Consider the following 57671-nt stretch of genomic DNA (forward strand, 5'->3'; position numbering starts at 1 on the left):
TCGGGTGGTGACCGAGGAGACCACCTTCACCCAGGAGCAGGCCAAGGAAGCCCTGCCCACCCGCCAGTACTGAGCCGGGCCGGGCCCGCCCCCGACCGCGGGGCGGGCCCGTCGCCCGTGGAGGAAAGGAGCTCCGCGCGGCCCACTCCGGGCCGGTCGTCGACGTCGGCGCCAAGGCGGAGATCCAGCGCCTGTGCCGGGGTTGGCGCAGGGGGAGCAGGCCTCGCCGCCGCCGGATCTCGCCGCGGTGGTCGTCGAGGTCGTCTTCACGGCGGATCAGGCGGTTCCGGATCAGTACGACACATATGAACGTTTCATGCGGGAGGTTTCGGTGCGGACGGCAACATGGCGGACATCGTCGCAGGTGAAAGCGAAAAGCGGCTCACCGCGGCCAGAATCTCGGTGTGCATATTGTGAAATAAGTAGGCTTAAGGCCTTGACGGGCATAAGCGGTCGGAACGTAATTGGTAGTGAGGTCCCGGGTGCTCCTTCCGGTACCTCCCTGGCCGGATCACCCGAGCGGGACGTGGAGGCGCTTCGCGGCCCTCCATGTCGTGGTCGGCCATGTCGACATCCACCGCCTTGCCGCACCACGCCCTCTTTCGTGGTGTCACCGGCGAGGCACGCCATCCTGGGAGAAGCACGTGCCCGATCGAACGAGCTCCGCGGACGAGTTCCGCGGACGAGGTCGGCCCCGATCCGGCGTGGCCGTCCCCGTCGGCGTCGTGATGACCAGGAGATCGCCTCCACCGGCCCACCCGTCACGGTCGTCATGCCGCGGAGCGGCATGATCCGGCCGCCCTCGTAGCCGGATCCGCACAGCCGTCGTCGTACACCTCCCCGTTCGACGACGGTCTCCTCCTCGGGAGGGTGTCACCCACCTGAGGAGGGCGTGACCTGACCCACCCCCCACCCCCGAAGGAACCACTGTGCAACCACCTTCGCCCGCCAAGGGGCGCAGACCGGTCCTGACCGGTATCATCTCCGCGGCGCTGGCCGCGGCGTTCACCCTCGTCGCCCCGGTCACCTCCACCCTCGCGGCCACCCCCGCCCTGCACGCGTCGTCATCCGGCGCCGGTGGGGCGGGTGCGCAATCCCAGGCGCTCGCGCTGAACATCCCGGCGTCCGACTACCAGCAGGTGCCGCTCGCGACGGGCGGCGGCGAACTGGGCGAGGCGATGTCACTGGCCGTGCTGCCGAACCGATCGGTCCTCCACACGGCCCGCGACGGCACGTTGCGCGTGACCGACGTCAACGGCAACACGAAGGTGGCCGCCAGGCTCAACGTCTACGCCCACGACGAGGAGGGCCTCCAGGGGGTGGCGGTCGACCCGAACTTCGCCACGAACCGGCACGTCTGGCTGTACTACTCCCCACGGCTGAGCACGCCGACCGGCGACGCCCCGGCCACCGGCACCCAGGCGCAGTTCGACCAGTGGAAGGGCGAGTTCTACCTGTCGCGGTTCACCCTCAAATCGGATGAGACGCTCGACACGGCCAGCGAGAAGGTGGTCCTGCGGGTCGCCAACGACCGCGGCCAGTGCTGTCACGCGGGCGGTGACCTCGACTTCGACGCGCAGGGCAACCTGTACCTGACCACCGGCGACGACACCAACCCCTTCGAGTCGGCCGGCTACTCCCCGCTGGACGAGCGGACCAACCGCAATCCCCAGTACGACGCCCAGCGCTCGGCCGGCAACACCAACGACCTGCGCGGCAAGCTCCTGCGGATCAAGCCGCAGGCGGACGGCACCTACACGATCCCCAGCGGCAACCTGTTCGCGCAGGGGACGGCGAGGACGCGGCCGGAGATCTACGCGATGGGTCTCCGCAACCCGTTCCGGATGAGCGTCGACAAGGCGACCGGCGTCGTCTACCTGGGCGACTACGGGCCGGACTCGGGGTCGACCAACTCCAGCCGGGGACCGAGCGGGCAGGTGGAGTTCAACCGCATCACCGCCGCCGGCAACTACGGCTGGCCGTACTGCACGGGTTCCAACACCACCAACGAGACCTACAACGAGTGGAACTTCGCCTCCAACAGCACCGGCCCGAAGTACAACTGCGCGGGGGGCCCGACCAACAACTCCTTCCGCAACACCGGCCTGACCACGCTGCCCCCGGCCAAGCCGGCGTGGATCAAGTACGCCGGTGACTCCGGCTCGCCGCCGGAGTTCGGCAGCGGCTCGGAGTCGCCGATGGGCGGCCCGGTCTACCGGTTCGACGCGAACCTGAACTCCAGCGTCAAGTTCCCCCAGGTTCTCGACGGACGGTTCTTCGCCGGCGAGTACGGCCGCCGCTGGATCAAGGCCATCGAGGTGAGGAGCGACGGCGGCTACGGGGAGATCTCCGCGTTCCCCTGGTCGGGCACGCAGGTGATGGACATGGCCTTCGGCCCCGACGGGGCGTTGTACGTGCTGGACTACGGCACCGGAAGCAACAACCAGGCGCTCTACCGGATCGAGTACATCGGCCAGGCCGCCAACCGCAACCCGATCGCCAAGGCCTCGGCCGACAAGACCTCGGGACCGGCCCCGCTGACGGTGAACTTCTCCTCGGCGGGCAGTTCCGACCCTGAGGGCGGCGCGCTGTCGTACTCGTGGAACTTCGGCGACGGCACCACCTCCACCGCCGCCAACCCGACCAAGACCTACTCCACCAACGGCTCGTACACCGCCACGCTCACCGTCCGCGACCCGCAGGGGCTGCCCGGAGGCGCGAGCGTCGCCGTGTCCGTCGGCAACACGGCCCCGGCCGTGACGCTCACGACCCCCGGCAACGGCCAGCTGTTCTCCTTCGGTGACACGGTGCCGTTCCAGGTCACCGTGAGCGATCCGGAGGACGGCACGATCGACTGTTCGAGAGTGACGGTGACCTACTCGCTCGGCCATGACAGCCATGCCCACGAGATCACCTCCAAGACCGGCTGCAGCGGCTCCATCGCGGTGCCGGTCGACGGCGAGCACGACACCGCGGCGAACATCTACGGCGTCTTCGTGGCCTCCTACACCGACGCGGGCGGCCTCACCTCCACCAGCAGCCGGACGCTGCAGCCACGGCACCGGCAGGGCGAGCACTTCGGCGCCCAGCAGGGCGTGCAGACGGCCGACCACGCCAGCGCCGAGGGCGGCAAGACCGTGGGCTTCGTCGACGACGGCGACTGGATCTCCTTCACGCCGTACAACCTGAGCAACGCCAACAGGTTCACCGCGCGGGTGTCCTCGGCGGGCGTGGGCGGCCGGATCGAGGTCCGGGCGGGCTCGGCCACGGGCACGCTGCTGGGAACGGTGAACGTCACGAGCACCGGTAGCTGGGAGACCTTTGCCGACGTCTCGGCGAACCTCGGCGGCGCGCCGTCCGGCGCCACGACGCTGTACCTCGTCTTCCGCGGCGCGACCGGCCAGGGCTACCTGTTCGACCTGGACGCCTTCACCTTCGGCACCGGCACGTCGCCGACACCGTCGCCGACGCCGACGCCTTCCGGTGACACGAGCGCGTTGCGGGGAGTGGGGTCGAACCGGTGCCTGGACGTCTCCGGCGCCTCGCAGGCCAACGGCGCCACGGTGAACATCTGGGACTGCAACGGGCAGGCCAACCAGCGGTGGACCTCCAACAGCTCGGGTGAGCTGCGGGTCTACGGCAACAAGTGCCTGGATGTGAGCGGGGCCGGGACCGCCGACGGCACCGCGGTGCTCATCTGGGACTGCAACGGCCAGAACAACCAGAAGTGGCGCTTCAACTCCGACGGCACCATCACCGCGGTCGGCAGCGGCAAGTGCCTGGACGTGTCCGGCAGCGGCACCGCCAACGGCACCAGGGTGTACATCTGGACCTGCCTGGGCGCCAACAACCAGAAGTGGACCCGCGTCTGAGGCGATCCGCCACAGCACGCGACCTCGACCACACCACGAGCACGTCATCGATGTGGCGCCCGGAGCGGCCCGGCTCATCGCCGGAAGGGCCGCGCCGGGCGCCACGACGGAAGGACACCCATGCTTCGACATCTGATCCCCGCCGCGCTCGGGCGCAACGGGGGTGGCGGCCGGAGGACCTCCGTGCTGCGACGCCTGTCGGTGGCCGCGCTGGCGCTCAGCGCCGCCGCCGCCACGACCGTGATCTCCGCGCTTCCCGCCCAGGCCGCCGCCTTCGAGGTGCTGGTCTTCTCCAAGACGGCCGGGTTCCGGCACGACGCGATCCCCGTCGGGATCCAGACCATCCGCGACCTGGGGGCCGCCAACGACTTCACCGTCACCGCCACCGAGGACGCCGGCGCCTTCAGCACGTCCAACCTCTCCCGGTACAAGGCGGTGGTGTTCCTCAACACCACCGGTGACGTGCTGAACGACAGCCAGCAGTCCGCCTTCCAGTCGTACGTGGACGGCGGCGGCGGTTACGTGGGCGTGCACTCGGCCGCCGACACCGAGTACAACTGGCCGTACTACGGGCAGCTGGTGGGCGCCTGGTTCAACAGCCACCCGGCGATCCAGCAGGCCACCGTGCGCAACGAGGACCGGGCGCACGCCGCGACCGCTCACCTGGGGACGACCTGGACGCGGACCGACGAGTGGTACAGCTTCCGGAGCAACCCCCGCCCGAACGTGCGGGTCCTGCAGAACCTGGACGAGAGCACCTACAGCGGCGGCGGCATGGGCGACCACCCGATCACCTGGTGCCGTCCGATGGCGTCCGGCCGCTCGTTCTACACCGGCCTGGGGCACACCCAGGCGTCGTACGCGGACTCGAACTTCCGCACGCTGCTGCTGGGCGGGATCCGGTACGCGGCCAAGGCGACCAACGCCGACTGCCGTCCGGAGACCGGCTACACGACGTTGTACAACGGGTCGACGACGGGCTGGTCGCAGGCCGGGCCGGGGTCGTTCACCAACAGCTCCGCCACGCTGACCTCCCAGGGCGGCATGGGCATGCTCTGGTACAACGCCAAGGAGTTCGGGTCGTACTCGCTCAAGCTCGACTGGAGGCTGAACGGCGACTCCAACTCCGGGGTGATCGTCGGGTTCCCGGCCACCACCGACCCGAACACGGCGCTCAACACCGGGCACGAGGTGCAGATCGACGCGACCGACAGCGCGGACAAGACGACCGGGGCGGTCTACGGGTTCAAGGCGGCGGACATCGCCGCACGCGACGCGGCGCTGAACCCGCCGGGCCAGTGGAACACCTACGAGCTGCTGGTGGAGGGTGAGCGGCTGCAGGTGTTCCTGAACGGCACGAAGATCAACGACTTCACCAACACCGACCCGGCCCGCTCGCTGCAGCAGGGCTACATCGGCATCCAGAATCACGGGTCCCCCGACGTGGTGGCGTACCGCAACATCCGCATCAAGGAACTGGGCGGCGTGACCCCGACCCCGACCCCGACTCCGACCCCCACCCCGACCGCCAACACGAGCGCGTTGCGGGGCGTGGCGTCGGGCCGGTGCCTGGACGTCTCCGGCGCCTCGCAGGCCAACGGCGCCGCGGTGAACATCTGGGACTGCAACGGGCGGCCCAACCAGCAGTGGACCTCGACCGCATCGGGTGAGCTGCGGGTGTACGGCAACAAGTGCCTGGACGTGAACGGAGGCGGGACCGCCGACGGCGCCGCGGTGATCATCTGGGACTGCAACGGCCAGAACAACCAGAAGTGGCGCCTGAACGCCGACAACAGCATCACCGCGGTCGGCAGCGGCAAGTGCCTGGACGTGTCCGGCTACGGCACCGCCAACGGCACCAAGGTGCACATCTGGAGCTGCCACGGCGGCACCAACCAGAAGTGGACCCGGGGATGACCACGATGTGACGCGACCCTGGAGCCGGTCCGCCCCCTCGGCGACCGGCTCCAGGGGGCGTCCCCGCCGGACGGGAGCGGCCGCCGCGGCCGGGCGGGTGCATGTGGTTCACGGCGCCCGGCGGATGTGGGCGGCGGCCAGGATGAGATACGCGCTGGCCGTCCAGGTGTAGGCGCGATCGCGCAGCCCCGTCCCGGTGCGGGCGTCGAAGTTCTCCGCGAATCCCGACTTCTCGCACAGGGCGCGGAACCGGGAGCTGACCTCGTCGGCGAGGACGGTCTGGCCGGCCCGGCGGAGGCCGTCCTCGATCAGGACCGTCGAAGGGGCCCAGATCGGGCCGCGCCAGTAGCCGTCGTCCTGGTAATGCGGTGAGGTCGGCAGTTCGGTGGCGAGTCCGTATTCGGTCAGGTGGGTCTTGATCCGGGAGGCCAGGGCCGTCTGGACGTGCTGGGGCAGTTCCTCGCCCAGCACGATCGGCATGAGGTCGAGCAGGCTGCTGCTGGTCCAGGTCTCCTCCGAGCCCGCGCTCCGGGTGACGAACCGGTCGCCGCGCCACAGCCGGGCGAGCATCGCCTCGGCCATCCGGTCGGCCGCCTGCGACCAGCGGGCCGCCTCGCCGGGCAGGGAGAGTTCGCCGGCCAGGCGGGCGAGCGTGCGCATCTGGAGGATCAGGAACGACGCCAGGTCGGCCGTCTCGACGACGCGTTCGGGCGCGAACGTGGTCGCGTTGTCCCATCCGCTGTCGTTGCCGTGCTGGTAGTGGGCCAGTTCGTGTCCGGGCACGCGCCGGGCGGTGAGCCAGAAGGTGGTCCACCGTTCCAGCAGGCGGTAGACGTCGGCTCGTTCCTCTCCCGACACCGGCGGGAGATGCCGCAGGACCCAGCCGTGGATGGGCGGCTTGACGAAGTTGTACAGGATCTCGGAGTGGGTGATCGAGTCGGGCAGCGCGCCGGTGGCCTCCTGGTGGTCGAAGGGCAGCCGGAACTGGTCCCACGCCAGCGAGGGCAGACCCTCGGCGAGGGCGATCGCGTTGAAGCAGTGGTCCCAGCTCCACACCTTGTCCATCCAGTGCTTGGACATCAGCACCGCCGGACGGGTGACGAACCCCGTCGCGCGTACGGTGGCCGACCACAGCACGTAGACGGCGAGTTCGGCGGCGGGTGTCCGGTCGTCCCGCCAGGGTGCCACGGTGCCGAGGTACTCCTCGTAGTCGCGCCGGGCCGCGCCGGCCACCTGCTCGAAGTCGTGCTCGCTCGTGTACGGGGCGCGGGCGGTCTCGAACTCCTCGACGGCGATCTCCCACGTGTCCCCGTCCCCGGTGACCACGACGCCCCGCTCGGTGGTGCCGAGCTCCTGCGCGCCCAGGTGTTCGCTGATCCGCCCGGCCAGGAGCGTGACGCGGTAGCGGCGCCCGGTCTGGTAGACGGTGAAGACCGCGGACCCGTCCCGGGGGTCCTGGAAGAAGTAGGGGCCGCTGAACGGCGTCAGGACCGGGTCGGCGGCCAGCAGTCGCAGGTCGACTCCGCGTCCGCGCACCCGCACGGTGTCGGTGTTCTCGTAGGCGAGGTCGATCCGCCCGGGGTCGCAGTCCCAGGTGAGCCGGTGCGGGGTGGCGGTGACGACGCTGCCGGCGGTGGGGACCAGCCGCAGGATCGGGTGCATGCCGGTCTGGTGGGAGACCAGGTGGACGTCCTGGGCGTAGGTGTTCTCGCCGATGACCGGTGAGAAGCCGAACCAGGACCCGCGGAAGCTGAACGGGATTTCCCGCAGGGAGAACACCGGGCCTGTGGCGGCGGTCATGAAGTGACGATCCTTTCGGTGGGAGGGTGACCCGGTCAGTCCTTGACGGCGCCCGAGGTCACGCCGGCGGTGACGTAGCGCTGTGCGATGACGAGGAGAACGACCGCGGGTATCGACGCGACGACGGCGGTGGCCATGATCGCGTTCCACTGCTGGTTGTTGTTGCCGATGTAGTGGTAGATGCCCAGGGTGATCGGCTGGTGGTCTCCTCCGCTGTCGAGCGTGCTGGCGAAGATGAAGTCCGACCACGCCCACAGGAACGCGAACAGCGACACCGTGATGATCGCGTTGCGGCTGACGGGCAGGACGATCGACCAGAAGGCCCGTACGGCTCCGGCGCCGTCCACGCGGGCGGCCTGGAGGAGTTCGTGCGGGATGCCCGACATGAACGCGGTGAGGATGAGCACCGCGAAGGGGACGGCGAGGGTGGAGTCGGCCACGATCAGCCCGGGGAGCGTGTTGAGCACGCCGAGGTTGAGGAACATGGCGTAGAAGCCCATCGCCATGATGATGCCGGGGATCATCTGCGCGATCAGCAGCACGAAGCTCAGGGCCCTGCCGCCGCGCGGGCGCAGCTTGGCCAGCGAGTACGCCGCCGGGGCCGCGACCGCCAGGGTCAGCAGCACCGTCCCCAGCCCGACCACCAGGCTGATGCCCAGGTAGGGAAGCTGCTGGTCGAGGACCGCGCGGTAGCCGTCCAGGGTTCCGTGTACGGGGAACCACGACGGCGGGCTCCTGCGCATGTCGCGGTCCCGGGTGAACGACACGTTGATCATCCAGTAGACCGGGAACAGCATCACGCCGGTCAGCGCGAGCCCGATCACGGTCTTCCACCAGCGGCGCGGGGTGCTCATGAGAGGTCCTGCCTTCGCTGGAGGCGGATGTAGAGAAGCCCGAAGACCAGCGCCATCGCGATCAGGATGTTCCCGACCGCGGCTCCCGGGCCGAAGGACGGCACCAGGTTCCCGAAACCCAGCCGGTAGGACCAGGTGGACAGGGTCGTGGAGGAGCCGCTCGGCCCGCCCTTGGTCATGATCCAGATGATGTCGAACACCTTCAGCGTGTAGACCAGCCCGAGCAGCAGCGTGATCGCCGAGACGGGTCGCAGCAGGGGGAAGGTCACGCTCCAGAACCGCTGCCAGCCCGACGCGCCGTCCAGGGCGGCGGCCTCGTAGACGGACGGGCTGATCGACTGGAGGCCGGAGTAGAGGATCACCAGGTTGAACGGGACACCGATCCAGATGTTGGCGGCGATCACCGACCACAGCGACCAGTCCGGCGAGGTCAGCCAGTTGACCGGGCCGACTCCGAACGCGCCGAGCACCGCGTTGACCACACCGGAGTCGCTGTTGAGCATCCAGGCCCAGGTCGAGGACGACACGATCAGCGGGAGCAGCCACGGCACCAGGAACAGGGCGCGCAACGTCGCCGACAGCGGGAAGTTCCTGACGAAGAACAGGGCCAGGGCGAGTCCGACGGCGAACTGGAAGGCCAGCGACACCACCGTGAACACCACGGTCTGCCACAGCGCGGGCCCGAACGTGGCGTCCTTGAGCACCTCGACGTAGTTGGCGAACCCGGTGAAGGGCGCGTCGCCCTGGACGAACGAGCGCACCGTGTAGTCGCGCAGGCTCAGCTCCACGTTGCGGAACAGCGGGTAGGCGTAGAACACCAGTAGATAGACGGTGATCGGTACCAGGAAGCCCCATGCCACCCACCGATCCGACCTCCATCGGGCCGCTTTCCGGCGGCCCGATCCGTTCGGGACGGGGCCACCGCCGGCAGGGGCCGGACGCCGGGTGGGTGCCTGGGCGATTCGACTCATGGTCCGGGCCTACTGGATCGCGCTCGCCGCCGCGGTCTGCGCGTCGGTCATCGCCTGCTCGGGGTTCTTGGCCCCGCTCAGCGCCGCCTGCACCGCGCCCCACATCGGTTCGGAGATCTTCGGGTACTTGGTGCCGAGGTCGTCGCTGGTACGGCCCTTGGCCGCCTTGACCGCCTCCACCCACACCGCGAGCTCGGGATTCTCGGTGCTCTGCCGGGCCTGGACCTGGTCGGTGGGCGCGATGTACGACAGCGCCGTCGCCGTGGCGAAGGAGTTGTCGGTGCTGGTCAGGCACGTCACCAGCTTCTGGGAGGTGGCGTAGCGCGCCGTGTCCTGCTGGACGGGGACGCTGACGAACTCGCCGCCGGTGGGCGCCGCGGCGGTTCCGCCGTCCTTGGCCGGCACCGGGATGATGCCGTACTCGAAGCCGGCCTCCTTGGCGTTGGCCAGTTGCCAGGTGCCGTTCTCGGCGAAGGCGTAGTCGCCGGTGGCGAACTCCTGCCAGCTGGTGGTCTGGGTGTTGTTGATGACCGAGTTCGGGGCGAGCCCCTTCTTCAGCCAGTCGGTCCACAGCGCCACCGCCGACACGCCCTGGGGGGAGTCGAGCTTGGTGAGCTGCGCGCCCGAACCCCAGAACCAGGGCAGGAACTGGAAGCTGCCCTCTTCGGTGCCGATGGCGGAGAACGTGATGCCCTTCTTGCCCGCCGCCTTGACCTTCTCCAGGGCCGCGGTCAGCGACGCCCAGTCCTTGACCGAGGCGATGTCCACCCCCGCCTTGTCGAGCACCGCCTTGTTGTAGTAGAGCGCCAGGGTGTTGGCCCCGATCGGGACGCCGTAGGTGTTGCCGCCGCTCTGCCCGGCCGCGATGAGGTTGGGCGAGATCGCCGAGATGTCGAGCTTGTTCTCCGCGGTCGTGGTCAGCACGCCGGCCTCGGCGAGCGTCGACACCACCGGGTTGTCGACGATGAGCACGTCGGGGGCGTTGCCCTGCTGCGCGGCGAGCAGCGCCTTGTTGGTCAGGTCGGTGGTGTCGTAGCCCGTGCGTTCGATCGTCACACCCGCCTGGGAGCCGCAGGTGTCCAGCAGCTTCACCCAGTCGGAGGTCTTGTCGTACTGCGGGTAAGGGTCCCAGATGGTGTACGCCCCGCCGCCCGCAGCCTGGCTGGAGGCCGCCGCGGTGCCCGCCGTGCCCTCGGAGGAGGTGGTCGAACAACCGGCCAGGCAGCCGGCGGCCAGGAGGGCCAGGCCCGCGCCGAGCGTGCGCCTGCTCGATCCTGCTGATCTCGGTGCCGCCATGGATCCGGCCGTCCTTTCGGGGGCAGGTGATGTGGGTACGGTGAAGTTCGTTGCTCGCACGGTTCCGGCCTCCGTTGACCGGCGTCACACGCCTGTTTCCGCTCGATGTCGAACCGATTGTTCGAATCGGTTCGACTGAACCTAGGACGATGTCGCATGCACGTCAATGGGTCGCCTGGGATCTCCTCGACCGGAAAGGCATTCTTCCTGGTCGGATCGTGACTCCTCAAGGAGAATCGATTCGATACCCTCTGAACCCGGCCGGAAGTCGCATGATCAGATCCCTGCCCGGGCGGTGCCGGTCACCGGAGCGGAGGCCGGCGGGTCCATGCGGCGGTACGGCGCGGTGGAGTCATGGCGGGGACAGCGCGGGCGTTGGCGCCGAGCCCTGTGATTCCGCGTACGACGACGCGGTCACGTCCCGGTCGGCCGGTCGTCGACCGGTCTTGTCGTGCTCTCCCGGATCGTGAGGGTGGTGGCGAGTTCGAGCCCGGCCTGCGTCGGCTCCTCGCCGCGTCCCAGGGCCAGGGCCGGCTCGGTGGCGGCGGCGGAAAGCAGATCACCTACTACCTCACCAAGTCCGGCACGACGGTGACCGGCGCCACCACCTGACCACCACCGTGACGGGTGCCGCGCTTCTCGGCGCGGCACCCGAACGGCAGGCGGAGGCCGACCGGCCTCCGCCTGCCGTTCGAACCACGCGAGGATGCCGACTGTCCCACGCGGATCGGCGTGGATCCACGGCGCCCCATGGAACGTGATCGCAATCCTGATCGTGGTAGCGGCCAAGCCTCAAGACGCCGACCTGATGGTCGACGAGAACGACACCCCGGGCCACCGGGTCGCGTACCACCGCGAGCAGATCGAGGAGTCCCGCGCTGTAGCGGCTTCGATCGGGGCGGACGGTGTCAGGCTCGGGTCCATTTCTGGTTGGTGCCGCCGTGACAGCTCCAGATGTGCACCTTGGTGCCGTTGGCGGTGCCGTAGCCGGACACGTCCAGGCACTTGCCGCTGCCGACCGCGGTGATGCTGTTGTCGGCGTTCAGGCGCCACTTCTGGTTGTTCTGGCCGTTGCAGTCCCAGATGATCACCGCGGCGCCGTCGGCGGTCCCGCCTCCGTTCACGTCCAGGCACTTGCCGCCGTACACCCGCAGTTCACCCGATGCGGTCGAGGTCCACCGCTGGTTGGGCTGCCCGTTGCAGTCCCAGATCTGTGCCTGTGCGCCGTTGGCCTGCGAGGCGCCGCTCACGTCCAGGCAGCGTCCCGATCCGACGCCCTTCAGCGCGCTGCTCGTGCCGCTCGAGGGCGACGGAGAAGGCGAGGGCGAAGGCGAGGGAGAAGGAGTGCCGCCGCTGTCGAGGCCGAGGAAGGTGATGGCATAGGCGAGCTGGCCGCTCATCGGCAGCTGGTGGCCGACCCCGCTGATGCTGATCCCCTCCACCGTGGCCTGGGCCGAGGTGACGCCGTATCTGGTCCGGGTCCAGTTCGACTGCGGACGGTCGGTGAACGCCGGGGTCTGGCTCAGCCCGTGCAGGTTCGTCCACTGCTTGATCTCTTCGCCGAAGTTGTTGTAGTGGAGCGTCGTGTCCGTGCTGCCGTGCCACAGTTGCATCCGAGGCTGACGGCCGGTGTATCCGGGATACATCGAGCGGGCGAGGTCACCCCACTGCTGCGCGGTCTTGATCACTTGCCCGCCCGAGCACTGGCCGTTCCACAGCGACCCGTTCGTGGTCGCGAAACACCCCGCGGGAACTCCGGAGAACGCCGAACCGGCGGCGAACACGTCCGGATACTGAGCGGCCAGCACGTTGGTCATCATCGCCCCCGAGGAGAACCCGCTGACCACGATCCGCCCCGGATCCACGTTGTAGCGCTGTCGCGCCCAGGTGACCATCGCCATGACACCGGTGGAGTCGCCGCCGCCGTCACGCCGCAGCGCGGCGGGGGTGGACACGTCAAAGCATTTCTCGCTGCGGGTGGCCTCCGGCACCACGATGACGTACCCGTGCCTGTCGGCCGCGGTCACGTAGTCGCGCCCGTTGCCGTTGAAGATCGCGCCGGCCGACCCGCCGCAGTAGTGGATCAGCACCAGCAGCGCGGGCTGTGCCGCGACGCTGTCCGGTACGTAGACGTACATGTTGAGGTTCGTCGGGTTGGTTCCGAAATTCGTCACCTGGGTCAGGGCCGCAGCGGACGCCGACGGTAGCCCGACGAGGGCTCCGGCGGAGGCCAGGCACAGGACGACGGCCGCCAGCACCGCTCTGATCGTGCGTTTCACTCATCTGCCTTTCGTCTCCGGTCAGCCCCGCCGCTCGCGTCCGATCGCGTCGGCGAACAGCCGAACCAGGTCGAGCTCGGGCCCTCTGTCGGCACCGCGACAGTGTGCTGGGGGCACGCCGGCTCCTGTCGGTGTGCGGGCGCATCGATTCGATCACGTGAGGACCTCAGGGTAGGAGTCGCTCTTGCGCTGTCAAGGCGGCGTATTCCGCGTCCGTCACGGCTCGTGCCGCTGGCGATGATCATGCGCGGTCGACGGTGGCGACGGGCTCGGCGTTTCGACAGGCAGAAGGGAGGGCTTTTCCCGGCGCGGGTCTCGCGGGCAGGCGCCGCGGGCAGGCGCAGCTCTCATGCGGGGAATGAAAGTTTCATACTCATCGTGCGGTCAGGGCGACAGGTCTTGTCTGACCGAAACCTTCAGAACCGGAAGGGACGAGCCGGCCATGATGCGATTGTGATCCTTGATGACGATAGGCGTCCAGGCGAGGACGGCAAAAGATCAACGCTGTGGCGAAGGCTGCATGGCCCCCGAACAAGCTTGCTTCACCGGGATCTTAGGTAGGCCTATTTCGTCAACGGAACCATTCGTCTCTCTTGCCGGAGCCTCCCGTCGCTCACACCAGACGCCGTCCGGGTCGCTCGCACGCCTGCCACGGCGCTCGAAACCATGCGTTTACCTCCGTAACACATGTCATTGACATCCCTGACAGTGAGATCTAGGCTGCGGTCGAATCGAATCGATTCGACTCAACGCAGGACATCCTGGTTTTCGCGCCACCCCCCACAAAGCCCCACGAAGCCATTCCACTCACCTGTGCGCACAGCACCCACGAGTGAGGAGAGTCCGAGATGAACGTTGGCGACATCGTCCGCCGAGCCCGGCTGTGGCGTCTCACACCATCGCTGCCTGCCCATCGGCCCCGCCCCCGCGCGTCCGAGGAGCCAGGGGTGGACATCGCACCCGGCAGGCGGCGCAGAAGCCGCCGCGCGATCGCAGCCTTTCTCGCCGTCGGCGTACTCGTCGCGGGCCCCGTCGTGACGTCCGCCACGCCGGCCCAGGCCGCGGACCAGTCCATCGCCGTCGACTTCTCCGCCGGCGGCGGTACCCCGACCTACCGGGCCTCCGGTTGGATCTACGGCATGACCGAGAACGCGTCGGGCCCGCCCGACCAGTTCTTCAACGACGTGAAGTTCCGGTACATGCGGGCCGGTGGAGCACAGCTCGACAGCCCGGGTGGCTGGGTGTCGGGCAAGTACGACCGCCGGTGGAACGCCACCCGCGCCCAGTTGCTGCGCACCCGGTCACTGGGCGGGGAGTTCATCCTGCTCGTCCACGACCTGTGGGGCGCCGACGGCTACCCGATCTCGCGCTTTCCCGGTGACAACGGCAACTGGACGGACTACGACAACTTCCTCACCCGCCTGATCAACGACGTGCGGGCGACGGGTGCCCCGGTGCAGTGGGACCTGTGGAACGAGCCCAACATCACGCTGTTCTGGAACCGCCCCCAGTCCCAGTACTTCGAGCTGTGGCGACGCACCTACCAGCGCATCCGGGCCGCGTTCCCGGCGCATCTCATCGTCGGGCCGAGCTGCGCGTGCGTGCCCTCCACCGGCCACGCCTTCTGGAACCAGTACCTGGACTACGTCAAGGCCAACAACGTGGTGCCCGACATCATCAGCTGGCATTCGCTGCCGGGCGACCCGGTGGCCAACGTGGCGGCGGCCGACACCACGTTGAACTCCCGCGGCATCCCGCACCCGCGGCCCTACCAGATCAACGAGTACGGGGCGTCCAACGAGCAGAACCCCGCCGACGGGTCCTGGTACATCGCACGCCTGGAGCGGGCCGGCGCCGACGGCCTGCGCGCCAACTGGGCGGGCGGCGGAAACCTGCACAACGACCTCGGCAACCTGCTCGTCCGCAACTCGGCGGGCCAGTACCAGCCGAAGGGCGAATGGTGGGCCTACCGCTTCTACGGCTCGCAGACCGGCCAGATCGCGTCCGTCACCCCCAGCGCCTCGTACGACGCGTTCGCCACCAAGGCGGCGGGGACGGCCAAGATCCTGGTCGGCGGCGGCACCACGACCGGCAACATCGCCGTCAACCTGCGGCGCCTGGACACCACGAGCGGCATCGTGGAGAACAACCAGGTGAGGGTCGTCGCCGAGCGCATCCCCTACAACGGCGGCGGAGCCGTCACGGCTCCGGTCACCGTCCAGAACTCCGTGGTGACCCTGTCCGACAACGGCACGACGGTCAACCTGCCGCACACCGCCATCGACGACTCCTACACCATCACGCTGCTGCCGCCCTCCTCCGACCCCGGCAACGGGTCGACGTCGGTGTTGCGCAACCTCAACGCCGGCCGGTGCCTGGACGTGCCGAACTCGACCACCACCAACGGTACCCAGCTGCAGCTGTGGGACTGCGGCACCGGCACCAACCAGCGCTTCACCCACACCTCGGGCAAGCAGCTGCAGGTGTACGGCAACAAGTGCCTGGACGCCAACGGGCAGGGCACCGCCAACGGCACCCAGGTGATCATCTGGGACTGCAACGGCCAGGCCAACCAGCAGTGGAACGTCAACGCCGACGGCACCGTCACCGGCGTGCAGTCCGGTAAGTGCATGGAGGCGAGCAACTTCGGGACCGGCAACGGAACCAGGGTGCAGTTGTGGTCCTGTACCGGCACGAGCAGCCAGAAATGGGCCAGAAGCTGACCCGGTGACCGGCGGGGACCACCGGGATCTGTAAGGAATTCGTTTCTTCGACGGGCCGCGCCCTCGGAAAGTCGCACGACGACCCCGTGCATCCGAAGGGCGCGGTCCGGCAAGAGGCAAGGAGGCAGCATGCCCCTCGCAAACCTGGGAAGGACGCTCGCGGCCGGCGCGAGCGCGTTGGTCGCCGCCGCCTGCCTGACCGGCGGCGGTAGTGCCCAGGCCGCCACCACCGGCCCGTGTGACATCTACGCCGCGGGCGGGACACCGTGTGTGGCCGCGCACAGCACCACCCGGGCGCTGTACGGCGCCTACAACGGCCCGCTGTACCAGGTGCGGCGCGCCTCGGACAACACCACCCGCGACATCGGCGTGCTGAGCGCGGGCGGAGTCGTCAACGCCGCCGCACAGGACTCGTTCTGCGCCGGCACGACCTGCCTCATCACCATCCTCTACGACCAGTCCGGCCGCAACAACCGCCTCACCCAGGCTCCGCCCGGCTACTGGCCCGGTCCCGGTCCCGGCGGATGGGACAACCTCGCCGACGCGAAGGCGGCCCCGATCACCATCGGCGGCCAGAAGGCCTACGGCGTCCGCATCGAACCCGGTACCGGCTACCGCAACAACAACACCAACGGTGTGGCGACCGGCGACCAGCCCGAGGGTATCTACGCCGTCGTCGACGGCACGCACTACAACCAGTGGTGCTGCTTCGACTACGGCAACGCGCAGACGGATGGCCAGGCCGACGCCCCCGCCATCATGGAGACCGTCTACTTCGGCGCCAACAAACAGTGGGGCTACGGGGCCGGGGCCGGTCCCTGGATCATGGCCGACCTGGAGTGGGGGCTGTTCTCCGGGGTGAACGCGGGCTACAACAACCTCGCGCCGATCAACCACCGTTTCGTCACGGCCATCGTCAAGGGTGAGCCGAACCACTGGGCGATCCGGGGCGGCAACGCGCAGTCGGGCGGCCTGACGACCTACTTCGACGGGCGGCGCCCCAACGGCTACCACCCGATGAAGAAGGAGGGCGCCATCCTGCTCGGCATCGGCGGCGACAACAGCGTCTCCGGCCGCGGCACCTTCTTCGAGGGCGTGTTGACCTCCGGTTATCCTTCGGAGGCCACCGAGAACGCCGTGCAGGCCAACATCACCGCCGCGGGCTACGCGCCGGCCGGCGGCAACCCGCAGCAGGGCGTCCAGATCGTGGGTGGTCAGTCCGGCCGGTGCCTGGACGTGCCGAACTCGACCACCGCCAACGGCACCCAGGTGCAGCTGTGGGACTGCGGCACCGGCACCAACCAGCGCTTCACCCAGACCTCGGGCAAGCAGCTGCAGGTGTACGGCAACAAGTGCCTGGACGCCAACGGGCAGGGCACCGCCAACGGCACCCAGGTGATCATCTGGGACTGCAACGGCCAGGCCAACCAGCAGTGGAACGTCAACGCCGACGGCACCGTCACCGGCGTGCAGTCCGGTAAGTGCATGGAGGCGAGCAACTTCGGGACCGGCAACGGGACCAAGGTCCAGCTGTGGTCCTGCACCGGCACGACCAGCCAGAAATGGACCCTGCGCAGCTGACCCCGCCGGCACGCGGAAGGTCCGGACTCCGTGCGGACCTGGCCGCGCCTGCCTTCGCGGCGACGGCGGCGGTGAGAGGCCCGGCGGCGAGACCCTTCTCGCCGCCGGGCCCGTTGTTCGCCAATCGATTCGATGAGCCGGAGAGCGCACATCTCCACCGACAGGCTTCGACGGTGAGCGCCGCCCGCACCGGTGCGGGCGGCGCGGGCGAACGGCTGTCACGTGCGCGTCACGTTCGAGGCGAGGCCCGCCTCATCGGCCGAGAGGCCTCCAGCAATCCCGGCACGGTTCAGTTCGTCCTCGCATGAACGCAATGCCTGTACTGGAGGCCAGCCGACCTGCACGGCTTCGGCGAGTCACCGAAAGGCGGGCTCCGATATCCCGCATGTGATGGGAATGGATTGCGCAGCAGGACGTCGGTTGAATGGTCACCAGGGGCGAGTTTCTCCAGGCCCAATTCGGCGGCTTCAGTCCTGGGCCTGTGACCGCCTCGCGTCTCTCCAGTGGTGCGAAGGGCCTGGGCGGGAGACGGAGGTCGAAACGGTCACCGGCTCGTCGGCATCCTCTCCGCGCCGTTGCCGGGGGCAGCGGGCGAGGTACACCAGGGCGGGGGGCAGGTTGCGCCACACCGTCCGGCTGAGCACGACCTCCTCGAAGGTCGTGCGAAGATCATGGAGGTGTTCTCGCGCGGGTGGCGCCCATCGTGTCCAGCGGTAGGCGAACTGGGTGAACACCCCGTCCCGGGAAAGGGAGCCGGCCACCAGCGGCAGCAGTCGGGCGCCCGCCACCGGCCGGAACGCGACCCAGGGCAGGCCGCTGACCACGACGTCGGCGGACAGGCCGCGCTCGGCCATCAACCGGGGCAGCTCGACCGCGTTGGCGTGCACGACCTCGACCCCGGGGAAGCGACGGCCGAGGAGCCCGGCCAGGCGCGGGTTGAGCTCGATGGCCAGATGGTGGCCCCTGCCGCCCAGGCGATCCTGGATGACCCGGGTGAAGGCGCCGGTTCCCGGTCCCAGCTCGACGATCGTCGGCTCTCCGCGTTCGGGGATCGGCACGACCATCTGCGCGGCGAGCCATCGCGAGCTCGGAGCGACCGTGGCGGTCAGCAGCGGGGACCGGAGGAACTCGCGCAGCAGGGAGGTGCCGCCGGAGGCGTCGGCGGCGGGGCTGGTCGGTGTCACCGTGCGTGCTCCAGTGTCGTGGTTTCCTGTCTCGCGGGCTCATGCTTCCAACAGGGCGGCCACCGTCGTCACCTGGCCGGGGTGAACACCGGGAGACATCTCCCCGGCCCTTCCGCCGGTCGGCGTCCCGTGGCCGGGGCTCCGGGGAGTCCCGGCCGGAGGGCTCGTCGTCACGAGGAGCCGGGTGGGTGGTCCGCCCCCTCAGGGCGTCAGGTCGGGTTTGTTGGTGATGATGCCGTCCACCCGGTAGGAGGTCACGCGCCGCATCATCGCCGGATCGTCCACGGTCCAGGTGAAGACCTCCATGCGGTGGCGGTGGACGCGCCTGACGTACTCGGGGGTGAGCTCGTTGTAGGGCGGGTTGATCTGGTCGGCGAACCTCGCGAGTCCCGGGAGGTCGGCGATCGCGGGCGTGCCGATCAGGCCGATCGGGACCCGGGGCATGACCCGGTGGAACGTGCGCATCGAGTTCCAGTCGAACGACTGCACGACGAGCCGCCCGGGCCTCAGCCACGAGGGGTGGCGTCGCAGCTCGTCGGCGACGCGGGTCTCGATGCCCCGGTAGAGCCCCGGCGCCTTGATCTCCAGCAGCAGGCCGAGCCGGCTCGCGCTCATCGCGCGCAGGGTCTCTCCGAGCGTGGGCACCGGCTCGCCCTTGTACTTCGCGTCGAACCACGAGCCCGCGTCCAGCCTGCGGATCTGCGCGAGGGTGAGGTCGCCGACCCTCCAGGGCGCCAGGCCGGGGAACAGTCTCTCGGCGTTGGTGGTACGGGCCAGTGTCGTGTCGTGCATCAGGACCAGCTCGTGGTCCTTGGTCTCCTGGACGTCGAGCTCGAACATGTCGGCGCCCTGCTTGTCCGCCAGCTCGAAGGCCGCGACGGTGTTCTCCGGCGCGTACGCCGACGCCCCGCGGTGGGCGACCGTGGTGGGAGCCGGTGGCTGCGCGGCGGCCGGGGGAACGACCGCCGCCAGCACCGCCAGCGTGGTCATGACGGTGAGGACGAGTCGTCGGAACATGGGTCTCCTCGACATCCGGGGAACGTCCTACGACCCTGAATCTGACCCGCGTTCATGACATCGAGTTGACATGCGAGTGGTTGGCCGATGCCGGGCAGATGAGCAATCGCCTCGGCACCGCTGTGCCGCGCGTGTCGCTATGGCCCGGCGTGGGAGAGGGGTACGGAAAACCGATGCCAGCTCCGGGTAAGACTCGCCGAATGACCGCCCGGCATGCCGAGCGGCCGCTACTCACCCATGGTGGCTGTGATCTGCTCGACGCCACCCCTGGGTTGTGGGTGAACGACTCCGAGGACGAGGACCCGGTGCTGGTGCGCGCCGACGGGCGCCCGGTCGACACCTGGCGCGAACGTTACCCCTACCCCGAGCGGGTGGCACGCGCCGACTACGAACGCGACAAGCGGCTACTGCAGATCGAGTTGCTGAAACTGCAGTACTGGATCAAGCGGTCGGGGAGGCGGCTGGCCGTTCTGTTCGAGGGCCGTGACGCAGCCGGCAAGGGCGGCACGATCAAGCGCTTCACCGAGCACCTCAACCCGCGCGGCGCGACGGTCGTAGCGCTGGAGAAACCGAATGAGCGCGAACGCTCGCAGTGGTACTTCCAGCGTTATGTGGCTCACCTGCCCGCCGCCGGGGAGATCATCTTGTTCGACCGCTCCTGGTATACCCGCGCCGGCGTCGAGCGGGTGATGAACTTCTGTACGACCGAGCAGTACCTGGAGTTTCTGCGGCAGGTCCCGCGCTTCGAGCAGATGCTGATCGACTCGGGCCTGCACCTGGTCAAGCTCTGGTTCTCGGTCTCACGCGCCGAGCAGCGCACCCGCTTCGTCATCCGCCAGGTCGACCCGGTACGGCGCTGGAAGCTGTCGCCGATCGACCTGGCCTCGCTGAACAGGTGGAACGACTACACCATGGCCAAGGAAGACATGTTCCTGCACACCGACACCGCGGCCTCCCCCTGGACGGTCATCAAGAGCAACGACAAACGACGTGCCCGCTTGGAGGCGATGCGCCATGTACTGAACCTGTTCGACTACACCGGCAAAGACGAGCAGGTCGTGGCCACCCCAGACCCGCGCATCGTCATCTCCGCCGCCGACATCCTTGGGGAGGACCACAGCGCCACGCCCAGTTGAATGGCCTTGTGAGTGTTTGATCCTGTGAGTTCTGTCTGGTTTGGATACTCAGGTCCCGCGCCAGTTTTGGGGGTTTTCTCTGGTGAGGCGGCGGGTTGTTACGACGGTAGCCGCCATCGATCCAGGCCCTGCTGACCGTGAGATGGCCGGTGGCGAGCCGCGAGGTCCATAACCACACGCCGGCTCACCTCGCCGAGGCCGCCCTCTGGTCCGCCCGAGCCGTGTCCCGGTGGCCGATCGCCGAGTTCCTCGGCCCCATCCATCCCCTGGCCGACCTCGACCTCGCTTTGGCGGCCTCCGCCCTCGCCGCCGTCATCCGCGTCGGCATGGCCCCCGGATGAGCGATTTCACTGCGAGCCAGGCGCATGCGACACATGGGAAGCCACCCACCCTACAGAAACATCGGAATCAACTTACTCAGGCGTCGCCTCCTGTTAAGCGAATCATCACCTGACCGGTTCATCGTAGGGAGGCCGGAGGCCACATCCTGCCCGGGCGCTTTCGCGTGGTCGGCCGCCCTGGCGGCTGCCGTTTCCGCTGTTCGTCCCTTACAAGTTGGTGCGCGATAGCGGAGATCGGTCGTAGGGACCGAGTTGGACTGTGGGCGATCCCGGACGGGTTATCCGATTCCTGCTATCAGGGCCGCGGCGGACAGGGCCAGTGCGCCGAGTCCGCCGATCATGCCCGTGATCGTGGCACCCCGGCGGTCGGCCATCGTGCTCAAGTGAGTACGTGCGGCCAAGATGAAGGTGACCCCGCCGCCCACGAACCACGGTCCCCACAGGTAGGTGTACCAGCGGCTGACCGGCAGCAGCTCCGGGGCGAGCTCGATGATGTGCGCCTGGACGAGCAGTCCCTGCCCGACGAACAGTGCTCCATGCCAGACGAGCAGTACCCCCGCGCCCCACGCCATCAGCTGCAGGAGGCAATCCATGCCGCGCCCCCAGGCGCGGCGGCGCACCAGAGCCAGGCCCAGCAGCGCGCCGACGACCTTGAGCATGCCGGTCACCCACAACACCGCGAGGAAGCCGGGGTTTTGCTCCTGCGCCAGCTTGATCAGTGACGGTGAGATTGTGGACGCGGCCCCAGCCAAACCGCCCATCGCCCAGTAGAAGCTCGGAACGGCGAACACGAAGCCCCATACGGCAGCGGCATACCCAGGCCATCTGGCGGGGTGGCTCGCGGTATCAAGACGCAGACTCATGACCGTGATTCTGCCCAAGCCATCAAGGGGAGAGGCGAACGCCTCCGCTGTGCGAGGTATCGCCCAGGACTGGAAGTGTCGTAGGCGGGCGGAACAATACGTGACTTGTGACGATCACCTATCGTGCCGCCCTTTTCCATCCTGTCTTGACCGGGATCACCCGGGCACATCTGGGCGCCTTGGTTGAGGAACTGGCTGACCCCTGGATGGCTCGACAGGAGTCGGTGTTGCGAGAACGGCGGGGTGGCCGGAACCGGCTGCGGGTTGAGGGCGCCGGGCCGAACCACCGGTTGCCGTTCGTGGACCGGGTCATCGCGACGCTGGTCATCCTGCGGTTCCAGCTCCCGCATGCGGCCCTGGCCGTCCTGTACGGCGTGGACCGCTCGACCGCACTCGGGCCGTGGGCGAGATCCGGCCGCTGCCGGAGCGGAGGGGGTTCGCAGTTCCCGGCAGGCCCGGCGTACGGCTGCGCACGTTGGCGGACGTGTTCGCCTATGCCGCCGCCGAAGGCGTCGAGCTGCGCATCGACGGCACCGAGGTCCAGGTCCGCCGCCCCGCGGCGCACCGGCCCGGAAGGCGGGCATTCGTGTCCGGCAAGCGCAAGCAGAACACCTGCAAGAGCACCGTCATCAGCGATGGCGATGGGCGCCTGCTGTGGCAGGGCGCCTTCCGGCCAGGCCGGATGCACGACGTGACCACGCTGTGCACCGAAGGCATCGAGGACCTGCTCCGGTTCCATCCCGACGTCAAGGCCAAGGTCGACTCCGGCCACCAAGGCCTCGCCCGCGACTTCCCCACCCAGGTCACCGCCCCGCCGAAGAAGCCCGGCAAGGACACCACACCAGCCGAGGTAACCCGCCGGGAGGCGCAACGCCACCGACAGTCCTCACAGCGCATCTGCGTCGAACACGCCATCGCCGAACCCAAGCAACGGCGATCCATGCAGCGCTGGATCGGACGCCGCGAGCATTTCGCACCCACCGCCCGCGCCATCGCCGGGCCGGTCCCCGACCGCTGCGCCATGCGGTAGGGGCACCGACAGGACCGTCCAGGCCAGCATGCCCCGACCTCAATCGCGCACAGAGTCGTTACCTCATCGTCGAGGACCGGCGAACACGATGAGGTCATCTCGCGGCCGGTCGCCGAGGCGGAACCAGTTCGACTCCACGAAAGCCGGAGTACATCAGGGCCTCCAGCAATTCCGGCGCGGTTCAATCAGCGCGTCCATCAGTCCTTGAAAGACCCCGGTTTTGGTCCAGGCGTTGAATCGAGAGTAGAGCGTGGACCACGGCCCGTAACGTTCCGGGACATCACGCCAGCCGGATCCGGTGCGAAAACGCCACAAGATCCCGTTGAACTGATCACGCACCCGCCGTGGCAGCGGTCCGGTGGGCGGCACCGGCAGATACGGCTCGATCAACGCCCACTCGGCATCCGTCACATCAAAGCGCGCCACGTCCGAGTTCTACCAGCCACGGCCGGCCCGCCACCGGACCTCACCTGGATCCGAACTCCGAACAGCTCCTGGAGGTTTTTATGCAGCGATCCCCCGCTCATCTGAGCGGTCGCGTCCAGGGGCGTTCCTTCAGGCTCCCTCCCTCGTGCTGATAACAGCTGATCCCGTCGCGAGAGACCAGGACGGCCACCTGCCACGGATGCGGGAATAGGTTCCGGTGCAGCGCCAGGTCAGCTGCTGAGGGGTACGGCGGGGCGTGCTCCGGGTGCGTGTGGAACCAGCCGACCACCTGGCGTGCCCCGGCCGTCGCGAAGGCGGCCGTCGTCAGGCTCCAACTGGTCGACGTGGCGTCGGGGTCGTGGATCTCGACGGCTTCGACCACCTGGACGACACGCTTGCCGGCCTCGCCCTGAACGCGGCCGAGCAGGAGGCCCCCGCGCTCCGCCGTACCCTGCCGGTAGCGGTCCAGGCGGACGGCGTCGTCGATCTCGATGCCCAGACGGCGCAGGTGCAGCAGCGGCGGCGCAGGCGGCCGGTCGTCGCTGAGCCACGGGTGGCCGCCACGCTCTCTGATGCGTTCCCGGCCTTTCGGCGTGAGCGCCCAGGCGGTGGCTGTCAGGTCGAGGAAACCCTCACCGCCCAGGTCGGCGGGGCGTGGCTCGTAGATCCGGTATGCCGCCAGCTCGATGAGGGCGCCGCACAGCTCGGCGATTCCCAAGGGCAGGGCGCCCAGGCAGACGACGCCGTCGGCGATGTTCGGGTGGAAGATCGGCGATAACCAGCGCACTTCGGGCACTGCGACGGGATAGGCCGGGGGGAGGGTGATGGCCACGGAGTGCCGGTCGACGGGGACGGGTCGTACCGGTCTGGCGGTGCTGTCGGCGGGCGGCCCGAACCCAGCGGCCGAGAACGCGATCGTGAAACAGGTGGGGAAGTGCGGATCGTCCACGCCGGTGAGAGTCGCCCCGGGGGTGCGGGCGACGAAGTCGAGGACCGCCTCGTGGGCGCGGTCCAGCGCCGCCAGCCGGTCCTCGTACAGTCCCGCACCGGCGGTGGACTGGAACCCGATCCTGAGCCGGTCGTCTTCTTCGACGCCGGCCTCGTGCAGGGTTTGTCCCGGATCGAGCCGGCGCCTGGTCCCTTCCTCGGTCACGACCATGCGACGCGGGTCGGAGGCCGCGTAGCCGGACTCGTGGATGACGGCGGAGGCGATCTCGGATGGGGTGAGCGTGGAGGGCACGCCTTGCAGCTGGTAGGGCGTCTGGTCGGGTCCGTACACCGTCAGCGAGCGGTAGAGGTAGGGACGGTGGCCCCAGCGGTGGTATGTCACCTCCAGGGCAGGCAGTTCGCGGCTGAGACGCTCGACGAGTTGTTGTAGTTCGTCGTCATCGCGGTCGGCGACGCTGACTGCCATCTGTGCGTTCGTTACATAGACGAGGCCTGCGCTGGGATCAGCTTGCGTGGCCCTTCTGAGCACTTCGTCGTCACGCAGCTCTTCCCCTATGAAGATCAGGGTCACTGTGGGCGTTGACGGCGTGTCCTGCTGCAATGCCTGCCTGAGCACGGTGTTAGCCGGATACACGCGCAAGGCGGCTTCGACCAGTTGGGTGAGTTCGTTCGGGTTCAGTGCGCGCGCCAATCGCTCCCAGTATTCGCCGGGTGCCGCACCGGCGGGCGGCGGTTCGATCTGGAGCCCGGCGATCTCCAAGAGACCCGCGATGGCGTCACGCTCGGGAAACAACTCGGACAGCGCGCGCTCAACATCGCTTGTCATGCGGTCGGTCCCTTCAACTCCAGATACCGCACCGTTCCCGGGTGTCCGCGGCGTGCGACGGGCAGGATCTCCTGGGCGGCGATCCCCAGCTCGACCAGCGGGGCGGTGTAGGGGGCCCGGCTCAGCAGGAGGGTCGTGGTGCCCGGCAGCGCCGCCCACGCGAACGCCTCCTCGTCGGGCGCGAGCCGGGCCATCACGTCGGCGACCGTGCGGGCCGGGCTCACCGGTTCGACCTTGGCCCAGTTGATGGGGGCGTGCAGTGGGCAGGCCGGGTCCCTGCTGCGTTCCAGGTGGATCGTTCTTGCGCCCGTGTCGACGTACACCGCGGCGGCGGGGACGGTCAGGCCGAGCAGCACCCGGATGGCCAAGGTCGCCTCCCATGCGCCGATCAGCGCCGAGACGGGTGCGGAGGCGCCCTGCGGCACGGCGTGGTCGGCCGTTGCGCAGCTCCACGGGTCATCGCGTACGGCACGCTGGCGCTCGCTCAGCCCGCAGGCCACGCAGCCAGCCGACGGCGGGTAGTAGCACACCTCGCCTCCCCACGGATGAGTGCCCGCGTCGAGCAGCCCCACCTCGGTGGCGTTGCAGCGGGCGGCCAGTTGGATCCGCGCCTGCAGGCTGTCCAGGCAGCTGATCACCAGGTCCATGTCGCGGATCGCGGCCAGGCCAACCCCGCTGAGGTGCGTGGCGGTGACGATGTCGACCTGCGTGGCGGGAGCGAGGTCGTGCAGGGCGGCCTGGGCTGCCTCCACCTTCGCGCGGCCGATGTCCCTCTGGCGGAACAACACGCAGCGGCTGAGGTTGGATTCGGCCACCACGTCCGGATCGCACAGGAGCAGCCGGCCCACTCCGGCCATGGCGAGCAGGCGGGCGACCTCGTTGCCGAGCGCTCCCACGCCGACGACGATCACGGATGCGGTGGCGAGCAGGTGCTGCCGCCAGCCCGGAATGTGCTCGTGCCTGCCGTACCGGCCGTCGGTCATGGCGGCTCCGGCGTGGTCAGGTTGACCGGTGGTCATGGCGATTCCGGCGTGGTCAGGCCGCTGCGGGTTGCTTCCAGCCGGCTCCTCTCGGCCTGCGCCTGCGTGCTCTGGCCGAGATCCTCGAGCACGGTCACGAGGTTTCGCCAGCTCGCCAGCGTCTCGGGGTGGTCGTCCCCGAGCAGGCGCCGCCGCGCGGCCAGGACCTCGTGGAACTCGTCCGATGCGGGCACCAGATGTCCCAGCGTGGCCATGACGGCGGCCAGGTTGTGCCTGCTGGCCAGGGTGTCGGGATGATCCCGTCCCAGCGTTCCCTCTCGTGCGCGCAGGGCCTCGGCGAACAGATCGCGAGCCGCCGTGAACCGTCCCATGGAGCAGTGGACGGCGGCGAGACTCGACAGGATCGCCGGACGGGTCGGCGCCTCGGCCGGGATGTCACGGGCGGCGGCGAGCAGCAGGCCGACGCTCTCCTCCAGATCGTTTCTCTGGCCGGTGCGCTGGTAGCGGCCGAGCAGGGCGATGCCGAGATTCGACTGGCACAAGGTCCTTCCAGGGCCGTCGCCGCTGCCGGACAGGCTGTTGCGAAGATGGAGGATGGCACGGTCGAGGTCCTCCGGATCGGAGGTGAGCTCGAATCGCAGGCGCAGGGCCGCTCCCAGGTTCATGGCCATGATCGGCCGGTCACGGTGGCTGGCGGGCACCGTCACCACAGCCCATTCGAGGTGACCGATGGCCGAGTGCAGATCTTCGGCGTCGCGGGTGAGCTCGAATCGCGCCTGCAGGGCCGTACCCAGGTTGGACTGCCACGTCGACTCGTTCGGCTGACCCGCGGGCGTGGCTCGTACGGCCCGCCGGAAGCACTCGATCGCCCGATCGAGGTCGGACCTGTCCTGATCCAGGTCGAAACGAGTCCGTAGAGCGCCGCCGAGTTGTCCCAGCAGGTCGGCGTCTTCGCGGGAGGCCGCTCGTACGGCAGCGTCGCACACGCCGACCGCCGAGTCGAGGTCGGCTCGCTCACCGGTTCGCTCATATCGGTCAAGGTGTGCTTGTCCCATGCGGGACAGGCCCGCAGCGGTGACCACGTGTCCTCGCGGCAGGGTCCGCACCGCTCCCTGGAAGATCTTCAGGGCCAGGTCGTGGGTGGTGGAGGCCTTCTTGAGCGAAGCCTTCACCGCCGGTCCTCCGGCGAGTTCGGTGAAGTGCCTGGCCTCTTCCAGCAGGACCAGAGAGCTCTCCCAGCGTTGCTGTTGCAGCTCGCGCATGCCCGCGTCCGCGAGCAGCAGGGCCAGCTCACCGCCGTGCCGGCGCGGGTCGTGCGCGGCCAGCTCACGCAGGCGCGTGAGCTGGCCGGGCAGGTCGGTCTCAGTCATGGCCTGACGTCCCCCACTGCAGGATCTCGGGCAGCAGCTCCAGGGCTTCGCGCGGTTCGCAGATCACGCTGACCGTTCTGGAGCCGTCGCGGCTGGTGGTCAGGTCGTAGCGCATCTGCGGCCGGGTCTCGACCGGATGCCCGCCCTGCTCGACCGAGAGCGACCAGGCGACGGTCACCGACGAACGCTGCCGGTCCGCTGCCGAACCGTCACCCAGGAGCATCAGGGGAAGCTGCCCGCGCCGGTGCCCGTATCGCTCCAGGTACTGACGGCAGTCAAGTCCGTGCGCGCGCATGTACGCGACAGCTTGGGCCAGGGCCAGCGGCTGGCAGCCGAGCTCGCGCGCGAGCTGGCCGGCGTGGACGGCGTCCGTGCCCAACTGCGCGGTCACGAAGGCGGCAGCCTCCTCCTCGGTGAACAGACCGACCTCGATCAGTGATGCGTACGGCACGCGGGAAGCCGTCTCTTGGCGACGGGTCGTGATCAGCACCCGGCCGGCGGGGTTGCGCGGCGGCCACAGCCCTCGCAGGGTGTCCGGGTGGCCCACGTCGTCGAAGACGATCAGCCAGCGGCGATCGGTGGCGGCGAGCCAGGCCGGCAAGGACGATGTCTCCAGGGCGGCCGCGGTTTCGGCGTAGGTCTTGACCACCGCGTCACGGTCGTTCGCCTTCATCCACACGAGCACGTCGACGTCGGAGCGTTCCCAGGCGGTGCGGGCATAGTGGGCGGCGAGCTGGGTCACGCCCACGCCGCCCAATCCCGACCGCTCAGGCGCCAGGACCACCGCCTCGCCGTTCAGGAGCGCGGTTGCCAGCTCGTGAACGTGCCGCCGCAGTTGGAAGCAGTCGGCGAGGGCCGGCGGCTCACTCACCAGAACGGGCGGCCGGGCGGGTAGCACCGGTAGCCGGGCGGGGGCGACACCCAGCGCCCTCCACCAGCGACCGGCGTCTGGCAGGCGGTTGATGTGCGAGATGGGGGTCAGCGTGAGCGCCGACTGACCGGCACGCGGGTGGTGCTCCGACACCACCGCCACGATTCTGCCCCCCACCACGACGGCCGCGCCCGACATCCCCGACCAAGCCGACTGGCCCAGCGCCTCCTCCTTAGGAGGCAGCGGCCGGGGGGCGCTGGACACCCGGAGGGTCAACAGCCCGGAGTACAGATCCTCGGCGGTCGGAATGACACCGTCGATCTGCGCGGTCTCCCGCACCGGGCCCGCGCCGTCGATGTAAAGGGTCTTGAACGCCGGAAAGCCGACGGACCAGCAGCCCTCGACGACCATGGCCGCATCGGTGTGCCGGTCGATCGTCGAGAAGCCGGCCAAGGGGATGTCTCCGGCGATCTTCCTGTCGCCCTCTCCGCCGACCTCGATCAGCGCCAGATCGGCCACATCGCGATCACCCAGGAGCAGGAGCCGGGCCGACCATTCGTGCTTGCCGGACGATTCACCGGCGCCGAGACGGCGGATGGTGAGCTCGCCGCCACCGTCTACGACGTGCGCGGAGGTTAAGACCAGGCGGCCGCCGACGAGGAACCCCGAGCCGACGCTCCAGCGCTGTACGGCGTCGGCGCCGTGATCGCAGAGGACCTCGACGACCCGATCCCGTAGGCCGCTCATGCCGTACCGGGCCTAACCGGGCCGCTGATCCGACCGCGCGGCCACCTTGATCGGCCGACCTTGGGCGTCGACAGGCGGTTCCAGTTCGACGGTGAGGGTGTGCACGGTCTCCTTGGCGTACTCGCCTGCTGCGCCGAGCTCAAGCACCCAGACTTTGACACCGCCGGAGGCCTCGACGGACCTCGTCACACCGACCTGGAATTCCAGCGTCACCGCGCCTACGGGGAACTGGATCCCGGCGTCCACACCGGCTGCCACGGCCTGCGCGAGCTCCCGACGGACTTGGGCAATCGCCTCAACTAACCCAATTTGCGCCATTCATCACCCGCATACGTATGTGGTTGCCTGGGGTGATCCTACGGCCAGCCGGCGTTAACCGTAAGGCGGAAATATGCCGCCTCAACGGCCTCGCCGTCCTCCGTCCTTCCCGAGCTCCACCATGACCCGCTGGATGCCGTGCGGATGATCGGAAGCGGCCAGGACGGCCGCCGCGTTCCGGACACGGCTGCTCCAACCAGGGCCAGCACGCGGCCGGTCGTCTCCGCATCCAGCCGGGCCGCGATCTTGGCGAACCAGGTCTCCTCCGCGTTGTGCAGAGCCGAGCGCACGATCCGGGTGATGCGTCCCGGACCCGGCGGCTCGATCCGTTCGGCCCGGCACTGCTTGGGGTCCCGGTAGCAATCGCGGAAAATCCAACGGATATGGGCCTGACCTGCACGGATCGAGCATGGCCTGCCGTTCACCTGAGCGTTTTCCCAAGGAGTCTCCACAGGTCAACAGCAACACCGTTGGATTCGCGGCCATTACTACCGGGACCCCTCCATCTCCGCCGGGCTGCTGCACCGGCAGATCAAAGACGCCTGGCAGACGCATTCCTCTGGACTGGTGGTGGATCCGGGCGGCGTGACGTTCTGCGACTCCATGGGTGTCGGTGTGCTGGTCCTGTTGCTCGAGCAGAGCCGTGAACAGCAGAGCGCCTTGTTCTTGGCGAACATCCCGCCGGCGCTGGAACGCGTCTTGACGATCACCGGCCTGCGCACCGCGTTCCAGGTGGAGACGTCGGCGGAGGAGGCCATCCAGAAGGCGCAGGCCGCACAGTCGCGGCCCGGGCCACCGCAAGAGGAGGCCGACTCGTCATAGCCCCCTCGGGCCGAGAGGGGCGAACAGGACGGCCCGGCCCATGCCGTGGGTCCTCACGAACCCTTCAGCAGATGCGAGGCCGGTGACAACAAGCGCGGTCAATGTCGCCAACGTGCACACCAGGACCCGGTCGGCTCCATGCCGCCGGGTCTTGTCATCCTGCTGGGGTTAGTGTCCGGCCGGGCGGTCGCGGGCGTCGTTGATGCGCAGCGCCTCGGCGAGCTGGTCTTCCAGGATGATGATCCGGCAGGCGGCTTCCACCGGGGTGCCCTGGTCGACCAGTTCCCGGGCCCAGGCGGCCAGGCGCAGCTGGTAGCGGGAGTAGCGGCGGTGCCCGCCGCCGGAGCGTAGCGGCTCGATCAGTCCGGCGGCGCCCAGAGCCCGCAGGAACGTCGGGGTGACACCGAGCATGTCGGCGGCCGCGCCCATGCTGAAGGCGGGGTAATCCTCATCGTCGAACCGATCCTCGAACCGGTCTTCGGCCCCGAATCCGGGCGTGGATCCGGCCGTGTGCGCGATCCTGCCGTGAGCGATCGTGTCTCCACCGGCAGCCGAGCGACGTTGACCCATACATTCCTTTCCCTGACGCGCACAGGGGCCCCGGCGCGTGTCGCGCCAGGGCCCCGAAGAGTTCAACACCATCTACCGGCCATCCGGCCGGCTTACCGTCGTCCACATCCGCCGTACTGCCTGGCGGTGATGCGGGGATCGCGGATACGTGACCTCAGACCACCTTCACTACTCCAAGGGCGGCGCCGACATGGAGGACCGCGTCGCCAAGACGAGCATCTTCGGCTTCGCGATCGGGGCCCTCGACGCCTACCGCCCCGCCGGCTCGTGCATCGTCGAGTGCGTCAAGACCCGGCTGGTGCACGCCGCGGTGCGGCACCTGCTGCAGCAGTCCCCCCACCGGGGCGGCGACATCCCGATCAGCCAGGAGGACATGCTCGTCACCTGGCACACCCTGCCCACCTTCGCCATGCGCAAGATGATCGAGTGGAAGGTGCCGGTCCGGCCCGCCGAGCCGGAGGCGTACCTGCACGTCTGGCAGGTGACCGCGCACATGCTCGGCATCAAGGACGAGTACGTCCCCGCCACCTGGGACGCCGCCTACGCCCAGTCCGGCCAGATCCCGCCCCGCAACATGGGCCCGACGCAAGAAAGGCGGCCCGGGGTCACGGGCGCCCGGGCCACTTGAGGGAGCAGACATTGACGGTGCGGGTCGAGAACTTCGGGATCTGGATGAGCCTGGATCTCGGTGCGATCCGTCCGTTCGCGAGGCGCTTCACCCGGTAGGCGCCGGGCCGGCCCCGGAAGTAGTACGTGCCGTTTTCGTCGCGCGCGCTGCCCGCGACGCCCGGACCCACGACCGTGACCGACACGCCCCCCACGTGGGCACACCTGAAAACCAGCTTGAGGAGTCCGTACGGCGGTGTCGCCGCGGCCGAGGGAGGTGCGAAGCCGACGGTGGCCACGGCGAGGCTCATCGCGAGCGCGCCTGCAAGGGCAGAACGCCGGACAATGCTGAGCATGATGATCCTTTCCTGGAGAACTCGGCCACTCTAGCCTCGTCTCCCATATGCGCAACGTGGTTCGGAAAAATGGTGAGGCGTTTGCGGGGGTTTCTCGCAGTGTGCGGTGGACGAAGCGCTATAGATCTGGCTGAAGTGCCCCGGCACTCGGGCCTGGCTTCCTTCCGTGGCCACGCTGGTTCCCGTGGTGGACGTGGCTCGGCCTCAGGGTTCGCGGGCGCAGAGGTACGCGTCCAGGCCGGCGGCGCCCTTGAGCATGCCGCGGGCCCCCGGACGGACTGGCGGGCCCGCCAGTCGCGCAGGGTCGCCTCCAGCGGAGCTGATCTGAACGATCAGCGGGGCGATCTGCTGCCGCGCGGCAGCTGGGCCGGGGCTTCGTCGGGGATCGCGGGTGCTTTCCTGTTTTCTCGCGGTTCTTAGACCGTGTCCTATGTGGTGAGTCGGACGAGCCGCTTGTAGCAGCACAGGGCAGCAGCGAGGCCGAGAAGGGCCGGATAGTTGCCGGAGTAGCGTTCGTAGCGGATGGTGAGTCGTCGATAGCCGGTCAGCCAGGACATGGTCCGTTCGATCACCCAGCGATGCCGGCCTAATCGCTGGCCGGACTCGATGCCCTTGCGTGCGATACGGACGGCGATGCGCTTGCCGCGCAGCCATCGGCGCAGGTCATCGCGGTCATAGGCCTTGTCCGCGTGGAGCTTGCCGGGCTTGATGGGACGGCCCTGACGAGGGTCGTGTCTCATGTGGAGCTCGGTCACCATGGGCTTGAGGCCCTCGCTGTCGTGAGTGTTACCAGATGAGACACCGACCACGAGGGGCAGTCCGGACCGGTCGGACAGGATGTGCATCTTCGAACCCGGTTTTCCTCGGTCCACGGGGCTCGGACCTGTATGGTCGCCCCCTTTTTCGTCCGCACGTGGGCGGAGTCCAGCACGACGCGGGACAGATCCAGCAGATCGGCCGCGGCCAGCTTGTCGAGCACGACCTGGTGCAGCTTGCTCCATACCCCGGCTCGCGACCAGATCAGGAACCGACGGTGCGCGGTGGACTTCGAGATCCCGAAACACGGTGGCAGAGCCCGCCACGCACACCCGCTCACCAAGACGTAGACAATGGCCGCGACCACCGCTTCATCAGGTGTGTTCTGCGTCCGCCGCCCTGCGGACGCATCCGCGTCGGCGGCAGCAGCGGCCGGGCGATCTCCCATAATCCGTCCGGGACGATCCACCCCCATGTGTTCCTTCCCATGCCTCGCTAACGTCCGACTCACCACATAGGACACGGTCTTAGTCGACCGCACCGCCGACACGCTGGAAGCCTGGCTTCGGGTCCATCCCGGAGTACAGCTCGTGTGTCGAGACGGCTCCGGCGCCTACGCCGAAGCGATTCGCCGCGCCCTCCCACAAGCCATCCAGGTCACCGACCGCTGGCACCTGTGGCACAACCTCGGCGACGCCGTGCTGAAGGAAGTCGCCGCGCACAGCGCCTGCTGGGCCACGACCGGAGTGCCCCTGCAAAACGGTAAGCGTGCACAAACCACTCGCGAGCGCTGGCACCACGTCCACGACCTGCTCGGCGAGATCAAGAACCTTGGCTATCGGGGCAGCTTCAACCTTCTTTACCGCTACATCACCCAGGGTCGAGTCGAAGCCGACCGCTTGCCCATCTCATCGCGACACCTGGCCCGGCTCCTGCTCACCCGACCCGGTAACCTCACCGGCAAGCAGCAGCGCCTGCGTGACGAGCTCACCGCCGCCTGCCCCGAGATGATCGACGTGGCCGGGCCGGTGCGCGCTTTCGCCGACCTGCTCCGGCCGCGCGAAGGCAACGCCGACCGTCTCGACACGTGGATCACCGCCGCCCGCGCCGCCGACCTACCCCACCCGCATGCCTTCACCCGCGGCCTTGACCAGGACCGCGATGCCGTCCGCGCGGCTGTCACCCTGCCCCACCACAACGGCGGCACCGAAGGCGTGAACACCAGGACCAAACGCATCCTGCGCCAGATGCACGGCCGCGCCGGATTCGCGCTACTCCGCCACCGGACCCTCCTGGAATAGCAACACGCTCCGCCACCACCGAAAGAGAGACAGAACCGAAAGAGAGACAGAGCCGTTTGATTGACAGACCCTAGCCATTCCCTGGGATCACGAGGTTTCCCCGCATGAGGTCCTCGACCTGGCCCGAACTACAGCGTAGATAGCGCGGTTGCGCCCACCGCGGACCGACGGCGCCCACAGGGGGCACTGGAACTGATGGTTATAGGCGATGGGCGTCAACGACGTTTTGAATTCTGACTTCTATCGCCACCTGGGTTCTAGCGCTTGTCGCAACACATCTGACAGATGAGGGGCGTGCTGATGGCTAGGAGAGGATCGAGCCGGAAGTCGGGTGTGAAGTCGTTGCACTGACAGCTGCTGCTGTGGGGCATCGGGACAGTCGAGGCCTGCCGGGCCATGGGGATCACCCGCAAGACCGGATACCGGTGGCGAGTGGAGAACCGCGGCATTCCACCAGCGCGTGTCCGCAGGATGTGGGGTAGCCGAGAAACACCCCGATCCGGCAGTTGGTGATCTTCTCGACGGTGCCGATGTAAGGGCGTTGCACCTCAGTCGAACACAGACCCTTCTTCTCGAAGCCGGTGCCATCGCCAACCAGACCCTGATGATGAGTCGGTGCGACGAACCACCCGGTGCGGCCCCTCGTCGGAGGCCGCGCTCGGGAGGGACGGTCCGGCTCGGGGTCGCGTCCCGGGGGCCGAAAATTGTCGGTGCCGGACGCGATGATGGGATCATGACCGACGCACCCCCCAGCACTCTCCTTGCTGATCAGAGCGCCTATACCGAAGCCGTTCAGCTCGCCCTGGACGCCGCTGCCGCCTATTACGGAGACGGCACCTCCACTTTGGACGACGACGCCTACGACCGGCTGGTCCGGGGCATCCAGGCGTATGAGGACGAGCATCCCGACGAGGTGCTGCCGTCCTCGCCGACGGGCAAGGTGGCCGGTGGCGCGGTGGTCGGCGACGTGCCGCACACGGTGCCGATGCTGAGCCTGGACAACGTCTTCGGCGCCCAGCAGCTGGCCGACTGGGCCGCGTCGCTGGAGCGCAGGCTGGGCCGGCCGGTCACGCGGTGGAGCGTGGAGCCGAAGCTCGACGGGCTGGCGATCACCGCGCGTTATCGCGGCGGGCGGCTGGCGCAGCTGGTCACCCGGGGTGACGGCGTCGCGGGTGAGGACGTGAGCCACGCGATCGGCACCATCGTGGGGCTGCCCGCCAGGCTGGCCGAGCCGGTCACGGTGGAGCTGCGCGGTGAGGTGATGATGACCGCCGAGCAGTTCGAGCAGGCGTGCCTCAAGCGCCAGGCGCACGACGGCACCACGTTCGCCAACCCGCGCAGCGCCGCGGCCGGCACGCTGCGCGCTCAGGACCGGCCGTACGTGTGCGAGCTGACGTTCTTCGGGTACGGCGCGCTGTCACGCCCCGATGACACCTCCGAGCAGGCCGTGCGGCTGCGCGAGCTGCCGCACAGCGAGGTCATGGCGTGGGTCGCCGCTCAGGGGGCGCAGACCCCCGCCGTCACCGACGTCGGCGGGATCGTCGCCACCACCCTGGAGCAGATCCAGGAGCGGGTCGAGCAGATCGCCGCCAAGCGGGCCGAGCTGCCCTTCGGCATCGACGGCATCGTGATCAAGTGCGATCTCGCCGCCGACCAGGCGCAGGCCGGCTTCGGCACGCGCGCGCCCCGATGGGCGATCGCCTACAAGCTGCCCGCCACCGAGAAGATCACCAAGTTGATCGGCGTCGAGTGGAACACCGGCCGTACCGGCGTCATCGCCCCGCGCGCGGTGCTGGAGCCGGTCGAGCTCGACGGCAGCGTCGTCACCTACGCCACCCTGCACAACGTCGCCGACATCACCCGCCGGGGCCTGATGCTCGGTGATTTGGTGGTCGTCTACAAGGCCGGTGACGTGATCCCCCGGGTCGAGGCCCCGGTCGTGCACCTGCGCACCGGCGACGAGCGGCCGATCGCGATCCCGCAGGTCTGCCCGAGCTGCGGCGACGCCATCGACTCCTCGCAGGAGCGGTGGCGGTGCGTGCGCGGCCGCACCTGCCGGGCGATCGCCTCCATCACCTACGCCGCCGGCCGCGACCAGCTCGACATCGAGGGGCTCGCCACGAGCCGCATCGAGCAGATGCTGGACGCCGGGCTGATCGCCGACTTCGCCGACCTGTTCTCCCTGACCCGCGAGCAGGTGCTGAGCCTGGAGCGGATGGGCGAGACCAGCACCGACAACCTGCTCGCCGCCCTCGGGCGGGCCAAGGCCCAACCGCTCAGCAGGGTGTTCTGCGCGCTGGGCGTGCGCGGCACCGGCCGCTCCATGAGCCGGCGCATCGCCCGGCACTTCGGCAGCATGGACGCCATCCGCGCGGCCGACGCCGAGGCGATCCAGGCGGTGGAGGGCATCGGCCCGGAGAAGGCGCCGGTGGTGGTGGCCGAGCTGGTCGAGCTGGCGCCGCTGATCGACAAGCTGGTGGCGGCCGGGGTCACCATGACCGAGCCCGGCTGGACCCCACCCGCCGCCCCCGGCCCTGACACCGGCGGCCCTGACACCGACGCCGAGGCGAGCGACGTGTCCGAGCTGCCGCTGGCCGGGATGTCCGTCGTGGTCACCGGTGCGATGAGCGGAGCGCTGGAGGCGCTGACCCGCAACCAGATGAACGAGCTGATCGAACGCGCCGGAGGCAGGTCCTCCTCCAGCGTCTCGGCCAAGACGTCGCTGCTGGTGGCCGGGGAGAAGGCGGGCTCCAAGCGGGCCAAGGCCGAGAGCCTGGGCGTACGGATCGTCGGCCCTGAGGAGTTCGCCGCCCTCGTCGGCGAACTCCTCTGATCGGGACCGGAGCCATAGGAGCGGGGACCTGAGAGCAGATCAACGGCCACAACCGTCAACCACAGGTCGGTCAGCTCACTCACGGGGAGCTTCTGCTTACCGTGATGACGTTGTGGACTGCTTGCCACGCCGGGGGCCGCCGGTCTTAGTACGACAACGACAGGTTGAGATCTCAGGTCCTGTAATGGATGATCCCGTCATGCCGGCGGAGACGGTAGCTGGATGGTCAGCGGGATTCACGGCGTTTCTCGGCCGGTTCGCGGGCCGATTCCCGCGGGTGGAAGCGCGTCGGTAGATGCGCTCCCATGTACGAGGCCTGCTCGGTGAGAGTGAGCGTAAGAACGGCTGGACGCTGGCCGAGGCGGCTGGGCAGGCGGGCCCGGAGCGCATGCAGCGATTGCCGAACTTCTATGCCTGGGACAGCGATGGGCTGCGCGATGACGTGCACCAAAGCGTGGTCGAGGTCCTGGGTGATGCCCGTGGCGGGGTGCTTGTGGTCGATGAGACCGGTTTCCTTTTTCCTTAAGAAAGGTGTGCGCTCGGCCGGAGTGGCCCGTCAGTACTCCGGCACTGCCGGCCGGTTCGACAACCGCCAGATCGGCGTGTTCCTCGCCTACGCCTGCGACCGGGGACGGGCATTGATCGACCGGGAGTTGTACCCGCCCAAGGAGTGGACCGAGGACCGGCTCCGGTGCCGGGCCGCCGGTATCGGCGACGAGGTGGCTTTCGCCACCAAACCGGCACCGGCCCGCATGATGATCGAAAGGGCCGTGACGGCGGGTGTGCCGTTCGGCTGGGTGACCGCTGATGAGGTCTATGGCCAAGACAGGCTGCTGGGCCGGCTGACCAAGCTGGCGCCGGAGTCGGCGCTGGAAGGTGAGATCACCGACCATCTGGGCTACGACAAGCACGATCCGGCGGTCATGGAGCGGGTAACTCCCGCAATGGCACCCGGGCCAAGACGGTCTGACCGATGTCGGCCCGGTGGGGATCACCGTTCCGCGAGATCGAGACGCCGGCTTCGAGCCACCACTTCCCGGACGAGCAGGCCGCGCTCAAGTGCGTCTACATGGCTGTCATGAGCCTGGACCCGACCGGTAAGGGCCGCAAACGCTGGGTCACCCGGTGGAAGGCCGCCCTGAAGCCTTCGCGATCACCTTCGAAGGTCGTCTGATCCTGACCTCCCGATAGAACCATCAAAACCGAGATACACGTTAACTGGACAGACCCAGCCCGCGGTTGACCTTTATGACCTCATCCGCCTTGCCTCCTCATGGCCCGTCGGGTGCCCCGGGCGCCAGGCTCACCGACACGAGATCGCAGGGCTGACGTAGTGAGCCAGCCCGCGTCCACTGTCTGCTCCCCGGTGAAACAGGGAGCCGACATGTCTGGTCAGGGATGTCCGCCGGATGGGCGGTCAGTGCCAGATGGAGTTCAGCTTCCACGCTTTGAGGGTGAGGAGCTGGGCAGAGCCGTTTTCGGCGTAGGTCTTCAGACCGTCGCTGGCGGCATCAGGGAAGATCTGGTCGGTGATGACGGTTTCGCCCTGGCCGCCGAACACCTCGACGGAGGATGTGTCGAGGTAGAGCGTGAAACTGACCTTACCGTCATGGGTTCGCAGAGGGCCGGACTGGATACCGGCGAAGGTGGGTCCTGCGGCGACGCCGGAGGCGGTGCGGTCGACGTAGAGGCGGCCGGTGGTCCGATCGTACCCGATCTTGGTGCCTTGGCCGTTGGCGCCACTGCGGACGATGAGGCCGAAGCGCTCGGCGGTTCCGAGCTTGAATTCGGCTTCGATCTCCATGGTGGTGCCGCGGAGGGGCAGGTCAGCGGTTCCGCTGGTGGTGGTCCTTTTGCGGATGACCTGGGCGTTGCCGGTGCGCAGGGTGCGCACCGAGTGGGCGGGTTGCTGGACCATTCGCCACTGACCGTCGATCCGGCTCAGGGTGAGCCGGCGGGGGAGGCTCTGGGCACCGCGCCAGGGTGCGGTGGGCACGCCTGAGGCGTATTCCCAGTTGTTCATCCAGCCGAGCCAGACGGGTTCGTGGCCGGGAGCGTTGTCGAAGGTGATGGCGGCGTAGAAGTCCTTGCCGTAGTCGGCCCAGGAGTAGCGCTGCTTGCCGGTGAGGGCGGGCTGGGGGGCGAACATGATGTGGTCGACGTTGATGTGCCCCCAGCCGCCGGAGTTGGCGTCGTTGATCTGGACCCGCGCGGTCTTGCCGGCAAGGTCGCGGACGTCCCAGGCGGTCCAGTCCAGGCCTTCGGCGTTCTCGCCGGTGGCGGTCCGCACCACCTTACCGTCCACCAGAAGATTGACGGCGGTCTCGGTGGAACGCGGCAGGACGGGCTGGTCGGCGGCAACCACCTGGTCGACCATGAAGTGGCCCCAGCCGCCGGGGTTGTCGTCGACGATCTGGATCCGGGCCGCCTGCCCGGCAAGGGAGGTGACGTCCCAGGACGCCCAGTTGAGCGACTCGGAGTCGCCTCCGGTGGCGGTCTTGACGACCTTTCCGTCGACGAGGAGATTGACGGCGGTCGCGCCTGGAGTGCCCCAAGGATGATTGCCGCCACCGACCAGCAGGTTGAGGTAGGGCTTGGTGAGGGGGAACTCGGGTGAGGTGAGGGTGCCCGTGGTGCGGTCCACGTCGTAGAAGGTGCTGGCCAGTTTCTCGCCCTGGTACCCGGTGACGGGGCTCTGGCCGGGCAGACTGCCCTGGGCGGGCCGCTGGCCGGCGAGGCCGCCGGTGGCGGTCCAGCCGTTGTCCTCATAGGTGGTGCCGTCGGGGAACTCGAAATCGGCGATGACGTCGCCGGCCGGTGCGGTTCCGTCGCCGGTCCCCTCCACGTGGGGGTGATTGCCGCCGCCGACGAGCAGGTTGATGTAGTCCTCGCCGATGGTGAAGGGCTTCGAGGTCAGGGTGCCCTGCGGTGCGTCGCCGCCGACGAATCCGTTGACCAGCCCATGGCCGCGGAACCCGGACACGGCGTTCTGCCCGGGAAGGGTGCCCGGCGCCGGCGCGTCACCGAAGGGGCCGGGCGAATGGTCTGAGTCGTTCGTCACCTCCCAGCCGTCATAGGTGTTCTCGAAGTCGGTGAAGACCGTTCCGGCGGGGGGTTCGCTGTCGGCGACGACGTTCTCGGCGGTGAAGGTAGTGCCGTCGAAGTCGCCGACGAAATACTGCATGCCCGAGCCGCCGGCGATCGCGCCCCCGCCGACGCTGACCGCGAGCACCCACTTCTTCCTTGCGGGATTTCCAGCGACGGGTACCTGGAACAGGTCAGGGCATTCCCAGGCGCCCGCGGTGGAGTTGGCCGGGCCGAAGTCGCTGAGCTGAGTCCAGGCCTTGAGGTCGGCCGACCGGTAGAAGCGGATCTTCTTGTCGGCGGCGAGTGCCACCGCCATGACCCAGTAGCGGCCTTCGCCGTACCAGAAGACCTTCGGGTCGCGGAAGTCCTTGGAGGCGAGGTCGATGACGGGGTTGCCGGTGTACTTGGTGAAGGTGCGGCCGTTGTCGAGGCTGTAGGCCAGGGCCTGGGACTGGATGTTCGTCACGGGGTTCCAACTGGTGTAGATCGCGACCATCGCGTCCTTACCGAACCCACTGGTGTCCTTCTCGTCCACCACGACGCTTCCCGAGAAGATTTTCTCGTTCTCGGTGGCCGGGATGGCCACACCGAGCTCCTTCCAGTGAACCAAATCAGTACTGACCGCGTGGCCCCAGGACATCTCGCCCCACTGATCGCCCAGTGGGTTGTACTGGTAGAACAGGTGGTATTCGCCGTTGTGGTAGACGAGCCCGTTGGGGTCGTTCATCCAGTTCTTGGCCGGGCTGAAGTGCAGCTGGGGGCGGTAGGGCTCGTTGTAGACGTTGTGGACGCTGTTGGCGGCGAACGTGGCCGGCCCGGCCACCAGCGCACCGGCGACCAGGAACGCGGTCATCGCGGCACGTCGTCCGTGCAGGATCATGGGGAACTCCTAGGAGATAGAGCGGGGCGGGCGGGAAATCCCGGCCCGCCCCGCGGAGATCGGTGTGGGTGAATCAGTAGGCGGGCTTCATGGCCCAGACCTTCAGGGACTGGACGGTCGCGCCGCCGTCGGCCCACAGGGCCAGGCCCAGAGAGTCGTCCCGGCCGGGGTACACGCGGGTGGTGATGCTCTTCTTGCCGCCGGCGTAGGCCTCGATCATGGACTTGTCGAGGAACACGTCCAGGGTGAGGACGTCACCGTCGAGGGTGGCGGGGCCGCATTGCACACCCAGGTCCGGGGACAGGCTGGACACGCTGCCGGCGCGGGTGCGGTCGACGCAGAAGGTCTTGGCGCCCCGGTCGTAGGACAGGAGCGTCTCCTCCTCTCCGTTCGGGCTGCGCCGGACCTTGATGCCGTACTTGGTCGCCGTGGTCGCCGACATGGTGAGCTGGAGGTGGAGCATGTCGCCCTTGACGCCGCCGAGCTGCTGGTTGGCGGCGGCCAGGTCGGTGACGTTGGTGAGGGAGGCCAGCGGCGCGGTGGTGGTGTGCAGGGAGGCCATCTCGGGCAGCGGGGCGACGCCGAGGTCTCCGTCGGGCCGTAGGGTGACCCGCATCGGCAGACCGGCGTTGTGCGCCCAGCCGGAATCGTGGTGGCCCTGTTCGGTGCGCTTGTCCTGGGCGATGCTGAACACGACCGAGCGGCCCTGTTCGTCGACGAACCCGCTGGGTCCGGTGAAGTGCTCGCCGTAGTCGAACAGCTTCGGCACGGTGGAGTCCGGGGTGAACTTGCGCGTCGCGGCGTTCCAGGAACCGATCCAGTACCAGACGTACTTGACGTTGTGGGGACTGCCGCCCGACCACTGCGGGTTGATCATGAACACGTACTTGCCGCTGTCGCCGAGCGGCAGGAAGACCGGCAGTTCCCAGACCTGGCCGGTCTTGGGGTGGGCCCCGATGTCGCCGACCATGAGCGGACCTTCGTACTTCCAGGTGGTTTGGTCGGTGGAGCTGTAGAGCAGGGCGGTGCCGCCGACATCGGCGCCGCCGGTGGTCTGGACGCCGGAGGCGACGAGCTGGAACCAGGTGCCGCCCTCGCGCCATACGAACGGGTCGCGGAACTCGCCCATCTTGACCTTGCGGCCCGCACCGACGTCGAGAGCGGGCGACTGGACGGTGACGGGGGCAGGGTCCATCTTCCAGTCGCGAAGGTCCTGCTGGCAGGGAAGGGCGGCGCAGCGGGCGATACCGGTGCGCTGGTTGGGATAGACGCTGTCGTCTCCGGCGGTGATGTACAGCAGGGGGTTGCCGTTCGCGTCCTTGGTGGCGCTGCCGGACCACACCCCGTCGGGGGCGACCGACCCGGCGGTGGGGACCAGGGCGGGCGGCAGGTCGCGCCAGTTCACCATGTCGGGGCTGACCTGGTGACCCCAGCCGATGTTGTGCCAGAACGGGCCGTGCTGGTTCTGCTGGTAGAACAGGTGGTACTGGCCGTTGTGGAAGATCGGCGCGTGGGGTTCGTTCATCCAGTGCTCGGGAGCCGAGAAGTGGTACTGCGGCCGGTACTTGTCACCGGTGTAGCGGGCCCGGTTCATCGACAGGTCCGGGGTGGGCACCTTGCCGTCGCCGTAGGAGGTGCGCACCGCGTCGTAGGCGGCGGTGACCTCGGTGCCGATGAGGGCCTTGTCGTATATCTTCACCTCGTCGATGAGGCCGGCGACGGTGTTCACGGGGAACAGCCCGTTGATCACGGCGGCGCGATTGTTCTTGCCGATGACCAGGTCGCCGCCATCAGGAGTGATCGTGCCGGCGGGGACGGTGCGGCTGCCGACCTGGCGGCCGTTGAGGTACAGCTTCATCGAGTGGTCGGCGGCGTTGAAGGTCGCGGCGACATGGGACCAGCGGCGGGCGGGCAGCGAAGCGTCGGCGTCGGCCCACACCGACTGCCAGGAGCCCCCGACCGAGGCCTGGAACGCCCAGGTACCGTGGCGTCCGATACCGAGGATGAAGCCGCGGCCGGCCGCCTGGTCCTGCTGGTTGACGATCGCTTCGAGCTTGCCCTCGTCCCCCCACTCGAACGCGCGGGGGGCGACCCACGCCTCGACGGTGATCGCGTCGGTCGGTGCCGCGAAGCCGGGCCGGGTGACCCAGGTGGAGTAGCCGTCGAACATCAGCGCGTGTGACAGCTTCTTGCCCGCCGGCTCCTGCTGGTACCAGAGCGGGTCGCTGTTCGGCTTGTACTTGGCGTTGGTGAACACGTAGTTGACCGGGTCGCTCCGGCCGCTGACGGTGTCCTTCACCGTGGAGCCGGCGGTCTCGTCGAACGGCCAGTGAGCGACGACGCCGTCGCCGGGCGCGCCGTCGAGGCGAATGTCGTCGAGGTTGATGTGGCCCCAGCCGGCGGTGGCCTGGTCGACGACGCGGATCTGCAGGTCCTGGCCGAGGTAGGCCGAGGCGTCCCAGGTGACGCGGCGGTAGGTCTCGCTGTCGGCACCGGTGGCCTTACGCAGGACGCTGCCGTCGGACGCCTTGACGAGCGCGACGTACAGGGTGTCGGCGTTGTTGCCGCCACCGACGAGGAAGTCGACCTTCCCTGAACCGGACAGCCGGAAGGCGCCGGAGGTGAGGGTGCCGGTGGCCGCGTCCCCGCCGGTCTTGAACCCCCATAGGTGGAAGGTGCCGTGCTGGCCGAAGCAGCAGCCCCAGCCCCAGCCGCTGTCGGCGCTCACCGCGAAGGCACTGCCCGTCTTGGTCCAGCCCGACAGGTCGCCGGTCTCGAAGTCGGGGTTGGTCAGCCCGGCCGGTGGAGGGGACGCCGGCGTGTGGGTGTGGACATCGTCGAGGTTGATGTGGCCCCAGCCGGCGGTGGCCTGGTCGACGACGCGGATCTGCAGGTCCTGGCCGAGGTAGGCCGAGGCGTCCCAGGTGACGCGGCGGTAGGTCTCGCTGTCGGCACCGGTGGCCTTACGCAGGACGCTGCCGTCGGACGCCTTGACGAGCGCGACGTACAGGGTGTCGGCGTTGTTGCCGCCACCGACGAGGAAGTCGACCTGGCCGGTGCCCGACAGGGTGAACGTCGAAGAGGTCAAGGTTCCGGTCGCCGCGTCACCGCCCGCCTTGAATCCCCATACGTGAGAGGTGCCGTGCTGGCCGAAGCAGCAGCCCCAGCCCCAGCCGCTGTCGGTGCTGGCGGCGAAGGCGTTGCCGGTGGCCGTCCAGCCCGACAGGCCGCCGGTCTCGAAGTCGGGGTTGGTCACTTCGGCGGCGGACGCGCCCGCCGTCGAAGTGGGGACGGCGACGGCCAGTCCGAGGACTGTGACAAGTGCCGCCAGGACGGCCGCCGCTCTGGATCTCGCTCTGGTGTGGGGTGGTCTCACGGTTCTTCTCACTTTCGGGCGACGTGGGGGGATCCCGATGTGTCATGCGGGTTAACGTTTGATTCGCACACGTAAAGTAAGTCGAGGAATTATTCGCCGCACTTCTTTGCGCAAAGCCTCGGCGCACACGAAAAAGGCGCCGGTCAATGATTTACGACCGGCGCCTTTTTCCGTGCCTGAACAGCCGATGCCCCTTTTTCAGGGTCCGGCGGTCATTTGACTGTCGTACGGCATGAGGGTCAGTGGACGGCGGCCTCCGTCACGCCGGTACCGACCAGGCCGGCTCCGGGCTCGTAGGTGACCGGGATCGGATCGCACACCTCGCCGACGAAGGAGCCGTCGCCGTCGTTGTTGACGAAGCCGAGCAGCTGCCAAGCGCCGGCGCGGTCCTGGATCAGCCGGCCGCTGTAGAGGGAACGGTCGGCGATGAGGCGGGCGCCGTTCTGGATGTCGAAGGGGCCCAGCACCGAGGAGCCCGGGGCGGACCATACTCCGCCGGCCCGGTCGGTCCTGCTGTTGGCCAGTTCGCCCTCCATGCAGGAGAACAGCAGGACGGGATGGCCGTCGACGACCTCGACCTGGGGGACTTCCAGGTGGCCGAAGCCCGACGGGCCGCTGAGAGGAGGCTTTGTCTCCCAGGCGGTGAGGTCATGGCTGCGCAGGTGGCCGATGACGCCGCGGTCGTCGGCCGGGCCGGTGGCCGCGCGGGCGGTGACGAGCATGTGCCAGCCGTCGCCGCCGGGGTCGGCGAACACCCATGGATCGCGCCAGGCCTCGTCGAACCAGCTGGCCGGATCCAGTTTCTCGTACCAGCGGGAGTCGGCTTCGGCGATCGGGTTGCCGGGATGGCGGTGCCAGGTGATCATGTCGTCGGAGGTGGCCAGGCCGATCCGCTGGATGAGGCCGTTCTCGTGCCGGGACACGCCGGTGTAGTACATCATCCATTTCTCCGGTCCCCGCACCACCGAGCCGGTCCAGGTCGCCAGGTCGTCCCACGCGTCGTGGTCGGCGGCGACCAGTGCGTCGGGAAGGAGGCTCCATGAGGTCAGATCGGTCGAGACCGCGTGCCCGATGGAGGCGCGATGGTGGCGCCGTCCGGGATCGTGCAGCGCCCGTGAGGCGCGCAGGAAGAACAGGTGGAAATCGGTTCCGTCATCGGCGAGCCAGATATCCCAGACCCAGTGGTCGGAAAGCCGCAGTGCCATTTCAGCCTTTCAGTCCGGTGCTGGCGATGCTCGTCATGAACGCGCGTTGGAAGACGAAGAAGAGAATGAGAACGGGAACAGTGATCATGGATGAATAGGCCATGACCTCGCCCCAGACGATTTTGAGCTGGAAGAAGTACTGGACGCCGACCTGTACGGGGCGAAGGTCCTCGTCCTGAACCGTCATGAGAGGCCACAGGTACTGGTTCCACGCGGGCAGCGCGGTCAGCAGGGCGACGGTGGCGACCACCGGCCCGGACAGCGGGATGGCCACGCGCCGGTAGATGGTGAACCAGCCGCACCCGTCGATACGTGCGGCCTCGTCCAGTTCCACGGGAATCTGTTTGAAGTGCTGGTGGAACAGGAAGATCGAGAATCCGTTCGCGATGAACGGAACGATCTGTACCCGGTAGGTGTTCAGCCAGCCGAGTTCCAGGCCGTGGGCGGTGAGCCAGGGCAGCTTGGACGCCCAGAACAGCAGCGGTACCGCGATCGTCTCGAACGGCAGGATGAGCGTGGCGATGACCATGCCGAGGATCAACGGCCCGAAGCGCCACCGCAGCCGGGCCAGGGCGAATCCTGCCAGGCTGTTGACCAGCAGCCCGAACAGGACGATGCAGGCTGTGACGATGACCGAGTTCAGCATGAATCGGGTGGCCGGGACCTTGTCGAACACGGCCGTGTAGTTGTCGAGGGAGACGTCGCCGACGGGCAGGACCGCTCTGGCCGATCCCAGGTCGCCGAAGATCTGGTCGTCGGGCTTGAGCGAGGAGACGAGCATGAACACGACGGGGAGGGAGAAGACGACGGCGAACAGCAGTAGGAGCAGGTAGGTGAGCGCCCTACGCATGATCATGTCCTTTCCCGCAGCAGGCGGCGCTGGACCAGGTTGACGGCCAGCACCAAGAGGAAGAAGACGAGGCTGATGGCCGCGCCATAGCCGATCTGCTGCTCCCGGAAGCCCTTGCGGACCGCGTGATAGACGACGGTGGTGGTGGCGTCGAGGGGGCCACCTTGGGTCATGACGTCGATCTGGGTGAACAGGCCGAGTGCCGCCAGCGTGATGGTCACGATGACGAAGACCCGGGTCGGTCTCAGGCAGGGCCAGGTGATGTGCCGGAACAACTGGAGACGTGCGGCGCCGTCGATCTTCGCGGCTTCGTACAGTGCGGGCGGGATGGTCTGGAGCCCGGCCAGCCAGACGACCATGTGGAAGCCGACGCCTTGCCAGACCGACATCAGCATGATGGCGGGCATCGCGGTCTGCGCGTTGCCCAGCCAGTCGACGGCGTCCCAGGACCCGAACGTGAGGGTGCCGAGCATCGAGTTGATCAGCCCGTCCGGCTGGTACATGAACCGCCAGAGGATCGACACCACGACCATGGAGGTGACGACGGGCATGAAGTAGAGCGTGCGGAAGATCCGGATTCCGCGGAGCCTGGCGTTCACCAGCAGTGCCAGCAGCAGGCCGAGACCGCCTTGGACCGGGACGACGACGAGGGCGAACAGGAACGTGTTACGCAGGGACTTCCAGAACGTGGGGTCACCTGCCAGGACCACGGTCCGGTCCTCATCGGAGGAGTCGTAGGTGAACAGGACGGACTTCTCCTCGTACTGCGGATAGCCCGACCCCTTCCTGGTGTAGTCGCGGACCGGCGGATAGTCCGTGGCGCCCGGCTCTTTGTGCTGGTCCAGAACGCTGACGCTCAGCAGCTTGCCGATGTTCTGGGTGCCGGTCATCCTGGGCGGATCGGGGGATATGAGCCGGGAGTTGGTGAAGGACAGGTAGAACGCCAGCACGACCGGCACGGCGATGAACAAGATGAGCAGAACGACGGCGGGCGCGGTCATGAGGAACGCGGTGAATCCGTCGCTTCGGCGCCGTTTCGCCGCCCGGCGGTGGTCCGGTTTTTCGGGCGCGTCCCGGCGCGCCGGGGTGGTGACGACCACGGGGTCTCCTTGGGGTCGTTCGCCGGGGGTCCGGTACGGACCCCCGGCGGGTCCGTCAGAACCCGTAGTTGTCGTTGGAGCCGATGTCGGCGTTGATCTGGTCCACGGCCGCATCGAGCGTGGTCTTGACCGGGGCACCGTTCATGATGTTCTGGGCCGCCTTCTCGAACGCACTGGAGATCGCCGGGTAGGCGGGCGTCGGCGGACGGACGAGCGCGAACTGACGGGAGAAGTCACCGAAGACGCGCAGGTCGCCACCGGTCCTGTACTTGTCGGTCAGCGCCGCGGCCTCCTCCGTGGCCGGAATGAGGCCGATCTTGTTGGAGAACTGGGCGATGTACTTGGCGTTCAGCGAGAACTCCAGGTACTTGCGGGCGCCGTCCTGGTCCTTGCAGGAATCGGTGATGGCCCACTGCCAGGAGGCGCCGCCGATCTTCGGCCCGGCCCCCAGGTCGGGCGGCGGCAGGAACAGCAGGTCGTCGCCGAACGCCTTCTGGGCGTCGGCGGCACCCCAGTTGCCGTTCCAGGCCAGCGCGGCCTTGCCCTTCAGGAAGGCGATGCGGTCGGCGGCCTCGTGCGGGTTGGCCAGCTTCCTCTCGAACAGGCTGTGCCACCATTCGCCCCACTTGACCGCCTCGGGGCCGTTCAGCTTGCCCTCGGCGGTGGTCATCGAGGAGCGGTCGATCAGGTCGCCGCCGAAGCTCTGCAGCAGCGGGGAGAAGGCGTAGGGCCACCACTCCCCGCCGCCGCCGGTGCCCAGGTCGAGGGCATAGTCGTAGTCGGCCTTGAGCTTGACGAGGGCGGCGTCGAACTCCTTCAGCGTCCACGGCCGGTCGGTCGTCGGGATGCGGATGTCGTTCTTGTCGAGTACGGACCTGCGGCCGTAGATCCCGACCGCGGCGTCGAAGTGGCCGACGGAGTAGATGGTGTCCTTGAACTTTCCGACCGTGCTCGGTAGCAGCTTGTCGGTGGTGGCAGTCGGCAGGCCGAGCGGCGCCAGGTACTTGGCCCAGGCCCAGTTGGGGACCGTGGGACCGTCGGCGTCCAGGATGCACGGCAGCTTGCCGGAGACCGCGGCTCCGGTCACGGCGTCGTTGTAGGCGCCCTGCGGGAACGCCTCGTAGGTGACCTTGTACTCCCGCTGGGAGGAGTTGAAGTCGTCGATGATCCGCTGGACGATCGCGAGCTCGTCGGGGTTGCCCGCCGAGTGGGTCCAGAGCTTCAGCGTCTTGACGCCGCCGGAGGTGTCGTCCGCCGCGTCGCCCGACGATCCGCATCCGGTGATTAAGGACGTCATGGTGACGGCGGATAGGATGCCGCCCAAGAGGGTGCGCTTCACGGTGTCTCCTTCTCAGTCCCCGGCGTGCCGAGGACCGCTTTACGGCTGTGGCGCAGCCGTGGGGTGTTTGTGTAAAGGTCCGCCGACGCGTGTCAGCGCGCCGGCGGACCAACCGAGTCCCGCCTGATCAGCGGGCAGGGCATCAGGTGCCGGGAGTCTTCGTCACGAGGGTTGTCCTCGATCAGATCCAGCAACGCGCGTGCCGCCCAGGCGCCCATCTCGTAGTGGGGCAGCGCGACGGTCGTGAGGGCGGGGAACAGCTCGGGGGCGATGAGGTCCTGGTTGTCGTAGCCGACCACTGAGAGATCGCGGGGGATGCTCACCCCCCGTTCGGCCGCGGCACGGTAGCAGCCCATCGCCATCCGGTCGTTGTAACAGAAGATCGCCGTCGGCGGCTCGGGGAGCGCGAGCAGGCGGTGCGCGGCGCGGTAGCCGCCGGCGGTGTCGCCGTGCTCGGCGATCACGAGAGCGGGATCCCAGGCGATACCGGCCGGCTTCAGTGCCTGGGCATAGCCCTCCAACCGCCGACCGGCCGCCGGAACCGGCAACGCCTCGGTCGCGAAACCGATGCGCCGGTGCCCGGCCGAGATGAGTTCACCGACCGCGGCCAGGGCTCCGCCGCGCTCGTCGGGCACCACGTGGGGCAGGTCCGTGCCGAGCGGGCTGGCATCCAGCAGAACCGTCTTGACCTTCGCCAGGGCGGCGGGAAGTTCGACTTCCTGGTGGTACATCGTGGCGAACAGCACTCCGTCGACCTGCCTTTTGAGCAGCTCGGACACGGTGCGTTCCTGCACGTCCCGGTCGCCGCCGGTGTTGACCAGGACCAGCAGGTAACCCGCCTGCCAGGCCGTCTCCTGGGCGCCTTGGATCATGCGGCCGGCGAACGGCGTGGTCGCTATCACGTCGCTGACGAACCCGATCGTCTGGGTTCTGCGGGTGCGCAGACTGCGGGCGATCGGATCGGAGGTGTATCCCAGCTGCTCGGCCGCGTCGATGATCCGCTGTCGCGTCTCCGCGCCCACCCGGACACCGTCGACGTTGTTCAGGACCACCGAGACCGTGGTGGTCCCGACTCCTGCCAACCTGGCGACGTCCTTGATCCTTGGTCGTGTCATCCCAGTCCTGAAGAATCGATTCACTGAAACGATTCTTCATAGTGGGGACGTGAACTACGTCTCGCAAGCCCCTGTTTCCGAACTGTTACCTGCGGATGAACGCGCCGTACGACGCGCGGAGGTCACCTGACGCAGCCGCAGGAGTCCCGGTGCATGAGGCGGGGCTTGAGCCGGACGCTGCGGGGCGGCTGGTCGGGGTCGGAGATCCGCTCGGCCAGCAGGCGCACCGAGTGGGTCGCGATCTCGAGGATCGGCTGGGCGATCGCCGTCAGCCGGGGCCGGAAGATCGATGCCCATTCGAAGTCGTCGAACACCGTGAGCGCCATGTCCTCCGGTACCCGGACGCCGCGCCGATCGAGTGCCCGCATCACCCCGATGGTCATATGGTTGTTGGCGACGAAGAGGGCGGTCGGCGGGTCCGGCAGCTCCAGCAGGGTGGTGACGGCGATCTCGGCGGCCGCGGCGTTCGACCGCCCGCTGCCGACGAGTCCGGGGTCGAAGGTCAGCCCGCCCCGGGCCAGGCCCACCTGGTAGCCCTTCAGCCGCTCCGCCGACGTGATCAGGGTGCCGCGGCCGGCGATGATCCCGATTCTGCGGTGCCCGAGCTGGGCCAGATGCAACACCAGGTGGGCGCTGGACTCCACGTTCTCGGTTCCGACCTGGTCGAACCGCGTCGAGGCACATCGATCGACCAGCACGGTCGGGATGTTCAACTCGTCGAGGTAGCGCAGCGACGGCGACCCGGGGCCGTGTGCCTCGGTCGCGAGCAGGATCCCGTCCACTCGCCGCTGGTGCAGCGCCTGAACCACTTTGAGTTCCTCACCGGCGTCGTCGTGCGTGTCGGTCAGGAGAAGGGTGTATCCGGCCAGCCGGACCTGCGCCTCCAGCGCCGCCACCAGGTCGGCGAAGTAGAAGTTGGAGATCGCCGAGATCGCCAGCCCGATCGTCTTGGTGCTGGAGGTGACGAGCGATCGCGCGATGTCGTTCTGGATGTATCCGGTCGACTCGATGGCGGCCAGAACCCGTTGCCGGGTCTCGTCGGCGACGAACCGCGTCCCGTTGATCACATGGGACACCGTCGAGACGGAAACCCCGGCTTGACGTGCGACATCAGTCATTGTGGCCATGTTCGTTCCTCGAAGTCGATCTTTGCGCAAACGTTTGCGCGAGCGTTTTCGCGTCTGCAAGATAACGCTCACGCAATCGGGGTGTAACCCCCGGTACATCCCAGAGGAGCACTGACATGATCCGCAGCGGCCTCACCTTCGCCCTGATCGGAGTCCTCGCTTTCGCCGCCACCGCGTGTGGTGAGGGATCGAGGAAATCCGAAACCGAGCAGGGTGGCACCACGAAGGTCGGCCTGATCACCAAGACCCAGACCAACCCGTTCTTCGTGAAGATGAAGGAGGGTGCCCAGAAGCAGGCGACCGCCGACGGCCTCTCCCTCATGACCGCGGCCGGCAAGTTCGACGGCGACAACGAGGGCCAGGTCACCGCGATCGAGAACATGGTCGCGGCGGGCGTCAAAGGTATTCTCATCACCCCCAGCGACACCAAGGCCATCATCCCGGCGATCGCGAAGGCCCGCGCCAAGGGCGTCCTGGTCGTCGCGCTCGACACCCCCACCGACCCGCAGGACGCCACCGACGCGCTGTTCGCCACCGACAACTTCAAGGCCGGCGAGCTGATCGGCCAGTACGCGAAGGCCAAGACCGCCGGGCAGACTCCAAAAATCGCGATGCTCGACCTCGCACCCGGCGTCAGCGTCGGCACCCTGCGCCACAACGGGTTCCTCAAGGGGTTCGGCGTCACGGCGGTTGACGCCTCCGCCTCGGCCCCGGCCACCTCCAAGGAGGTCGTGTGCGCCGCCGACACCGGTGGCGACCAGGCCAAAGGCCAGACCGCGATGGAGAACTGCCTGCAAAAAGCGCCCGACCTCAACATCGTCTACACGATCAACGAGCCCGCCGCGCTCGGCGCCTACACCGCGCTGAAGGCCAAGGGCCTGGAGAAGAAGGTTCTCGTCGTCTCCGTCGACGGCGGCTGCACCGGCGTCAAGGGTGTCAAGGACGGGCAGATCGCCGCGACCTCGCAGCAGTACCCGTTGAAGATGGCGGCACTGGGCGTGAACGCCGTCGCCAAATTCGCCAAGGAGGGCGTCAAGGTCTCCGGCTACACCGACACGGGCGTCACTCTCGTGACCGACCAGTCCGTCGCCGGTGTGGACGCGAAGGACACCACCTTCGGCCTTGAGAACTGCTGGGGCTGACCGCAGTGACGTCCTTCGTCGCCAGTCGACTGCGAGCCGTGTCCTCGCGGCTCGTGGTCCCGTCTGGTTCCACGTTCGGGCCGCTCGCGGCCCTGTTCCTGGCCTGCGTCTTCTTCGCCACGCAGTCCGACAACTTCCTGTCAGGCGGCAACCTCGCCCTGGTGATCCAGCAAGTAATGATCGTCGGAACCCTGGCCATCGGCCAGACTCTGATCATCCTGACCGCCGGGATCGATCTGGCCTGCGGCGCGATCATGGCGTTCGGCGGCGTCCTCATGGCCAAACTCGCGGTGGACGCGGGCTGGCCGCCGCTGCTGGCCATCGCCGCGGGGATCGGTGTCTGCGCGCTCTTCGGACTGGCCAACGGGCTGCTCGTCACGAAGATCTCACTGCCGCCGTTCATCGTGACGCTCGGCGTGCTCAACGTGGCGTTCGCGCTCACCCACATCTACTCCAACGAGCAGACCATCAGCGGGCTGCCGACCGAGCTGACCGCTCTCGGGAACACCTTCCCGCTCGGCGGCACCGATGTCACCTACGGGTCGGTGCTGATGATCGTACTGTTCCTGGTGTTCGCGTACGTCCTGGGCCAGACGGCCTGGGGCCAGCATGTGTACGCCGTCGGCAACGAGCCCGAGGCCGCCCGCCTCACGGGCATCCCCGTCGAGCGCCGGCTCCTGACGGTCTACACCGTCGCGGGGGCCGTCTACGGAATCGCGGCGCTGCTGCTCATCGCCCGCACCGGCGTCGGTGACCCCCAGGCGGGCCAGACCGACAACCTCGACTCCATCACCGCGGTGGTGCTCGGCGGCACCAGCCTGTTCGGCGGCCGCGGCCGCGTCATCGGCACACTGATCGGCGCCCTGCTCGTCGGCATCATCCGCAACGGTCTTCAGCTGATGGGTGTCCCGTCGATCTACCAGATCCTCATCACCGGCATTCTCGTCATCCTGGCCGTCACGGTCGACCAGCTCTCCAGGAAGAGGTCCAGGCGATGACCGGCGAACCGGTTCTCAAGGCTCAAGGGCTGATCCAGCGGTACGGCCCGGTCACCGCTCTCAACGGATGCGACTTCGAGCTGATGCCCGGCGAGGTCCTCGCCGTCATCGGTGACAACGGCGCCGGCAAGTCGTCGCTGATCAAGGCGCTGACCGGAGCGACCCGGCCCGACGAGGGCGAGATCTTCCTGGACGGGCGGCGCGTGAGCTTCCGGTCGCCCCTCGACGCCCGCCGCCTCGGCATCGAGACGGTCTATCAGAACCTCGCCGTCGCGCCCGCCCTCGACATCGCCGCCAACCTGTACCTGGGCCGGGAGAAGCGCCGCAAAGGCGTGCTCGGCTCGGTGTTCCGGATGCTCGACAAGCCCGTGATGCGTGCCGAATCCGCTCGCCACATGAGCGAACTCAACATCGGCCTCCAGTCGATGGCCGGCGCGGTGGAGAACCTGTCGGGCGGGCAACGCCAGGGCATCGCGGTCGCCCGCGCCGCGGCGTGGGCCAGCCATGTGGTCATCATGGACGAGCCGACCGCGGCGCTCGGGGTCAAGGAGTCCGCACAGGTACTGGAACTGATCGCGCGGGTTCGTGGCAGGGGCCTGCCGGTCGTGCTGATCAGCCACAACATGCCGCACGTATTCGAGATCGCCGACCGTATCCATATCCAACGCCTCGGTAAACGCGCGGGCGTCGTCAGACCCTCCGATCACACGATGTCCGACGTTGTCGCGATCATGACTGGAGCCGTCCAACTATGATCTCGGTCATCGGGGAGACCGTGGCGGACACCTTCATGCCCGCCCAGCAGCCCACACCGGGCGGACTCGACCTGCGGGTGCGACCCGGCGGCGGCCCCGCCAACACCGCCGTCGCCCTCGGCAGGCTCGGCACGCCCGTCGCCTTCGTCGGCCGGATTCCGCGCGGACCGCTGGGCGAACTGCTCCGCACCCACCTCGCCGACTCCCACGTCGACCTGTCACGCCTCGTCACCGCCGCCGAACAGTCGACGCTGGCGATCACCGCCGTCGACGAGGCAGGCCACGCTCAATACTCCTTTTATGCGACCGGCACTGCCGACTTCCAATGGACTGCCGGCGAACTCGCCGGTGCGGTGCCTCTCGAGGCCGTCTGCGTCCACGCCGGCTCCCTGGCCCTCGCCCTGGAACCCAGCGGCCCTCTTATCGAGAAAACGCTGCGAGAGCGGCGCGTCAACGCGACCATCTCGATCGACCCGAACATCCGGCCCGGCATCGTCTCCGCGGAGCGCTACCGCGAACTGCTGCCCGGCTGGACCTCGGTGGCCGATGTGTTCCGTCTCAGTTCTGACGACCTGGCTCTCCTACGCCCCGGCGTGAGCCTGCCCCAAGCGTGCGACGAATGGCATGCGCACGGCGTCCGCCTCGTCGTGGTGACCTGCGGAGCAGACGGCGCCTACGCCTCACTCGACGGACAGCGCCACCAGGTGCCCGCTCGCCCGATCACCCCCGTCGACACCATCGGCGCGGGCGACGCGTTCACCGCGGGACTGCTCCACCGCCTCCACGCCGATGGCGTCCTCGGCGGACGGCTACCCGGGCTCGATCCAGGTCTTCTCATGAGAGCCTTGACCTTCGCCTCCGACGTCGCCGCAGAAACCTGCCGTAAAGAGGGCGCCGACCCACCCCGCCTCACGGACCTGGCAGCCTGAACGTCGCCCTTGGCACCCGCCGCCATGCAAATCTCGACTCTGGGCGTCGTGGCACGCGTCACGCCGCCCAGATCGTCGGCGTCTCTCTGTCCACGCTGAGCAATGTGCCGAACAATTCCGAGCTCGTGGCCGAGGGAACGCGCCGTTGCGTCTTGGAGGTCATGAAGCAGATCGAGGATTTGAACCGCCTACGCCCGATGAACCTGCGGGCCGACCAATGGGACTGTACGGTTTTCGGCTCTGTCTCGTATCCGGTGGTAACGCAAGATGCTGATGGGTCACGCTGGGTCGTGCATGATGTCGACGAGCTTGTGAATACAGTGTTTTCGGGCTCATCGACGCCGAAACGCGCGAGCGTATCGACGTCCTGCCCGGCCGCACCGCTGATGTGCTGGGAGCCTGATTGCGCACCCATTCTGGGGTGCAGATCGTGTGCCGGGACGGCTCCGGCGCCTACGCCGAAGCGATCCGCCGCGCCCTGCCGGACGCCGTCCAGGTCGCCGACCGCCGGCCATCTGTGGCACAACTTCGGCGAGGCCGTACTGAAAGAGGTCGCCGCACACGGCGCCTGCCGGGCCAAGGCCGGGCCGCCGCTGCGCAGACCATTTCCACCATCACCGACAAGGTGCTGGCCGAGCTGGTAGAGCTGGCACCGCTGATCGACAAGCTGGTGGCGGCCGGGGTCACCATGACCCCACCCGCCGCCCCCGGCCCTGACACCGGCGGCCCTGACACCGACGCCGAGGCGAGCGACGTGTCTGAGCTGCCGCTGGCCGGGATGTCCGTCGTGGTCACCGGTGCGATGAGCGGAGCGCTGGAGGCGCTGACCCGCAACCAGATGAACGAGCTGATCGAACGCGCCGGAGGCAGGTCCTCCTCCAGCGTCTCGGCCAAGACGTCGCTGCTGGTGGCCGGGGAGAAGGCGGGCTCCAAGCGGGCCAAGGCCGAGAGCCTGGGCGTGCGGATCGTCGGCCCTGAGGAGTTCGCCGCCCTCGTCGGCCCCTTCATCTGATCAGGGGCCGGAGACGGCTCCTCTGGTCGGCGAGCTCGGATCAGCCGCGTGGCGATCTCTTCGCAGGGGCCTGCGCGAGGTGGACCGGCCGAGACGATGACGGCGGCGGCGCGACGCCGCTCATGATCGGAGCCGTGACCGGCTCGGCGATCGTCACGCGAACCGGGTGGTATACTGATCATGCATCCCGGGCGGGCGACCCCCCGGGATTTTGTGTTCATGTCCTCTCCTCATCGCGCCATCCTGAGCGCGGCCGTTCCCCTTTTCCTGTCCATGAGTGCCGGGATCATCGCCCAGCTCGTCAGCACCGCCCTGCTCGGCCACCGGGCGACGGCGGCGCTGGCCGCCTTCGCGCTCGCCGGTGCCGTCCTCAACCCGGTCACCGCCGCGGTGGCCGCCGGGCTGCGCGGCATGACACCGTTCGTGGCGCCCCATCGGGAGAACCCGGTCGAGGCGCTGCCGATCCTGCGTGACGCGCGCTGGCTGACCGTCGCGCTCGGTACGGCGGGTGCCGGTGTCGTGCTCTGCGTCCCGCTGATCGCGCGGGCGAGCGGGGTACCCGGCGAGGTGACGGCCGAGTTCGGCATGTTGCCGCCGCTCCTGGCGCTGAACGTGCTGTTGTTGTCCGCGGGCGGCGGTGCCAACGCGACGCTGGTCGCGCTGGGCCGCAGCCGGCAGGTGCTCTGGTCGAGCCTGTCGAGCACGGCCGCCGAGGTGGCCCTGCTCGTCGCCCTCGTGCCCAGGCTGGGCGTCCACGGCGCCGGCATCGCGCTGGTGGTCTCCACGGCCGTCGCCGTGACGGTGTCGAACGTCTGCCTGCTGCGCGTCCCCGGACTGGCCGGGCAGCCGCTGTGGCCCGGACGCCCCCGGTCACGCGAGATCCTGAGCATGGCCCGGGTGGGCATCCCGCTGTCCGCCACCGTGCTGATCAAGTTCACGGTCCTGGGCAGCCTGACCTACGTCGTCGCGCGGACGGGCGCGCAGGGGGCGGCCGCACACGCGATCCTCAGATCGCTGGCCGAGTTCCTGGCGCTGACCGCCTTCGCCGTCGGCCAGGCGTCGGCGCCGGAGATCGCCAGAGCCACCTCTCCCGCCGCCGCCCGCCTGGTCAACCGGGTGGCGCTGTTGCTCGCGGCCGCCGGAGCGGTCGCGGGCGCACTCGTGCTGACCTTCTTCGGCACCTTCGTGATCGGTCTGTTCACCTCGGACGCGGAGGTGCTGGCCCTGGCCTTCACGCTGGTGCCGCTGCTGGCCCTCTACGCCACCGCGAACAGCTGCGGGATCGCGATGTCCGCCGGCCTGACCGGGCTCAGGCGCCCGGCCTGGGGCCTGGGGTCGGCCGTGGCGGGGTACGGCCTGCTCGCTCTGGCGGCGGCTCCGGTGACGGCGGCCTGGGGGCTGGCCGGCCTGTGGGCGGCGCTGGCCGCCACGGGCGTGCTCATCCTCGTACTGCAGGGCGGCGGTTTCCTCCGGCACAGCGCGCGGGTGGGCGTACCCGCGGAACCCGTGCGGGTGTGAGCTGGGGTGGGGGAGGGGATGCGGTGGTGGGTAGAATGGTGGCACTCCAAGGATCGCGCTCCCCGGAAAGACGTCGCAGTACGGGAGCGCGCCGCGCACGGTGACCGTGTCCGGTGCTGGAAGGGCGGCAGTTCCCATCGCATGCCCTTCTGGAGGTTGGATTCCATGAACATAGGTCTTGGTTTGCCCATCAGCGATCCTTTGTCGCTGTTTTCCTGGGCCCGGCGTGCCGACGCCGGCCCCTTCACCACCCTCGGCCTGCTCGACCGTCTCGTCTACTCGAACCCCGAGCCCCTGATCACGCTGGCGGCCATCGCGGGGGCCACCTCGCGGATCCGCGTACAGACCGAGGTGCTGCTCGGTCCCCTTCGCGAGTCGGTGCTGCTCGCCAAGCAGGCCGTGACCCTGGACCGCATGTCCGGCGGCCGTTTCACCCTCGGCGTCGGGATCGGGACACGCCAGGACGACTACCTTGCCGCGGGGGTCGACGTCCGGGGACGCGGGCACCGGCTCGACCGGCAGCTGGCGACGCTGCGGCGCGTCTGGTCCGGTGAGCCCTACAGCGAGGAGGTCGGCCCGATCGGCCCGGCTCCCGTCCGCGAGGGCGGCCCGGAGATCCTGATCGGCGCCTTCGCCCCCGCCTC

The 57671-nt window shown here is 68.5% G+C and carries 42 protein-coding genes and 7 pseudogenes (1 of these 49 running past the window's edge); 21 read left to right on the forward strand and 28 right to left on the reverse strand.

Annotation, left to right across the window (positions count from 1 at the left end; translation table 11 throughout):
• Positions 1-929: 929 nt before the first annotated feature.
• Together ACTOQ3_RS37825 and ACTOQ3_RS37830 are read left to right on the forward strand one after the other, a co-directional pair.
• Entirely contained in the window at positions 930-3872 is a 2943-nt protein-coding gene (locus tag ACTOQ3_RS37825; protein ID WP_440088438.1) for a lectin, read from the forward strand.
• Between the two features lie 120 nt (positions 3873-3992).
• Positions 3993-5789 (forward strand): lectin, encoded by a 1797-nt coding sequence (locus tag ACTOQ3_RS37830; protein WP_440088440.1) that lies wholly within the window; start codon positions 3993-3995, stop codon positions 5787-5789.
• A gap of 108 nt (positions 5790-5897) precedes the next feature.
• Here the strand turns inward: ACTOQ3_RS37830 and ACTOQ3_RS37835 are convergent, their stop codons facing one another.
• The 5 genes from ACTOQ3_RS37835 to ACTOQ3_RS37855 form a co-directional block, all read right to left on the reverse strand.
• On the reverse strand, positions 5898-7589 hold the full coding sequence (locus tag ACTOQ3_RS37835; protein ID WP_440088442.1) for an amylo-alpha-1,6-glucosidase: 1692 nt from the start codon (positions 7587-7589) through the stop codon (positions 5898-5900).
• A 35-nt stretch (positions 7590-7624) separates the two neighbouring features.
• Positions 7625-8443, reverse strand: coding sequence for a carbohydrate ABC transporter permease (locus ACTOQ3_RS37840; protein ID WP_440088444.1), 819 nt, complete (start codon positions 8441-8443; stop codon positions 7625-7627).
• Positions 8440-9303 carry a carbohydrate ABC transporter permease gene (locus ACTOQ3_RS37845; protein ID WP_440088446.1) on the reverse strand — a complete coding sequence of 288 codons (864 nt, stop codon included), beginning with the start codon at positions 9301-9303 and terminating at the stop codon, positions 8440-8442. The genes ACTOQ3_RS37840 and ACTOQ3_RS37845 overlap by 4 nt, the downstream gene beginning before the upstream one ends.
• 120 nt (positions 9304-9423) lie before the next feature.
• A complete protein-coding gene (locus ACTOQ3_RS37850) occupies positions 9424-10710 on the reverse strand; it encodes a sugar ABC transporter substrate-binding protein (protein WP_440088448.1) in 1287 nt (428 codons plus the stop codon).
• A gap of 908 nt (positions 10711-11618) precedes the next feature.
• The gene (locus ACTOQ3_RS37855) at positions 11619-12989 is read right to left on the reverse strand and encodes an extracellular catalytic domain type 1 short-chain-length polyhydroxyalkanoate depolymerase (RefSeq protein ID WP_440088450.1); all 1371 of its coding nucleotides are present in this window, start codon (positions 12987-12989) and stop codon (positions 11619-11621) included.
• 947 nt (positions 12990-13936) lie between these two features.
• Between ACTOQ3_RS37855 and ACTOQ3_RS37860 the strand changes: the two genes are divergently transcribed.
• The gene (locus tag ACTOQ3_RS37860) at positions 13937-15712 is read left to right on the forward strand and encodes a ricin-type beta-trefoil lectin domain protein (protein ID WP_440088452.1); all 1776 of its coding nucleotides are present in this window, start codon (positions 13937-13939) and stop codon (positions 15710-15712) included.
• 129 nt (positions 15713-15841) lie between these two features.
• On the forward strand, positions 15842-17293 hold the full coding sequence (locus ACTOQ3_RS37865; protein WP_440088454.1) for an arabinofuranosidase catalytic domain-containing protein: 1452 nt from the start codon (positions 15842-15844) through the stop codon (positions 17291-17293).
• Positions 17294-17760: 467 nt separating this feature from the next.
• On the opposite strand, the gene ACTOQ3_RS37870 is transcribed toward ACTOQ3_RS37865, so the two are convergent.
• Complete coding sequence (locus tag ACTOQ3_RS37870) at positions 17761-18477, reverse strand: class I SAM-dependent methyltransferase (protein WP_440088456.1); 717 nt, start codon at positions 18475-18477, stop codon at positions 17761-17763.
• 201 nt (positions 18478-18678) lie between these two features.
• The gene (locus ACTOQ3_RS37875) at positions 18679-19494 is read right to left on the reverse strand and encodes a glycerophosphodiester phosphodiesterase (RefSeq protein WP_440088458.1); all 816 of its coding nucleotides are present in this window, start codon (positions 19492-19494) and stop codon (positions 18679-18681) included.
• A gap of 98 nt (positions 19495-19592) precedes the next feature.
• Between ACTOQ3_RS37875 and ppk2 the strand changes: the two genes are divergently transcribed.
• Both ppk2 and ACTOQ3_RS37885 read left to right on the forward strand, forming a co-directional pair.
• Entirely contained in the window at positions 19593-20630 is a 1038-nt protein-coding gene (gene ppk2 / locus ACTOQ3_RS37880; RefSeq protein ID WP_440088460.1) for a polyphosphate kinase 2, read from the forward strand.
• Between the two features lie 137 nt (positions 20631-20767).
• A complete protein-coding gene (locus ACTOQ3_RS37885; RefSeq protein WP_440088462.1) occupies positions 20768-20971 on the forward strand; it encodes a hypothetical protein in 204 nt (67 codons plus the stop codon).
• A gap of 278 nt (positions 20972-21249) precedes the next feature.
• Here the strand turns inward: ACTOQ3_RS37885 and ACTOQ3_RS37890 are convergent, their stop codons facing one another.
• Positions 21250-21762, reverse strand: a complete 513-nt coding sequence (locus ACTOQ3_RS37890) for a DUF3995 domain-containing protein (RefSeq protein ID WP_440088464.1) — start codon at positions 21760-21762, stop codon at positions 21250-21252.
• 556 nt (positions 21763-22318) lie between these two features.
• On the opposite strand from ACTOQ3_RS37890, the gene ACTOQ3_RS37895 reads away from it, so the two are divergent.
• Positions 22319-22864: a transposase family protein gene (locus tag ACTOQ3_RS37895; protein WP_440088465.1), complete on the forward strand. Its 546-nt coding sequence runs from the start codon at positions 22319-22321 to the stop codon at positions 22862-22864.
• 153 nt (positions 22865-23017) lie between these two features.
• On the opposite strand, the gene ACTOQ3_RS37900 is transcribed toward ACTOQ3_RS37895, so the two are convergent.
• The 7 genes from ACTOQ3_RS37900 to ACTOQ3_RS37930 all read right to left on the reverse strand — a co-directional run bounded on the left by ACTOQ3_RS37900 (position 23018) and on the right by ACTOQ3_RS37930 (position 29775).
• Complete coding sequence (locus tag ACTOQ3_RS37900; RefSeq protein ID WP_440088466.1) at positions 23018-23290, reverse strand: transposase; 273 nt, start codon at positions 23288-23290, stop codon at positions 23018-23020.
• Between the two features lie 97 nt (positions 23291-23387).
• The gene (locus ACTOQ3_RS37905; RefSeq protein ID WP_440088467.1) at positions 23388-25064 is read right to left on the reverse strand and encodes a Mov34/MPN/PAD-1 family protein; all 1677 of its coding nucleotides are present in this window, start codon (positions 25062-25064) and stop codon (positions 23388-23390) included.
• Entirely contained in the window at positions 25061-26083 is a 1023-nt protein-coding gene (locus tag ACTOQ3_RS37910) for a HesA/MoeB/ThiF family protein (RefSeq protein ID WP_440088469.1), read from the reverse strand. Before ACTOQ3_RS37910 ends, ACTOQ3_RS37905 begins: the two co-directional genes overlap by 4 nt.
• Positions 26080-27414, reverse strand: a complete 1335-nt coding sequence (locus tag ACTOQ3_RS37915) for a tetratricopeptide repeat protein (RefSeq protein WP_440088471.1) — start codon at positions 27412-27414, stop codon at positions 26080-26082. The genes ACTOQ3_RS37910 and ACTOQ3_RS37915 overlap by 4 nt, the downstream gene beginning before the upstream one ends.
• On the reverse strand, positions 27407-29032 hold the full coding sequence (locus ACTOQ3_RS37920; protein ID WP_440088472.1) for a trypsin-like peptidase domain-containing protein: 1626 nt from the start codon (positions 29030-29032) through the stop codon (positions 27407-27409). The genes ACTOQ3_RS37915 and ACTOQ3_RS37920 overlap by 8 nt, the downstream gene beginning before the upstream one ends.
• Positions 29033-29044: 12 nt before the next feature.
• Entirely contained in the window at positions 29045-29350 is a 306-nt protein-coding gene (locus ACTOQ3_RS37925) for a trypco2 family protein (RefSeq protein ID WP_440088473.1), read from the reverse strand.
• Positions 29351-29388: 38 nt separating this feature from the next.
• On the reverse strand, positions 29389-29775 hold the full coding sequence (locus ACTOQ3_RS37930) for a hypothetical protein (RefSeq protein ID WP_440088475.1): 387 nt from the start codon (positions 29773-29775) through the stop codon (positions 29389-29391).
• 94 nt (positions 29776-29869) lie between these two features.
• On the opposite strand from ACTOQ3_RS37930, the gene ACTOQ3_RS37935 reads away from it, so the two are divergent.
• Positions 29870-30172, forward strand: a complete 303-nt coding sequence (locus ACTOQ3_RS37935; RefSeq protein ID WP_440088526.1) for an STAS domain-containing protein — start codon at positions 29870-29872, stop codon at positions 30170-30172.
• 168 nt (positions 30173-30340) lie between these two features.
• Here ACTOQ3_RS37935 and ACTOQ3_RS37940 read toward each other — a convergent pair whose 3' ends face one another.
• Positions 30341-30742 carry a helix-turn-helix domain-containing protein gene (locus ACTOQ3_RS37940; protein WP_440088477.1) on the reverse strand — a complete coding sequence of 134 codons (402 nt, stop codon included), beginning with the start codon at positions 30740-30742 and terminating at the stop codon, positions 30341-30343.
• A 148-nt stretch (positions 30743-30890) separates the two neighbouring features.
• On the opposite strand from ACTOQ3_RS37940, the gene ACTOQ3_RS37945 reads away from it, so the two are divergent.
• Positions 30891-31370, forward strand: coding sequence for an oxygenase MpaB family protein (locus ACTOQ3_RS37945; protein ID WP_440088479.1), 480 nt, complete (start codon positions 30891-30893; stop codon positions 31368-31370).
• Here the strand turns inward: ACTOQ3_RS37945 and ACTOQ3_RS37950 are convergent.
• Positions 31348-31704, reverse strand: coding sequence for a hypothetical protein (locus ACTOQ3_RS37950; protein ID WP_440088480.1), 357 nt, complete (start codon positions 31702-31704; stop codon positions 31348-31350). The genes ACTOQ3_RS37945 and ACTOQ3_RS37950 overlap by 23 nt on opposite strands.
• 428 nt (positions 31705-32132) lie before the next feature.
• A pseudogene (locus ACTOQ3_RS37955) lies at positions 32133-32949 on the reverse strand (IS5 family transposase).
• Between the two features lie 35 nt (positions 32950-32984).
• Between ACTOQ3_RS37955 and ACTOQ3_RS37960 the strand changes: the two are divergent.
• A pseudogene (locus ACTOQ3_RS37960) lies at positions 32985-33761 on the forward strand (ISL3 family transposase); the annotation flags it as partial.
• 448 nt (positions 33762-34209) lie between these two features.
• On the opposite strand, the pseudogene ACTOQ3_RS37965 reads toward ACTOQ3_RS37960, so the two are convergent.
• A pseudogene (locus tag ACTOQ3_RS37965) lies at positions 34210-34359 on the reverse strand (transposase); the annotation flags it as partial.
• 135 nt (positions 34360-34494) lie between these two features.
• Between ACTOQ3_RS37965 and ligA the strand changes: the two are divergent.
• From ligA to ACTOQ3_RS37980, 3 genes and pseudogenes are all read left to right on the forward strand, one after another.
• A complete protein-coding gene (gene ligA / locus ACTOQ3_RS37970; protein WP_440088482.1) occupies positions 34495-36594 on the forward strand; it encodes an NAD-dependent DNA ligase LigA in 2100 nt (699 codons plus the stop codon).
• Positions 36595-36889: 295 nt separating this feature from the next.
• Positions 36890-37421 (forward strand): annotated as a pseudogene (locus ACTOQ3_RS37975) (IS701 family transposase); the annotation flags it as partial.
• 203 nt (positions 37422-37624) lie between these two features.
• Positions 37625-37785 (forward strand): annotated as a pseudogene (locus ACTOQ3_RS37980) (IS256 family transposase); the annotation flags it as partial.
• A 226-nt stretch (positions 37786-38011) separates the two neighbouring features.
• Here ACTOQ3_RS37980 and ACTOQ3_RS37985 read toward each other — a convergent pair.
• The 9 genes and pseudogenes from ACTOQ3_RS37985 to ACTOQ3_RS38025 all read right to left on the reverse strand — a co-directional run bounded on the left by ACTOQ3_RS37985 (position 38012) and on the right by ACTOQ3_RS38025 (position 50772).
• A complete protein-coding gene (locus tag ACTOQ3_RS37985; RefSeq protein ID WP_440088527.1) occupies positions 38012-38479 on the reverse strand; it encodes a GH32 C-terminal domain-containing protein in 468 nt (155 codons plus the stop codon).
• Positions 38480-38509: 30 nt separating this feature from the next.
• A pseudogene (locus tag ACTOQ3_RS37990) lies at positions 38510-40561 on the reverse strand (hypothetical protein); the annotation flags it as partial.
• Between the two features lie 73 nt (positions 40562-40634).
• Positions 40635-43937 carry a GH32 C-terminal domain-containing protein gene (locus ACTOQ3_RS37995; RefSeq protein WP_440088484.1) on the reverse strand — a complete coding sequence of 1101 codons (3303 nt, stop codon included), beginning with the start codon at positions 43935-43937 and terminating at the stop codon, positions 40635-40637.
• Positions 43938-44176: 239 nt separating this feature from the next.
• Positions 44177-45142 (reverse strand): hypothetical protein, encoded by a 966-nt coding sequence (locus ACTOQ3_RS38000; protein WP_440088486.1) that lies wholly within the window; start codon positions 45140-45142, stop codon positions 44177-44179.
• Position 45143: 1 nt separating this feature from the next.
• Positions 45144-45992 carry a carbohydrate ABC transporter permease gene (locus tag ACTOQ3_RS38005; protein ID WP_440088487.1) on the reverse strand — a complete coding sequence of 283 codons (849 nt, stop codon included), beginning with the start codon at positions 45990-45992 and terminating at the stop codon, positions 45144-45146.
• Between the two features lie 2 nt (positions 45993-45994).
• Positions 45995-47092 (reverse strand): carbohydrate ABC transporter permease, encoded by a 1098-nt coding sequence (locus ACTOQ3_RS38010; RefSeq protein WP_440088489.1) that lies wholly within the window; start codon positions 47090-47092, stop codon positions 45995-45997.
• 55 nt (positions 47093-47147) lie between these two features.
• The gene (locus ACTOQ3_RS38015; RefSeq protein ID WP_440088490.1) at positions 47148-48431 is read right to left on the reverse strand and encodes a sugar ABC transporter substrate-binding protein; all 1284 of its coding nucleotides are present in this window, start codon (positions 48429-48431) and stop codon (positions 47148-47150) included.
• Between the two features lie 92 nt (positions 48432-48523).
• Positions 48524-49546, reverse strand: a complete 1023-nt coding sequence (locus ACTOQ3_RS38020) for a LacI family DNA-binding transcriptional regulator (RefSeq protein WP_440088492.1) — start codon at positions 49544-49546, stop codon at positions 48524-48526.
• 122 nt (positions 49547-49668) lie between these two features.
• Positions 49669-50772 carry a LacI family DNA-binding transcriptional regulator gene (locus ACTOQ3_RS38025; protein ID WP_440088493.1) on the reverse strand — a complete coding sequence of 368 codons (1104 nt, stop codon included), beginning with the start codon at positions 50770-50772 and terminating at the stop codon, positions 49669-49671.
• A 17-nt stretch (positions 50773-50789) separates the two neighbouring features.
• Here ACTOQ3_RS38025 and ACTOQ3_RS38030 point away from each other — a divergent pair, with 17 nt between their 5' ends.
• The 8 genes and pseudogenes from ACTOQ3_RS38030 to ACTOQ3_RS38065 all read left to right on the forward strand — a co-directional run.
• Positions 50790-51815 carry a sugar ABC transporter substrate-binding protein gene (locus ACTOQ3_RS38030; protein ID WP_440088494.1) on the forward strand — a complete coding sequence of 342 codons (1026 nt, stop codon included), beginning with the start codon at positions 50790-50792 and terminating at the stop codon, positions 51813-51815.
• A 38-nt stretch (positions 51816-51853) separates the two neighbouring features.
• On the forward strand, positions 51854-52813 hold the full coding sequence (locus tag ACTOQ3_RS38035) for an ABC transporter permease (protein WP_440088495.1): 960 nt from the start codon (positions 51854-51856) through the stop codon (positions 52811-52813).
• Entirely contained in the window at positions 52810-53568 is a 759-nt protein-coding gene (locus ACTOQ3_RS38040) for an ATP-binding cassette domain-containing protein (RefSeq protein WP_440088497.1), read from the forward strand. The genes ACTOQ3_RS38035 and ACTOQ3_RS38040 overlap by 4 nt, the downstream gene beginning before the upstream one ends.
• A complete protein-coding gene (locus ACTOQ3_RS38045) occupies positions 53565-54497 on the forward strand; it encodes a carbohydrate kinase family protein (protein ID WP_440088499.1) in 933 nt (310 codons plus the stop codon). Before ACTOQ3_RS38040 ends, ACTOQ3_RS38045 begins: the two co-directional genes overlap by 4 nt.
• Before the next feature lie 301 nt (positions 54498-54798).
• Positions 54799-55075: pseudogene (locus ACTOQ3_RS38050) on the forward strand (transposase); the annotation flags it as partial.
• Positions 55076-55185: 110 nt separating this feature from the next.
• Positions 55186-55509, forward strand: a complete 324-nt coding sequence (locus ACTOQ3_RS38055; RefSeq protein WP_440088529.1) for a BRCT domain-containing protein — start codon at positions 55186-55188, stop codon at positions 55507-55509.
• Positions 55510-55728: 219 nt separating this feature from the next.
• Entirely contained in the window at positions 55729-57027 is a 1299-nt protein-coding gene (locus ACTOQ3_RS38060; RefSeq protein WP_440088501.1) for an MATE family efflux transporter, read from the forward strand.
• Positions 57028-57228: 201 nt separating this feature from the next.
• Positions 57229-57671: the 5' portion of an LLM class flavin-dependent oxidoreductase gene (locus tag ACTOQ3_RS38065; RefSeq protein ID WP_440088503.1), read on the forward strand. It continues 370 nt past the right edge of the window; 443 of the gene's 813 nt are visible here — the first part of the coding sequence; its start codon is at positions 57229-57231; its stop codon lies beyond the right edge, outside the window.

This window comes from Streptosporangium sp. LJ11 (assembly GCF_051918945.1).
GTDB lineage: Bacteria > Actinomycetota > Actinomycetes > Streptosporangiales > Streptosporangiaceae > Streptosporangium.

Excerpts from the sequence above, each read along its gene's own strand:
- ACTOQ3_RS37830 (WP_440088440.1), top strand. The coding sequence starts at position 3,993 with ATGCTTCGACATCTGATCCCCGCCGCGCTCGGGCGCAACGGGGGTGGC.
- ACTOQ3_RS37835 (WP_440088442.1), bottom strand. The coding sequence starts at position 7,589 with ATGACCGCCGCCACAGGCCCGGTGTTCTCCCTGCGGGAAATCCCGTTC.
- ACTOQ3_RS37840 (WP_440088444.1), bottom strand. The coding sequence starts at position 8,443 with ATGAGCACCCCGCGCCGCTGGTGGAAGACCGTGATCGGGCTCGCGCTG.
- ACTOQ3_RS37850 (WP_440088448.1), bottom strand. The coding sequence starts at position 10,710 with ATGGCGGCACCGAGATCAGCAGGATCGAGCAGGCGCACGCTCGGCGCG.
- ACTOQ3_RS37865 (WP_440088454.1), top strand. The coding sequence starts at position 15,842 with ATGCCCCTCGCAAACCTGGGAAGGACGCTCGCGGCCGGCGCGAGCGCG.
- ACTOQ3_RS37875 (WP_440088458.1), bottom strand. The coding sequence starts at position 19,494 with ATGTTCCGACGACTCGTCCTCACCGTCATGACCACGCTGGCGGTGCTG.
- ppk2 (WP_440088460.1), top strand. The coding sequence starts at position 19,593 with ATGAGCAATCGCCTCGGCACCGCTGTGCCGCGCGTGTCGCTATGGCCC.
- ACTOQ3_RS37905 (WP_440088467.1), bottom strand. The coding sequence starts at position 25,064 with ATGACAAGCGATGTTGAGCGCGCGCTGTCCGAGTTGTTTCCCGAGCGT.
- ACTOQ3_RS37910 (WP_440088469.1), bottom strand. The coding sequence starts at position 26,083 with ATGACCACCGGTCAACCTGACCACGCCGGAGCCGCCATGACCGACGGC.
- ACTOQ3_RS37915 (WP_440088471.1), bottom strand. The coding sequence starts at position 27,414 with ATGACTGAGACCGACCTGCCCGGCCAGCTCACGCGCCTGCGTGAGCTG.
- ACTOQ3_RS37920 (WP_440088472.1), bottom strand. The coding sequence starts at position 29,032 with ATGAGCGGCCTACGGGATCGGGTCGTCGAGGTCCTCTGCGATCACGGC.
- ACTOQ3_RS37925 (WP_440088473.1), bottom strand. The coding sequence starts at position 29,350 with ATGGCGCAAATTGGGTTAGTTGAGGCGATTGCCCAAGTCCGTCGGGAG.
- ACTOQ3_RS37940 (WP_440088477.1), bottom strand. The coding sequence starts at position 30,742 with ATGGGTCAACGTCGCTCGGCTGCCGGTGGAGACACGATCGCTCACGGC.
- ACTOQ3_RS37950 (WP_440088480.1), bottom strand. The coding sequence starts at position 31,704 with ATGCTCAGCATTGTCCGGCGTTCTGCCCTTGCAGGCGCGCTCGCGATG.
- ligA (WP_440088482.1), top strand. The coding sequence starts at position 34,495 with ATGACCGACGCACCCCCCAGCACTCTCCTTGCTGATCAGAGCGCCTAT.
- ACTOQ3_RS38000 (WP_440088486.1), bottom strand. The coding sequence starts at position 45,142 with ATGGCACTGCGGCTTTCCGACCACTGGGTCTGGGATATCTGGCTCGCC.
- ACTOQ3_RS38005 (WP_440088487.1), bottom strand. The coding sequence starts at position 45,992 with ATGCGTAGGGCGCTCACCTACCTGCTCCTACTGCTGTTCGCCGTCGTC.
- ACTOQ3_RS38020 (WP_440088492.1), bottom strand. The coding sequence starts at position 49,546 with ATGACACGACCAAGGATCAAGGACGTCGCCAGGTTGGCAGGAGTCGGG.
- ACTOQ3_RS38025 (WP_440088493.1), bottom strand. The coding sequence starts at position 50,772 with ATGTACCGGGGGTTACACCCCGATTGCGTGAGCGTTATCTTGCAGACG.
- ACTOQ3_RS38030 (WP_440088494.1), top strand. The coding sequence starts at position 50,790 with ATGATCCGCAGCGGCCTCACCTTCGCCCTGATCGGAGTCCTCGCTTTC.
- ACTOQ3_RS38040 (WP_440088497.1), top strand. The coding sequence starts at position 52,810 with ATGACCGGCGAACCGGTTCTCAAGGCTCAAGGGCTGATCCAGCGGTAC.
- ACTOQ3_RS38045 (WP_440088499.1), top strand. The coding sequence starts at position 53,565 with ATGATCTCGGTCATCGGGGAGACCGTGGCGGACACCTTCATGCCCGCC.
- ACTOQ3_RS38055 (WP_440088529.1), top strand. The coding sequence starts at position 55,186 with ATGACCCCACCCGCCGCCCCCGGCCCTGACACCGGCGGCCCTGACACC.
- ACTOQ3_RS38060 (WP_440088501.1), top strand. The coding sequence starts at position 55,729 with ATGTCCTCTCCTCATCGCGCCATCCTGAGCGCGGCCGTTCCCCTTTTC.